This window comes from Streptomyces sp. NPDC028314 (assembly GCF_055565795.1).
This window is the reverse complement of record NZ_JBVHTP010000006.1, coordinates 1-56,215: the sequence shown is the minus strand read 5'-3', so window position 1 is coordinate 56,215 and position 56,215 is coordinate 1. Positions and strand designations below refer to the sequence as shown.

The window sequence follows — 56,215 nt, the reverse complement described above, 5'->3', positions numbered from 1 at the left end:
TCTCGCCGCGCTGGACCAGCTTCGAGAGGGCCATCGGGATGCTGCCGGCCGAGGTGTTCCCGGAGTCGACGACGTCCCGGGCGACGACGGCGTTCACGGCGCCGATCTTCGCGGCGAGCGGCTCGATGATCCGCAGGTTGGCCTGGTGCAGTACGACGCCGGCCAGTTCCTCGGGGGTGATCCCGGCCTTCTCGCAGACCTTGCGGGCGAGCGGCGGGAGCTGGCTGGTGGTCCAGCGGTAGACGGACTGGCCCTCCTGCGCGAAGACCGGGGGCGAGCCCTCGATCCGGACCGCGTGTCCCATCTCCGGCACCGAGCCCCACAGGACCGGGCCGATGCCGGGCTCCTCGCAGGCCTCGACCACGGCCGCACCCGCGCCGTCGCCCGTCAGTACGCAGGTCGTGCGGTCGGTCCAGTCGGTGATCTCGGTCATCTTGTCGGCGCCGATGACGAGCGCGCGGGTGGCGGCGCCGGCCCGGATGGCGTGGTCGGCGGTCGCCAGGGCATGGGTGAAGCCCGAGCAGACGACGTTGATGTCCATGACGGCGGGGGCGCCGCCCATGCCCAGCTTGGCGGCGACGCGGGCGGCCATGTTGGGCGAACGGTCGATCGCGGTGGAGGTGGCCACCAGGACGAGGTCGATGTCGTCGGGGGTCAGGCCGGCGCTCGCGAGGGCCTTGCCGGCGGCCTGGTAGGCCAGCTCGTCGACGGGCTCGTCGGGACCCGCGACGTGGCGCGTCCTGATGCCGACCCGGGACCGGATCCACTCGTCGTTCGTGTCGACCATGGCCGCGAGGTCCTCGTTGGTGAGCACTTTCGCGGGCTGGTAGTGCCCTAGCGCCACCACGCGTGAACCGGTCATGGGCGGGGTTCCCCTCGTCGACAGTCAGGATCACCCAGCTTCTCCTGCTACCGATGGGTACGGGTGCGTGTGACCCAACAGGATTAAGGGGCCTGAATTTGGAGAATTCCGAGGATCCTCCTGCCGGGGGCGTGATCGGCGACGGATCCGCGAGAATGGGCCCGTCAACAGCACGAAGAGGACAGAACGGTGGACTGATCACATGGGACGGGTCACCGAACGCCGTCGTGTCGTCCGGATCCGCGGCGGGGTGGCCGGGTCCCGGCCGGACACGCTGGTGGCCGAGGAGCCGCTGGAGATCCGGCTGAACGGGAAGCCGCTGGCCATCACGATGCGCACGCCGGGCGACGATTTCGCACTGGCCGTCGGCTTCCTGGTCAGTGAGGGCGTGCTGGCGCGCGCCTCGGACGTCCAGGCCGTCACCTACTGCGAGGGCGCCACCGAGGACGGGTCGAACACCTACAACGTGGTCAACGTACAGCTCGCGGCCGGGGTGCCGGTGCCGGACATCACCCTGGAGCGCAACGTCTACACCACCTCCTCCTGCGGGCTGTGCGGCAAGGCCAGCCTGGACGCGGTGCGCACGGCGACCCGTTTCCCGGGGACCGGCGCGGACCCGGTACGGGTGACCGCGGACCTCCTCACCGGGCTGCCGGACCGGCTGCGTGCGGCCCAGAAGGTCTTCGACCGGACGGGCGGGCTGCACGCCGCCGGGCTGTTCTCGGCGCAGGGCGAGCTGCTCGACGTACGGGAGGACGTGGGACGGCACAACGCCGTGGACAAGATCGTCGGGCGGGCGCTGCAGGCCGGGCGGCTGCCGCTGACGGGCGCGGTGCTGCTGGTGTCCGGCCGGGCCTCGTTCGAGCTCGCGCAGAAGGCCGTGATGGCCGGGATACCGGTCCTGGCGGCGGTCTCGGCGCCGTCCTCGCTCGCGGTGGACCTGGCGGTGGAGTCGGGGCTGACGCTGGTGGGCTTCCTGCGGGGGCCCGACATGAACATCTACGCGGGCGAGGAGCGCATCACGCTGTAGCGGCCGCGGGGCGGACTCAGCGGTTCCGGCGGCCCCGGCGGGTCGTGGCCGGCTTCGGCTCCGGGGGGTCGATGCGGTGCAGGTCGAGGGTGGCCGGGAGCGGGGTGGCGCCGGGGCCGCCGGACTCGGCCCAGGCGATGATCTCGTCGGTCGCGGTGTCGTCCAGCGCCCAGCCGAACCAGGTGGCCCGGGCTCCCCTGCGGCGGGCCTCGCTGGTGGGCTGGACCACGATGACGTTGGCCTGGGCGCAGGGGCCGAGGCATTCGCTCGTACGGACGGCCAGCCGGCCCCCGGAGGCGGCCGCGGCCTCGCGCAGCCGGGCCAGCTGGCCGGCGTGGTCGGAGCCGGGGTTCTTGCGGGGGTCCCCACAGCAGCAGCCCCGGCACACCACCAGGGTGCAGGGGCGTTCGGAGTGGGCGGCGAGCGGGCGTATCCAGGTCACCGCCGCACGTTACCGGGCGCGTGGAGCGGGGTGTTGGACCGGCGGGGAGACCTCCGCCACATGTTCGGCGGGGAGTTCGGCGACGGGGTCCTGGGCGCGCCGGCGGGCCAGCACCGCGCAGACCATCAGCTGCATCTGGTGGAACAGCATGAGCGGGAGCACCGCGAGGCTCGCCTGGGCTCCGAACAGCACGCTGGCCATGGGGAGTCCGGCGGCGAGGCTCTTCTTCGACCCGGCGAACTGGATGGTGATGCGGTCCTCGCGGCCGAATCCGAGGCGCTTCGCCCCGTACCAACTGACCAGGAGCATGACGGCGAGGAGTACGGCCTCCACCGCCAGCAGGGCGCCGAGGCGCGGGACGCTGACCTGGTGCCAGATGCCCGCGGCCATGCCCGCGCTGAAGGCGGCGTAGACGACGAGCAGGATCGAGCCCCGGTCGACGTAGCCCAGCACCTTCTTGTTGCGGACGAGGAACCCGCCGACCCAGCGGCGCAGGAGCTGGCCCAGGAGGAAGGGCAGCAGCAGCTGGAGGGCGATCCCGCGCAGGGAGTCGAGGGAGAACCCGCCCGCGCTGTTGCCGAGCAGCCCGGCGGCGAGCAGTGGGGTGAGGAAGACGCCGGCGAGGCTGGAGAAGGAGCCGGCGCAGATCGCGGCGGGGACGTTGCCCCGGGCGATCGAGGTGAAGGCGATGGAGGACTGGATGGTGGAGGGGACCAGGCACAGGAAGAGCAGACCGCTGTAGAGCGGGGAGGTGAGGACGTTGGGGACGAGGCCGCGGGCGGCCAGGCCGAGCAGCGGGAAGAGCACGAAGGTGCAGGCGAGCACGGTGAGGTGGAGCCGCCAGTGGCGCAGGCCGTCGAGGGCCTCGCGGGTGGAGAGCCGGGCGCCGTAGAGGAAGAAGAGCAGGGCGACGGCGGCGGTGGAGGCGCCTTCGGCGACGGTCGCGGCCGGTCCGCGGGCGGGGAGCAGGGCGGCGAGGCCGACGGTGGCGAGGAGGGCCAGGACGTACGGGTCCAGGGGCAGCCGGGCGGGTATGTGGGGGCGTCGCATGGGCGGGGGGCTCGCTCTTCTGCTCTCGGGACGGGGACGGGGACAGGGACGGTTTGCGGGACGGCGGGCTCCGGGCTCCGGGCGCCGGGCGCGGATGGGACGGGGGCCGGGGCGGGGGCGCGCGGAGCCCGGGGTTTCCCCTCATCGTCGGGGGTGCGGCGGTCATCGGGAAACCCGTACACCGAACTGACTGCCATCACGAACCGCAATAGCATGCCCCCATGAACGGCATGTACGACCCGGTTCAGCTGCGCACCTTCCTCACGGTCGCCCAGACCCTCAGCTTCACCCAGGCCGCGGGGCGGCTCGGCGTACGGCAGTCCACCGTCAGCCAGCACGTGAGGCGGCTGGAGGAGGCCACCGGGCGGCCGCTCTTCCTCCGGGACACGCACAGCGTGGAGCTGACCGAGGACGGGGAGGCGCTGCTGGGCTTCGCGCGCACGATCCTGGAGGCGCACGAACGGGCGGCGGCCTTCTTCACCGGGACCAGGCTGCGCGGGCGGCTGCGCTTCGGGGCCTCGGAGGACTTCGTGCTGACGCGGCTGCCGGAGATCCTGGAGGGGTTCCGGCACGAGCACCCCGAGGTCGATCTGGAGCTGTCGGTCGAGCTGTCGGGCACCCTGCACGAGCGGCTGGACGCGGGGCGTCTGGACCTGGTGCTGGCCAAGCGGCGCGGGCCCGGGGACGAGCGGGGCCGGCTGGTGTGGCGCGACCGGATGGTGTGGATCGGGGCGGAGGGGCTGCGGGTGGATCCGGAGCGACCCGTTCCGCTGATCGTCTTCCCGCCGCCGGGGATCACCCGGGCCCGGGCGCTGGAGGTGCTGGAGCGGGAGGGCCGGGCGTGGCGGATCGCCTGTACGAGCGGCAGCCTGAGCGGTCTCATCGCGGCGGCCCGCGCGGGGCTCGGGGTGATGGCGCACACCCGGGGGCTGATCCCGCCGGGGCTGGTGCGGGTGGGCGGGCTTCCGGAGCTGGGGCCGGTGGAGTTCGCGCTGCTCCAGGGGAGGCGGCCGGCCCCGGCCGCGGAGGCCCTGGCGGCGGCGGTCCTCTCGGGCGGCGACCGGCTGAGCCGGCCGGCCTGACGGCGCCGGCCCCGGCATCGCCAGCCCCCGGCGCGCCGGTCGGCGGCGCCGCCCCCGGCCCGCCGGGACCCGGCGCGCGGGCATGGAGTCCGGGTGCGTGCCCCGCGCAGATCCCGTGGAGATCCGCGCCCGAACTCCCGCCCCCGCCCGGCCGATCTCCCGTGGCGCCGCGCCCACCGCCCTGACCAGTGGTGATGGCTTCGTATCGGATGTTCCGACAGCCTGCCGCCGGGCCCCTGCTTGGGGTACCGTCACCGGCGCCGTGCGGAGCGAAACTGCGCGGAGAGGAGCGGGCCCTTGCGCGAGTTCACCGTCCCACCCGTGGTCACAGGCGCGCCGTCGGGCGGGCTGGCCGACGTCGTCTTCCAGCATGCCCGGCAGGATCCCGACCGGGTGGTGCTCGGCCGCAAGACGGACGGGGTCTGGCGGGACGTCACCTCCCGGGAGCTGGCCGGTGAGGTCCTCGCGCTCGCGAAGGGGCTGCTGGCCCAGGGCATCCGGTTCGGGGACCGGGTGGGGGTGATGTCCCGGACCCGGTACGAGTGGACCCTGTTCGACTTCGCCCTCTGGGCGATCGGTGCCCAGCCGGTGCCCGTCTACCCGACCTCCTCCGCCGAGCAGGTGCACTGGATCCTGTACGACTCCTCGTGCACCGGGTGCGTCGTGGAGAACGAGGACCAGGCCATGACCGTCGGCTCGGTCATCGAACGGCTCCCCCACCTGCGCAGGCTGTGGCAGCTCGACGCCGGCGCGGTGGCCGGGCTGTTCGAGGACGGGGGCGGGGTCGCGGACGACGTGGTGCACCGGCACCGGGCCGCGGTGACGCCGGACGCGATCGCCACGGTCATCTACACCTCGGGGACCACGGGCCGGCCCAAGGGCTGCGTACTGACCCACGCCAACTTCATGTTCGAGGCCGACACCCTCGTCACCCGCTGGGAGTCGGTCTTCCAGGCCGGGCCGGGCGAGCAGCCGTCGACCCTGCTCTTCCTGCCGCTCGCGCACGTCTTCGGGCGGATGGTGGAGGTGGCGGCCGTCCGGGCCCGCGTGAAGCTCGGGCACCAGCCGGTGCTGGCGGCCGCCGAACTGCTGCCGGATCTGGCCGCGTTCCGGCCGACCTTCGTGCTGGGGGTGCCGTACGTCTTCGAGAAGGTGTTCGCGGCGGCCCGCCGCAAGGCGGAGGCGGAGGGGCGCACGGGCCCCTTCGACCGGGCCGTGGAGACGGCCGTGCGGTACGCCGAGGCGCGTGCGCAGAAGGCGTTCGGCAAGGGGCCGGGCCCCTCGGCCGGACTGCGGATGGAACACCAGCTCTTCGAGAAGCTGGTGTACGGGAAGGTCCGCGAGGCGATGGGCGGGCGGGTGCGGCACGCGATGTCGGGGGGTTCCGCGATGGCGCGGCGGCTGGGGCTGTTCTTCGACGGCGCCGGAGTCACCGTGTTCGAGGGGTACGGGCTGACGGAGTCCTGCGCGGCGGCGACCGCGAACCCGCCGGGGGCGACGAAGTACGGCACGGTGGGTCCGCCGATCCCGGGCGCCACGGTGCACATCGCGGACGACGGGGAGGTCTGGCTGCACGGCCCCAACGTCTTCTCCGGATACCTGAACGATCCGCGCGGCACGGAGGAGGTGCTGCGCGGCGGCTGGCTGGCGACCGGGGACCTGGGGCGCCTCGACGAGGACGGGTACCTGACCATCACCGGGCGCAAGAAGGAGATCCTGGTGACCTCCAACGGGAAGAGCGTCTCCCCGACGGACCTGGAGGAGCGGGTGCGTTCGCATCCGCTGGTGTCGCAGTGCGTGCTGGTGGGCAACGACCGGCCGTACATCGCGGCGCTGCTGACCCTGGACATGGAGGGGGTCGCGCACTGGCTGTCGATGCGGGGGCTGCCGCAGCAGGCGGCGGCACGGGTCATACACGACCCGGACCTGACGGCGGAGGTCCGCCGCGCGGTGGTGGCGGCCAACACCCTGGTCTCCCAGGCGGAGGCGATCCGCACGTTCCGGGTGCTGGCGGAACAGTTCACGGAGGAGCGGGGGCTGCTGACGCCGTCGCTGAAGCTGAAGCGGCGGGCGATCGAGAAGGCGTACGCGACGGAGGTCGCGGCCCTGTACCAGGACTGACGGGGCCGGCCCGGACCCCTCCCAAGGAATCTGACGGTCTGTCATTTCGGTTGGTCGGCCGTATTGACGGTGCGTCAGGTCACGCACAGAATGCGGGGATTCCGACCGGAGGGGCTTTCCCACATGCTGCGACCTATCCGCGCCCTCGCCGCCGCGGCGGCGGCCCTCGTACTCGTCTCCGCCTGTAACTCCGCCTCCACCAACGGCACCTCCCCGACCGGGCCGGGCGACGCACCCGGGAACACGCGCGGGGTGAGCGCCGACTCCGTCAAGGTCGGCGGCATCGTGTCCATGACCAGCGCCAGCGGCTACAGCAAGAAGGACACCGACCTCGGCGCCAAGGCCCGGTACCAGCGGGCCAACGCCGAGGGCGGGATCAACGGGCGCAGGATCGACTACATCGGCGCGGAGGACGACGGCCAGGACCCCGGCAAGAACACGGCCGCCGCCCGCAAGCTCGTCCAGCAGGACAAGGTCTTCGCGGTCTCCCCGATGAGCTCGGTCACCTTCTCCGGGGCGGACTTCCTGGAGCAGGAGAAGGTCCCCACCTTCGGCTGGGGCACGCTCCCCTCCTTCTGCGGCCCCAAGTACATCTACGGATTCAACGGCTGCCTCGTCCCCACCCCCGGCGGCACCCTCAACCAGACCTGGCCCGAGGGCATCGGGCAGGTCCTCGGCGGGGCCCGGGGCAAGTCTGTCGCGATCATCGCCAACGACAGCGACGCCGGGAAGTTCGGGGTACGGACCTTCCAACAGGGCTTCGCCAGCGCCGGGTTCAAGGTGCCTTACGCCAAGGCCTCCGTCCCCGGCACCGCCGTGCCCAGCGACTGGTCGGCGTACGTGAAGGAGATCCTGGAGAGCAACGACGGCAAGGCTCCGGACGCCGTCGTCTCCGTCATGCAGACTCCCAACAACATCGGGCTGTTCACCGCGCTCAAGCGCAGCGGCTACAAGGGAGTGCTCTCCGACCCGACCGACTACGACCCGGGCCTGCTCGCGAAGGACGCCACCAAGCAGGCTCTGGACGGGGTCTACGTACTGCTCCAGTTCGAGCCGTTCGAGTCGGCGAACCCGAAGATGGCGCAGTTCAAGGCGGACATCAAGGCGGCCTCGGAAGGCCAGGAAGTCCCGTTGAACATGCACATGTTGACCGGGTACATGTCGGCCGACCTGTTCGTCTCCGTCGCGCAGAAGGCCGGCAGGGACCTGACCGTCGAATCCTTCCAGGCCGCCGCGCAGAGCTTCTCCGACACCGGCACGCTGGTCGGCGACCGGGCCGAGCCCAAGGGGCAGAAGGACAGCTTCGGCTGCGGGGCCCTCGTACAGCTGAAGAACGGGGCGTACGAGGTCGCCGTGCCGTTCCAGTGCCACGAACCCATCCCCTTCAAGTAGGGCGCGCGGCATGGGAGATCTGCTCGTCTTCGTGCTGAGCGGTCTGGTCTCCGGCGCCCTGTACGCACTGCTGGCCACCGGGCTGGTGCTGTCGTACTCGGCGTCCGGGCTGTTCAACTTCGCGCACGGGGCCACCGCCTACCTGTGCGCGCTCACCTTCTACGAGCTGCACTCCGGGCTGGGCTGGCCGGCCGTACCGGCGGCGCTGCTGGTGGTGTTCGCCGTGGCCCCCGGGATCGGGTGGGGGCTGGACCGGCTGATGTTCCGCCGGCTCGCGCGGGTCGGGGAGACCGCGCAGATCGTGGCGACCATCGGGCTGCTGGTGGCCCTGCCGGCGGCGGGCCTGTGGGCGGTCGAGCTGCTGGGGGACGCGGGCGCGCCCGTGAAGCCCGCCGAGAACCAGTTCGGTCTGCCGGGGGTGGGGCCGAGCCCGGCGAAGTCCTGGCAGCTCGCCGAGGGGGTCGGGATCGACTCCGACCAGCTGATCACCTGGGTGGTGACGGCGGTCGTCGCGGTGGCGCTGTGGGTGCTGATGCGGCACACCCGGCTGGGGCTGCGGCTGCGGGCGGCCGTCGACAACCGCACGCTGACCGAGCTGCGCGGTATCAGCGCCGACCGGCTGTCGTCGGTGGCGTGGATGATCGCATCCGGGCTGGCGGGGCTCGCCGGGGTGCTGGCCACGCCGCTGCTGGGGCTGTCCGCGCACGATTTCACCCTGTTCCTGTTCGTGTCGGCCACGGCGGCCGTGATCGGGCGGTTCGCCTCGGTGCCGCTGGCGTTCGCGGGCGGGCTGGGGCTCGGGGTCCTGCAGAACCTGGTCGCCGGGTACGCGTCCTTCGCCGAGGGGATCACCGGGTTCCGGACGGCGGTGCCGTTCCTGATCCTGTTCGGCGGCCTGCTGGTGCTGACCCGGCGGGCGCGGGCGGCCGGGACCGCCGCCGTGGACGCCCCGCCGGTGGACCATCTGGCGGGGGCCGCGTGGGGGCGGCGGTGGGGGGTGTGGGCGGTGGCCGCGGGGCTGCTGTGCGTGGCGCTGTACACCGTGACGACGCCGTTCTGGAGCGGGCTGCTCGCGCAGGGGCTGGCCATCGCCCTGGTGTTCATGTCCTTCACCGTGGTGACCGGGCTCGGCGCGATGGTCTCCCTGGCCCAGGCCACCTTCGTGACCGGGGCGGCGCTGGTGGCCGGGCTGCTGATGAGCCGGGGCTGGCCGTTCGTGGCCGCGCTGGCCGTGGGCACGTGCGTGGCCGCCGTACTGGGGGCGCTGGTCGCCCTGCCGGCGCTGCGGCTGGGCGGCAGGTCGCTGGCGCTGGCGACGCTGGCGCTGGCGTTCCTGGCCGACCAGGTCCTCTTCCAGCTGCGGTGGTTGCGCAACGGCGACTCCGGGTGGTCGATCCCCCGGCCGGTGTTCGGGCCGGTGGACCTCTCTGACGACCGGGCCCTGGGGGTGGCTCTGGTGGTGCTGGTCGCCGCCGTGGCCGCCGGGCTGAGTGCGCTGCGGAACTCCCCGTCGGGGCGGGCGATGCTGGCCGTGCGGTCGGCCCCGGCGGCGGCGATGGCCTCCGGCGTGTCCGTGCTGCGGACGAAGCTGCTGCTGTTCACGCTGTCGGCGGGGCTCGCGGGGTTCGGGGGCGTCATGTACGCCTCGTACAACACCCGGATCACGGCGACGGACTTCACGGCGATGACGGGGCTGGTGTGGCTGGCCGTGGTCGTGGCGGCGGGTGTGCGCAGGCCGCAGTACGCGGTGGTGGCGGGGCTGGTCTTCGCCGTCGCCCCGCGGGTGATGGCGGACTACGTGACGGCGTCGGTGCACCTGCCGGTGATCCTGTTCGGCTTGGCGGGGCTGGCGCTGGCCAACGACCCGGACGGCTACTGCGCCGCGGTTCCGGTACGGATGGCCCGCCGGCGGGGCTCCCGGGACGCGGCCGGTGCCCCGCCCGGGGCCTGGACGCGCACCGTGGCCGGGTCCGGCCCACCGGGCGCGGCTGCCACCCCGGCTGCCACCCCGCCCGGCGCCCGGACGCGTACCGGGGACGGGACCGGCCGCCCGGGCGCGGGGTCCGCCCGGACCCCGGCGGGGGATCCGCCCCCGCACCCCCGCGCCTCGGACGCCGACGAGGCGGAGAAGGCGGCCGGCCTCCCGGGCCCGCGCGAGGGGCGCGCCCACGCGGGGGTGCCGGCGTTGGAGTTGTGCGGGGTGCGGGCCGGGTATGACGGGGGGATCGTGCTGCGCGGGGTGGATCTCGTGGTGCGGCGCGGGGAGATCCTCGCCGTGCTCGGGCCCAACGGGGCGGGGAAGAGCACCGCGTGCCGGGTGGCCGCCGGGCTGCTGCCCGTCGAGGGCGGCCGGGTCCGCGTGGCCGGGCGGGACGCGACCCGGGACGGGCCCGTACGGCGCTCCCGGGCCGGGGTGCTGCTCGCGCCCGAGGGGCGGGGCATCTTCCCCTCGCTCAGCATCGAGGAGAACCTGGCCCTGTACCTGCGGGACCCGGCGGAACGGGACGCCGTCTACGGGCGGTTCCCGCGGCTGCGGGAGCGGCGCGGGGTGGCGGCCGGGGCGCTGTCGGGCGGGGAGCAGCAGATGCTGGCGCTGGCTCCGCTGCTGCAGCGTCCGCCCGAGGTGCTGATCGCCGACGAACCGTCGCTGGGGCTGGCGCCGCGTGTGGTGGACGAGGTGTACGAACTGCTCACCGAGCTCCGGGACGCCGGTACCGCGCTGCTGCTGGTGGAGGAGAAGGCGGCCGAGATCCTCGGGATCGCCGACACCGTCGCCTACCTCTCCGAGGGCCGGGTGTCCTGGTGCGGCCCGCGCGCCGAGGTGGAGGCCGACCGGCTGACCGAGGCCTATCTGGGGATGGTGAGATGACGGCGCCCTACGTGCTGGAGGCGGTCGGGGTCGGGGTGCGCTTCGGCGGGGTGCACGCGCTGGCCGGGGTGGATCTCGGGGTCCGGGCCGGGGAGGTGTGCGGGCTGATCGGGCCGAACGGGGCCGGGAAGACCACGCTGTTCGACGTGCTGTCGGGGATCCGCCGCCCGGACCAGGGCCGGATGCTGCTCGACGGGGTGGACGTCACCCGCCGCTCCCCCGTCTGGCGGGCCCGGCACGGGATACGCCGGACCTTTCAGCGGCAGCAGCTGTTCGGGCAGCTCAGCGTGGCCGACAACGTGCTCGTCGCGCAGGAGTGGCGCGGCGGCGGGGGCGGGCCGGCGGCGGATCTGCTCGCGTTCCCGGCCCGGCGCCGCCGGGAGCGCGAGCGGCGGGAGCGGGGTGCGCGGGTGCTGGAGGGCTGCGGGATCGGCGCGCTCGGGACCTCGTACGCGGGCGGGCTGCCGGTCGGCCGGGCCCGGATGGTGGAGCTGGCCCGGGCGGTGGCCGATCCGCCGCGGGTGCTGCTGCTGGACGAACCCGCGTCCGGGATGTCGGCGCCCGAGCGCGACCGGCTCGCGGCGGTCATCCGGCGGCTGGCCGGGGAGGAGGGGTGCGCGGTGCTGCTGGTCGAGCACAACGTGGCCTTCGTGATGGAGCTCTGCGCACGGGTGGTCGTACTGGACCTGGGGGCGGTGCTGGCCCAGGGGACGCCGGCGGAGGTACGGGCGGACCCGCTCGTACGGGACGCCTATCTGGGGACCACCTGAGTAACCACCCAAATGGCGGGAATACGCCCCGCGAGTGGCCGGTTATGGCCCCTCGCGGGCCGTATTGCGCGCTGCCGGACGAGCACTGGCCGGCCGGCACGGCCGTACGCGCGCCCGCACCGCACCCGTGCTCCCGACCGCGAGGAACGACCCGACGTGAACCAGGTTCCCGGCATCAAGCTCAACAACGGCATCCTCATGCCCCAGCTCGGCTTCGGCGTCTGGCAGGTCCCCGACGACGAGGCCGAGCGCGCCGTCACGACCGCGCTGGAGGCCGGCTACCGCAGCATCGACACGGCGGCCGTCTACGGCAACGAGGCGGGCACCGGGCGGGCCATCGCCGCCGCCGGGGTGCCGCGCGAGGAACTGTTCGTCACCACCAAGCTGTGGAACGGCCCGGACCGGACCTGGACCCGCGACGAAGTACTGCGTGCCTTCGACGGTTCGCTCGCCGAGCTGGGCCTCGACCAGCTCGACCTGTACCTGATCCACTGGCCGCGCCCGATGCGCGACGACTTCCTCACCATCTGGCAGACCTTCGAGGAGATCGCCGCGAGCGGCCGCGCCCGGGCGGTCGGCGTGTCGAACTTCCGCGCCGAGGACCTGGAGCGGCTCAAGGCCGTGAGCGCACTGGCCCCGGCCGTCAACCAGATCGAGCTGCACCCGCTCCTGCCGCAGGCCGAGCTGCGCGCCCTGCACGCCGGTCTCGGCATCGCCACCGAGGCCTGGTCGCCGCTCGGCCAGGGCAAGGAGTTGCTCACCCTGCCCGCCGTGACGGCGGTCGCCGCCAAGCACGGCCGCAGCGCCGCGCAGGTGGTGCTGCGCTGGCACGTCCAGCTCGGCAACATCGTGATCCCCAAGTCCGTGACCCCCGCGCGCATCCGGGAGAATCTGGATGTCTTCGGCTTCGAGCTGGACGCCGGGGACCTCGCCGCGCTGGACGCCCTGGGGGCCGGCGCGGCGGGCCGACGGATCGGGCCGGACCCGGCCGTCTTCGACATGTGACGCGGTGTGAGGGTGTGCGGGTGAACGTCGCCGACGGGGTCTACCGGATCCGCAACGCGGGCAGCGGTCTGCTGCTCCGGGCGGAGAGCGGCAACCGGGTGGGGGTGGGGCCGGACGGCCCGCCCGTACCCGCGGCCGCCCTGGAGTGGGAGGTCTCGGCGGTGCACAGCGGCGGCGGGATCTTCCACGTGGTGAGCGTCCACAACGGCAGGCGGCTGGACGTCGCGAACGCCTCGGTGGAGAGCGGGACGCGGGTGCAGGTGTGGAAGGCGAATGCCTTCGGGGCTCAGGAGTGGATCATCGAGGAGCACCTCGACGATCCCGGTGTGGTATCCCTGATCGCCTGTATCAGCGGTCTGCCGCTGGAGGCGGACGAGGAGGGCCGGGCCCTCCAGTGCGAGGACCGCGACTCGCCCGCGCAGTGGTGGCGCCTGGAACCGGTGTGAACCCCGTCCGCCGGGCCGTCAGCCGCGTACGAAGCCCTGGAGGCGGTACGTGGGCTCCGGGCGCGGAGCGTCCTGGTCGGGCAGCAGTGCCAGCCGGTCCGCCAGCTCCTGCGGGGTGATCCCGCGCGGGCGGACCCGCGAGGCGTACTGCCCGGCCAGCAGCGCCTCGGCCGAGCCGCGCGGGGTGCTGCCCTGGCCGTGGCCCGCGAAGAGGGCGTCGCCGTACGGCAGCAGGCCCGCCTCGGCGGCGTACGCGGCCACCTCGGCAGACGCGTCGGCCGGGGTGGACGTCAGGTGCGGCGCGAGCAGCTCGTCGATGTCGCTGCCGACGTCGTGCGCGGCGTCCTTGTCCACGGTGGTGACGAACACCCCGCCGGGCCGCAGCACCCGGCCGACCTCGGCGACCAGTTCCCGTACGGCGCCGGGATCGCGCAGCAGGTGCAGCAGCCACACCGCGCTCACGGCGTCCAGCGAGCCCGCGCGCACCGGCAGCCGCGTCCCGGAGGCGAGCAGCACCGGGACCCCGCGGCGCGCCGCCATCGCGGCCATCCCGTACGAGGTGTCCGCGCCCAGGACCCGCAGCCCGGGCCGCTCGAGGCGGGCGGTGACGATGCCCGTGCCGCAGCCCAGGTCGAGGAGGGTGGCCGCGGCGGGCGGGAGCAGGCCGAGGACCGCCGCGGCGGCGGCCTCGGCGCGCGGGGTCCCGCCGCGGGTGGCGTCGTAGGCCTCGGCCTCGGCGTCGTAGTCGAGCAGCTGGCGCGGTATGGGCATCAGCCGGCTCCGTGGGCGGACGCGAGGGCTTCCAGCCGTTCGGCGAGGGTGAAGTCGGTCTCGGTCACGGCGTCGCCGGCGCTGTGGGTGTTCACCGAGACGCGGACCGTGTTGTACCCGAGGGTGAGGTCCGAGTGGTGGTTCAACTCGTCCTGCACGGCGGCGATGTGGGCGACGAGCGCGCTGGCCGCGAAATGGCTGCCCAGCCGGTAGGTGCGCAGGATCCGGTCGTCCTCGAAGGCCCAGCCGGGGAGTTCCCGCAGCCGGTCCTCGATCTCCTTCTGGGAAAGCGGCTCGCCCGACATCCGCACACTCCTTCACGACTGGGTCGGCTACATCGCCTGACGTGGGGTCAAGGTTCCCACAGTGCGGGCGGGAGGGAGGCTTTCGCGCCATAGTGCGCGCGGCTGCGTCGATGCCTTCCGTGACCCGCGTGGCACGCCTATGCTCCTGCGCCGGACGTGACTGTTACCGCCGGTAATGCGGCAGCTGGCCGCCATGGCGGGCATCGAAGGGGCATCGCATGGCTCGTACGGGCAATTCCAGGCGCACGTTCATCGCGGGTGCGGCGGGCGGCGCCGCCACCGCCGGGGCCTGGGCCGCTCCCTCTCCCGCCGCGGCCGCCGGCACCGGCCCGGCGGCAAAAGCGGCGCGGGCGACGGCGGCACCGGACGGCCGCCGCGTCGCGGTCCTCGGCGGCGGGGTCGCCGGACTGACCGCCGCGCACGAACTGGCCGAACGGGGCTACGCCGTCACGGTGTACGAACGCCGCGCGCTCGGCGGCAAGGCCCGCAGCATGGACGTACCCGGCAGCGCCCGCGGCGGCCGCCGCCCGCTGCCCGCCGAGCACGGCTTCCGCTTCATCCCCGGCATCTACCACAACCTGCCGGACACCATGCGGCGCATCCCCTTCCCCGGTAACGCCCACGGCGTCTGGGACAACCTCGTCGCCCCGCGCGAGATGATGTTCGCCCGGGCGGCCGGCCGCGAGGACCTGCGGGCGCCCATCCCCTGGCCCGACCACTCCCCCGCCGAGCTGACCCCGGAGGAGCTGCGCCGCGCGCTGACCGGGATCCTCCAGTCCCTGGTCCGGCTGCCCCCGCACGAGACGGCGTACTTCGTCAACCGCGCGCTCGTCTTCCTCACCAGCTGCGACGAGCGGCGCGACGAGGTCTGGGAGCGCACCCCGTGGTGGGACTTCGTGCGCGCCGCGCAGATGTCGGACGAGTACCAGCGCATCCTCGCCATCGGCGTCACCCGCAACATCGTGGCGACCAAGGCCGAGGAGGCCTCGACCCGGACGGTCGGCACCCTCGGCGAGGCCTTCGTCTTCAACCTGCTGGGCCGCGGCGCGGACGGCCCGCCGGACCGGATCCTGAACCTGCCCACCAACGAGGCCTGGATCGACCCCTGGGAGGCCCATCTGCGCTCGCTCGGCGTGGAGTTCAGGATCGGCTGGACCGTGCAGGAGGTGCGGTACGGCAGCGGGCGTGCCAGCGGGGTCGTGGTCACGGATCCGGCCGGCGCCCGGCAGACCGTCACCGCCGACCACTACGTCTGCGCCCTGCCCGTGGAACACGCACGCCGCACCTGGAGCGCGGAGCTGCGGGCCGCCGATCCGATGCTGGGCCGCTGCGATAGACTGGAGACGGACTGGATGACCGGCATCCAGTTCTACCTCACGGAGCGCGCCCCCCTCGTGCACGGGCACCTCAACTGCATCGACTCCCCCTGGTCGTTGACCGCGATCCAGCAGGCCGAGCACTGGCCGGGCCGCGACTTCCCCGCCGACTACGGGGACGGGGCGGCCGTGGACTGCCTGTCGGTGGACATCTCGGAGTGGGACAAGCCCGGGATCCTGTACGGCAGGACGGCCAAGCAGTGCACGCGGGAGGAGGTCGCCCGCGAGGTGTGGGCCCAGCTGAAGGCCTCGCTCAACGACACCGGGAAGACCCTGCTGTCGGACGGCAAGCTCCACTCGTGGTTCCTGGACCCGGGGGTGGACGGGCTCGGCACCCCGGACCCCACCAACCAGGACCAGTTGCTGATCCACCCCACCGGCACCTTCCACAACCGCCCGAGCGCGGCCACCCGCATCCCCAACTTCTTCCTCAGCGGGGACTACGTCTCCGTCGACATCGACCTCGCGACGATGGAGGGGGCCAACGCCTCGGCCCGCGCGGCCGTCAACGCCCTGCTGGACCGGGAGGGTTCGAAGGCGGACCGGTGCACGGTGCGCCCGCTGTACCGGGCGCCGGAGGTGGAGTCCGCCAAACGGCACGACCTGTGGCGCTACCGGCTCGGGCTCCGGAACGTCTTCGACCTGGGGTGAGGCGGCCGGGGGCACGGCCGGGCCGCCCCCGGGGCGGGGCGCGGCAGGGGACGCTGGGCTAACGTCGGGGCATGACGACGGTGAGCGTGGGTGCGATGCTCCGCACCTGGCGGGAGCAGCGCGGGATCAGCCAGCTGGAACTGGCCGGCCGCGCCGACTCCTCGTCCCGGCACATCAGCTTCGTGGAGACCGGCCGCTCCCGGCCGAGCGAGGAGATGGTGCTGCGGCTGGCGGACCGGCTGGACGTACCGGTCCGCGACCGCAACGCCCTGCTGCTGGCGGCCGGATACGCCCCCCGGTATCCGCACACCCCGCTCGACGACCCTTCGATGCGCGTGCTGCGCGAGGGGCTGGAGCGGCTGCTGGCGGGCTACGAGCCGTATCCGGCGCTGGTGGTGGACGCCACGTACGACGTGGTCGCCGCGAACCGGGGCATCGGGCTGCTGCTGGCGGGGGTGCCGCAGCACCTGCTGGCGCCGCCGCTGAACGCGATGCGGCTGACCCTGCACCCGGAGGGGCTGGCCCCGCGCATCCGCAACCTGCGGGAGTGGCGGGGGCACCTGCTGGAGCAGATGCGGCGCCAGCTCGCCCTCTCGCGTTCGGAGCCGCTGCGGGCCCTGTACGAGGAGGTGGCGGCGTACCCGGTGGCGGAGCAGCCCGGCGACAGCGAGCCGGAGGAAGCAGTTCCGTACATCGCGCTGCCCCTGCGGATCGAGCACGACGGGCACCTGCTCTCCTTCGTGTCGTCCATCTCCACCTTCAACACGCCGATGGACGTGACCGTCGCCGAGCTGGCCATCGAGACGCTGCTGCCGGCCGACCCGGCGACGGTGAAGTACCTGCGTTCACTGGACTCCTGAGCCCGCCGCCCGCAACGACAGCTGCTGCACGAGCGCGAAGGCGGCGACGAGGAGCGCCTGCGCCGGGATCCACACCGTGCCCGCGGTGGTGGGGGCGAACCAGAGGAGCAGGGCGGCCAGGCTGGCGAGCGCCCAGGCACAGTTGCCCTCGATGACGAGCTTCACCGCGAAGACCGGGGGCCGGCTCCGGGAGGCCAGCAGCCCGACCCCCGCCCCGTAGAGCGTGAGGAAGAGGCCGAGTGCGAGCAGGGTCGGCTGCCCGACGCCGAGCAGCCGGCCGAGCGGGGCCGAGAAGGCGGCGTACGCGAGCCCGTTGGCGGTGGTGGTCACGGCGTCGAGCGCGAGGAACCGGCGCAGCACGGCCTGCGGCTCGGTGGTGTGGGCGATGCTGCCGAGCAGGGTTGCGGACATGGCGGATCAGCCTCCGTCGGAGTCGGTTCTTGGGCGGGGTGCCGGATTCCGGAGCCGAGTGCGCGGCCCCGGAATCCGGTGCCCCCACTGTGCCGACGGGGGCCGGGCGGAGTCGATTACCTCCCGGGTCATGCCGGGCGGGAGGCCGGCGCCGCGTCGGGGGCGTGTCCCGCGGCCTCCGGGAAGGCGCCAGGAGCATGCCAACTTTTTTTGAGACGCACAGCAAGAAACGTTGGGGTTCCGCTGGTTCGGCGCCGGGCGCCGGGCTAGGCTTCCCGCAGCCCAGCCACTCGAACGCCTTGTCGACACAACGGAGAATTCCCCGGTGCGAGCCGCCGACCGACCCGATCTCACCGCCATCCGGGACCGTGTCGCGGAGCTGGCGCGGCGACACGGGCGGGACCCGGCCCGCGTGCTCGCCCCGGAACGGCTCAGCCACCTCTCCGGGGTCGAACCGGAGCTCATCCCCGCGGTGCTGGCGGGCACGGCCCCCGAAGTGCCCCTCACCCGGCGGGTGCACCGGCGCTTCCTGCGGCTGCGCGGCACCCGCCGCGACAAGCACGGCCGGGAGTGGTCCCTGTCCGCCATAGCCGAGCACTTCCACGCACCCGGGGCCTCCCTGGGCCCCCTCAACGCGGGCACCGGCCTGCCCCGGCTGGGCCACGCGGCGGGCGTACAGCGGTTCTTCGGGGTCTACGCGGGCTTCCTGCTCGCCGACAGCAAGAGCGCAGTGGAACGGGCCCTCGCCACCGCACCCGCCGGGGCGGGCGCCGCACCGGACCTGGAGCGCCTCTCCCACCTGACCGGCATCACTCCGGACGCCATCCGCCTCACCCTCGACGGCCGCCCGCCCCAACTCCCCCTCCGCGAACAGGTGCGCCAGCGCTTCGAGCACCTGCGCCGCACCCGCCCGCGCGAGGACGGCCAGCCGCACTCGCTGACCGCCATCGCACGCTCCTTCGACGCGTCGGGGCAGTCGCTGACCCGCCTCGCCCAGGGCGAGGGCCTGCCCAACCTGGCGGCGGCCGCCGGGATCCAGCGGTTCTACGGCGTCGAGGGCGGGTTCCTGCTGGCCGACGACACCGAGGCACTGGCCGCCGCCCTCACCGGGATCGAGCACGAGCTGGAGTCCGCCGAGCGGGAGGCCGGGAACCCGATGCTGGCCGTGCTGCGGGCGCACGACGTACGGAGCATCGTCGCCCGCGCCGGACGGCTCTCCCCCGCCGGCTGGAAGTCCCTGGCGGACCACCTCGACGACCTGCTCGCCCGGGAGGGCCAACTGGCCGGCCGGCCGCCCGGGGACGACCCGGAAGCGGCGCCGCACGCCGAACCCGCGGCGCACCCCGAAGCGGCGCCGCACCCCGAACCCGCGGCGCCGCACCCCGAACCCGCGGCGCCGCACGCCGAACCCGCGGCGGCGCACCCCGCGGCGGGCCCAGGAGCCGCGGCGCGACCGCACACCGCCGTCGGCCGCACCGTCGAGGAGGGCGCGCCATGAGGACCACCCGAGCCATGCGCAGGCTCGGCGCCGATCTGCTGGCCGACCTGCGGCTGACCGGGCCCACCGACGCCCCCGGCATCATCCGGGGCGTCTGCTCCGCGTACGCCCGCCGCCGCGGAGGCCGGCCGCTGGAGGTGCGCCTGGTCCCCTTTCCCCCCGACACCGCCAGCGGGCTCTGGCTCGCACTGGACGACCGCGACCTGCTCGTGGTGGAGGCGCTGACCCGCCCCGAACACCAGCTCGTCATCGCCTGCCACGAGCTGTGGCACGTGGACGAGGGCACCTGCGACGGCCACGGCCCCGGTATGGCGGTGGCCGCGCGCCTGACAGGACGCCACGGCGGCCTCCAGGAGCTGCTGCGCACGGACTCCGGGCTGAGCGGGGTCGTCCGCCGGGCCGCGGCCCGCGCCGACCGGGAGGATCCCGCGGAGATCCGGGCCGAGACCTTCGGCCTCCACCTCGGCATGCTCCTCAAGGCCTTCCTGCCACCGCCCCGGGAGCAGCAGATCCCCGAGGCGATCGCACGCATCAAGACCTCGCTCGGCTGGGGCCGTTGAGCGCGGCACGCGCGTCGCGCCCGTCCCGTCGGCCTGTTCCCACTTCACCTGCGCCGACGCCTTCCGCGCGGCCCTTACAGAGAGCCACCACACGATGACCCAGTCTTCCCCGCCCCGCCACGCCGTCGTCATCGGCGGAAGCATGGCCGGCCTCCTCGCCGCGGCCGTCCTCGCCGAGCACGCGAGGGTCACGATCATCGACGCCGACACGCTGCCCGACGGCCCGGCGCCCCGGCGCGGCCTCCCGCAGGGCCGTCACGTGCACGTCATGTGGTCGGGCGGGGCGCGTGCCATCGAGGAGATCCTGCCGGGCATCGTCGAGGACTGGACGGCGGCGGGCGCCCTGCGCCGCAGCCTGCCCACCGAGCTCGTCACCAAGGCCGCCGAGGGCTGGATCCCGCGCTGCGGGGAGAAGCAGTTCAACATCTCCTGCAGCCGCGACCTCCTCGACTCGGTGGTCCGGACCCGGGTCACCGGCCTGAAGGGCGTGAGCACCCTCCAGCAGAGCCGGGTGCGCGCCCTGGAGGGTACGGCGGCGCGGATCACCGGAGTCCGGGTCGACACCCCGGAGGAAGAGGGCCGGCTGGTGGCCGCGGACCTCGTCGTCGACGCGAGCGGGCGCGGCTCCCGGGCCCGGACCTGGCTCCAGGAACTGGGCGTGGGGCCCATCGAGCAGGCCGAGGTCGACTCCGGCCTGGTCTACGCGACCCGGATCTTCGAGGCGCCCGCCGGAGCCCACGCGATGGGCTTCCCCATCGTCAACGTCCAGTCGGACCCGCGCGTGCCCGTCCCCGGCCGCACCGCGACGATCGTCCCGATCGAGAACGGCCAGTGGCAGGCCACCCTGTCGGGCACCCGCGGCGGCCAGCCGACCGCCGACCCCGACGCGTTCGTCCCGTTCGCCAAGGACCTGCGGGACCCGATCGTCGGGCAACTGCTGGACGGCAGGAAGCCGCTCACGGACGTGGCCGTCACCCAGGGCACCGCCAACCGCCGCGTCTTCTTCGAGAAGGCCGACCTGCCCGAGGGCTTCTTCGCCGTCGGGGACTCCGTCGCCACCTTCAACCCGCTGTACGGGCAGGGCATGACGGTCGCCGCCCAGGGGCTGCTCGCCGTACGCGGCCTGCTGCGCGCGAAGGGGCTGGCGCAGCCCGCCGTGGGCCGGGCGGCGCAGCGCGCGCTCGCCCCGCAGGTGGCCACCGCCTGGGAGCTCGCCACCTCGCAGGACATGCTCTACCCGCAGGCGACCGCCACCGGCATGAAGCCGAAGCCGGGGGCACGGCTGGTGGCCCGGTACGTGAGCCGGCTGATGACCGGGGCCACCACCCAGGAGGCGCTCACCGCCGCGTTCTTCCAGGTCATCACCATGACCAGCCCGCCCACCCACTGGTTCCGCCCGGACGTGCTCTGGCGGGTGCTGCGGGCCTCCGACCGCAGCGCCCACAAGGCGGCCCCGCTCACCGCTGCCGAGCGGACCATCGCCGGGCTCGACGGGGCCGGTAGCGGGCCCGGGAAGCAGCCCGCGGTCGACTCCGGCGGCCAGGACGACCCCGGCAGCCGGAACGACCGCGGGAGCACCCCCGCCGACCCCGTCCGCCACCCCTGATGGAGAACGGCCTGATCCTCTACGGATCGGGGGCGGTCATGGCGCTGGCGCTGCTGATCAAGCTGCCGGCGCTGCGCCGCGCCCGGGACCAGCCGCTGATGCGGGCGGTGTGCGCGGTGCTGGCGGTCGGCTGCCTGCTCATGGCGCTGGCGGCGCCGCCGACGATCGCCTGGGTCAACGAAGTCACCGGGGTCGTCAACTGCGCCGCCCCGCTGGTGTACAGCGTCCTGACCGCGTTCTCCGGCGCCTGCATCGCGCTGATCCTCCAGTGGGCCGGCGGCCCGCCGGAGAGCGTGCGGCGGGCCACCCGGCTGACGGTGGCCGCGTTCACGGCCGTCACGCTCCTGCTCAACGTGCTGTTCGTGGCCGGTGACGCGCCGGTGGAACGGCTCCGCGACTTCGACACGTACTACGCCGGCACGCCCTGGCTGCGCGAGATGATCATCGGCTACCTGCTGGCGCACACCGTGGGCAGTACCGCGCTGAGCACCCTGTGCTGGAAGTGGATGCTGAGGGTCGACCGCTCGCTGCGGCCGCTGCGCACCGGGCTGGCGCTGCTCATGCTCGGCGGGCTGCTCGACATCGGCTACCTCGTCGCGAAGTGGGCGGCGGTGGGCGCCCGCTGGACCGGCCGGGACTGGGACTGGCTGTCCACGTACGCGGCTCCGCCGTTCGCCTCGGCGGCGGCCCTGATGGTCGGGGCCGGCTTCCTCGTGCCGCTGGTCGGCGCCTCGGCGGCCTGGCGGGACTTCAGCCAGTACCGGCGGCTGCGCCCGCTGTGGCGGGCGCTGCGCGGCTTCGCGTCGGCCAGCGTGACGACCGTGCCGCTGACGTGGTGGTCGCCGGTCGGGATCCGGCTGATCCACCGCGAGTCGGTGATCGACGACGGGCTGCTGGCCCTCGCGTCCTGGTTCGACCCCGCCGTGCGCGACGCCGCGTACGAGGCCGCGTGCGCGCAGGGCCTGACCGGTCCGGCGGCTTCGGTGGTGGCCGACGCGGCCATGCTGGCGGCCGCCTGCCGGCGCCGGGCGGCCGCCGACCGGGCGGGTACGGCCGCGCGCCCCGGGCCGGGGCATCCGGCGCCGCCCCGGCCGGCCCCGCAGCCGCTGGCCGCCCTGGCCCGGGAGTTCCGGTCCTCGCCCATCGTGGCGGAGTTCCGCCGCGGGGCGGCGGTCGGCCGCTGACCGCCGGCGCCGGGTCGCGGTCCGGCCGGGGCGCGGGCCGGGGCGCGGAACGCCCCGGACCGAAGGGCCCGGGGCGTTCGTCGTACGTCGTACGTCGTCGGCAGCGGCCGGGGTCAGAGGTCCGCGAGGTCCAGCCCGGCCTGGGCGGCGGCCGCCCGGACGGTCTGTTCCAGGAGCACGGCGATGGTCATCGGGCCGACACCGCCGGGGACCGGGGTGATCAGCGAGGCGCGGGCGGCGGCCGACTCGAAGTGCACGTCGCCGACGTTGCCCTCGTTGTAGCCCGCGTCCAGGACCACGGCGCCCGGCTTGATGTCCTCGCCCCGGATGAACTCGGCCTTGCCGACGGCCGCGACCAGCACATCGGCCTGGCGCACGATCGAGGGCAGGTCCCGGGTGCGGGAGTGGCAGTAGGTGACGGTGGCGTTCCGCTCCAGCAGCAGCATCCCGGCGGGCTTGCCCAGGATCGCGCTGCGGCCGACGACGACCGCGTGCTTGCCGGTCAGGTCCACGTCGTAGGCCTCCAGCAGGCGCATGATGCCGCCGGGGGTGCAGGAGACGAAGCCCGGCAGGCCGAAGCCCATGGCGGCGAAGGAGTGCATGGTCACACCGTCCACGTCCTTGCCGGGGGCGATGGCCTCGAAGGCGGCGCGCTCGTCGATGTGGTGCGGGACCGGGTGCTGGAGCAGGATGCCGCTGATCTCGGGGTCCTCGGAGAGGGCCGTGATAGCGGCGACGAGCTCCTCGGTGGTCGTCTCCGCCGGGAGTTCCACGTGGCGGGAGGTGATCCCGGCCTTGGCGCAGCGGTTCTGCTTCATGCGGACGTAGGTGACCGAGGCGGGGTCCTCGCCGACCAGCACGGTCGCGAGACAGGGAGCGGTGCCGGTGCGCTCGGTGAGCTTCGCCGCGTGGGCGGCCGTCTGCTCCGAGATGCGGCGGGCGAGGGCGGTGCCGTCCATGAGGCGGGCGGTCCGGCCCTGGCCGGTGCGGGCCTGGTCGGCCTGCGTCTGGTCGGCCTGCGTCTGGTCGGCCTGTGCCTGATCGGCCTGTGCCTGATCGGTCTGGGCAGTCGTCATAGGGGTCTCCTGAGCGTCGCTGCGGGATCGCGGTTCGCCCAGGCGCGCGGCAGTCGACGTACGGGGGTACGCCGGGCCGCTCCCCGGTGGTGATCCACCCGAACGCCAGTCACGGCCCGCCGCCCACTCTAGTCGACGGCCGTGCGGAGCCCCCCGGCGATACCCGGTGGATGCCCGGCGCCCGACCTGGGACGATCGAGACATGACGCGTACTTTCGACCATCTCGTCGCGGAGGCGGAATCGGTCTCCGTGGAGGGCTGGGACTTCTCCTGGCTCGACGGCCGGGCCTCCGAGCAGCGCCCTTCCTGGGGCTATCAGGGGCTGCTGCGCGAACGCCTCTCCCGGGCCGGCTCCGCCCTCGACATCCAGACCGGAGGCGGCGAGGTGCTCGCCGGGGCCGCGCCGCTGCCCCCGCTCATGGCGGCCACCGAGTCCTGGCCGCCGAACATCGACAAGGCGACCCGGCTGCTGCACCCGCTGGGCGCGGTCGTGGTCGCGGACTCCGACGAACCGCCGCTGCCGTTCGGCGACGGGGCCTTCGAGCTGGTCTGCAGCAGGCACCCGGTGACCATCTGGTGGGAGGAGATCGCGCGGGTCCTTCGCCCGGGCGGTACGTACCTCTCGCAGCAGGTCGGTCCGGCCAGTGTCTTCGAGCTCGTGGAGTACTTCCTGGGCCCGCAGCCGGAGGAGGTCAGGCGCGGCCGGCACCCCGACGACGCGGTCGCGCAGGCTCGGGAGGCGGGCCTGGAAGTCGTCGATCTGCGCTCCGAACGACTGCGGACGGAGTTCAACGACATCGGAGCCGTGATCTACTTTCTACGGAAGGTGATCTGGATGGTGCCGGGCTTCACGGTCGGGCACTACCGGGACCGGTTGCGCGAGCTGCACGAACGGATCGAACGCGAAGGCCCGTTCGTCGCGCACACCTCCCGCTTCCTCATCGAGGCCCGCAAAACGGGCTGAGGGAACGGGCGGAGGAGGGCGGACGGATCCACGCCGGATCGGTTGCGCCGCCACAGCGTGGCGCAGGTCACTCAATTCAGCGCGTAACGAATCGACTCGGGCATGCGATGAACCGACAGGTGTCCTCGCGCGGCCCGGAATACAGACCCCCCTCGGGTCTGTTTCCCGAGTTCGCGCGATGATGTCCGGCCCACCCCTTATCTGTTCGCAACGAGAGGCTCCTTGTGTCGCTCAGCCCGTCCCGTACGTTCCCTCCGGAGATCGCCGAATCGGAGGCCCTGGTCACGCTCGTCGAGCGAGGCCGCGAGCAGGGTCACATCAACGGTGATGACGTGCGCCAGGCCTTCGAGGCCGGCCGCATCCCGGTGGACCAGTGGAAGCGGGTCCTGCGCAGCCTGAACCAGGTCCTGGACGAGGAGGGTGTCGCCCTCCACGTCAGCGCGGCCCCCGCCACCAAGGCTGCCGCGAAGAAGCCGCGCAAGGCGGCCGCCGCCCCCGCCCGCACCGTGACCAAGAAGGCCGCCGCCGCGCCGCGCCCCATCGGCGCGCGCAAGGCCTCGGCCACCAGCCCGGCCACGGCGGCGGCGATATCCGCTCCGTCGGCCTCCGGCACCGAGGAGGAGGTGGCGGCCGAGGCCGCCGCCGAGCCGAAGAAGCGGACGGTCAAGAAGACCGCCGCGAAGAAGGCCACGGCCACCAAGAAGACGGCCGCGGCGAAGAAGACCGGCGCGAAGGACGCCGACGAGGGCGAGACCCCCGCCGTCGAGGGCGAGGACTGGGCGGCCGAGGACCTGGCCGACGAGGCCGAGGAAGAGGCCCCCAAGGCCGCGGGCACCCAGGGCTTCGTCCTGTCCGACGACGACGAGGACGACGCCCCGGCGCAGACGGTCATGGTCGCGGGCGCCACCGCCGACCCCGTCAAGGACTACCTCAAGCTCATCGGCAAGGTGCCGCTGCTCAACGCCGAGCAGGAGGTCGAGCTCGCCAAGCGCATCGAGGCGGGCCTCTTCTCCGAGTACAAGCTCGAAGAGGAGGAGGACCACAAGCCCGCGTTCAAGCGCGAGCTGGAGATCCTCGTCGAGGACGGCCGCCGCGCCAAGAACCACCTGCTGGAGGCCAACCTCCGTCTCGTGGTCTCCCTCGCCAAGCGCTACACCGGCCGCGGCATGCTCTTCCTGGACCTGATCCAGGAGGGCAACGTCGGTCTGATCCGCGCCGTGGAGAAGTTCGACTACACCAAGGGCTTCAAGTTCTCCACGTACGCGACCTGGTGGATCCGGCAGGCGATCACGCGTGCCATGGCCGACCAGTCGCGCACCATCCGCATCCCCGTCCACATGGTCGAGATCATCAACAAGCTCGCCCGTGTGCAGCGCCAGATGCTCCAGGACCTCGGTCGCGAGCCCACTCCGGAGGAGCTGGGCAAGGAACTCGACATGACCCCCGAGAAGGTCATCGAGGTCCAGAAGTACGGCCGCGAGCCGATCTCCCTGCACACCCCCCTGGGTGAGGAGGGCGACAGCGAGTTCGGTGACCTCATCGAGGACTCCGAGGCGGTCGTGCCGGCCGACGCGGTGTCGTTCACCTTCCTCCAGGAGCAGCTCCAGTCGATCCTGGGCACGCTCTCCGAGCGTGAGGCGGGTGTCGTCTCCATGCGCTACGGCCTGAACGACGGCCAGCCGAAGACCCTGGACGAGATCGGCCGCGTGTACGGGGTCACCCGTGAGCGCATCCGCCAGATCGAGTCCAAGACCATGTCGAAGCTGCGCCACCCGTCGCGTTCCCAGGTGCTGCGCGACTACCTCGACTAGACCGGCCCCGCCCCTCAGGCCAGTCGGAAGACCGGCCCCCGGGGCGTGAACGGCAGGGAGGCACCCTGCGGGATCAGGTAGGCGTGCTCGCGCCGGATCCGCAGGGTGTCGCACCACCCGTCCGTGATCACCAGCACCGGCGCCTGCGGAGGGAAGTCCTCCGCACGCTGGAGCAGGTCGATGCCCGGCTGGAGCTCGGTTCCGCCGCGTCCGCGCACCCGTACCCGGCCCGCGATCTCGGTCGGTGCGACGAAGCCCGCGTCGTACGGCGCCGCGTCACAGAACACGACGCGTGCCGCCGGTACGTCGCGGGCTTCGGCGTACGAGGCGATCGCGCCCAGCGCCTTGCCGAGCAGGGCGGCGCTCATCGACCCGGAGGTGTCGAGCACGACGCCGAAGGTGCAGCGGGCGACCTCCTCGGGCGGGAAGTACCGGCCCGCGCGCGGGATGTCCGGGGTGGAGGCCTGGCGGCGGGCCGGGCGCGCGAAGCTCCGTACGGCCTGCGGCCTCGGCACGTACTCGTCGAACCAGCGGGCGAGCCGCGCGTCCCAGGGCACGGGCGGGTGGGCCAGGGCCCGGATCTCCTGGATCAGCCCGGCGGGCAGCAGCCCGCGCTCCCCGTACACGTGCAGGTCGTGGCCCTGGACCAGGCCGCGGCGGTAGAACTCGTCGAGGTCGGTGTACGGCCCGCTCCCCGGGTGGGGCAGCGGTTCCCCCAGGATGTCCCCCAGGCCCTTGCCGCGCAGGGTGGCCAGGCGGCGCGTCCGGCGCAGGTCGGTGGTGATCCGGTCGTAGACCTCCTCGACGGAGAGGCCCTTCAGCTCCGGGTCGTAGAGCAGTCCCTCGGGCATGGCGCCGACGCCCATCTCGACGAGCCAGCCGTTGACGACGTAGTCGGCGGCCACGTTGTGCAGGTACGGGTCGCGGGCGCCGCGGCGCTCGCCGTGGCGCAGGGCCGCGTGCAGCATCTCGTGGGCCAGGACGAACCGCCATTCCTCGTCGTCGAGGGTGCGCAGCGGGTTGACGTAGATCTCCCCGGCGCTCGCGCTGACGGCGGCGATCGCGATGCCCTGGGCGCGGGCCAGTTCGGCGTGGGCAACGATCCGCAGTCCCGCGGCGAGCCCGCCGAGCAGCGGGTACGAGGAGACGAACCAGTTCAGGGCCCGGTCCCAGGGGTGCCGGCGGACCCGCTCTCCGGTGACGCGGTCGCGGCGGCCGCCGGCCGTGTCCATGGCGGCGGAGACGCTGCGGGTCAGGGCGTGCGCGAAGGCGGTCTCCCAGTCCGGGACGGCGGTGCCGAGGACGCGGTGGGTCACGAGGACCTGGTCGGGGTGCTCGCCGGCCGTGCCGCAGTTCTCGTAGGCGGGCGGGATGCCGTCGCGGCGCCAGCGGGCGGCCAGCAGTTCCTCGTCGCCGCCGGGGTACGCCTCGGGCAGGTGGGCGGGGGTCCGGCCGACGGGGAAGGTCAGCAGGAAGCGGTTGACGACGGCGCAGCGGGCGGCGAGCTCGAAGCGGTCGGGCTGCGGGCGGTCCGCCTCGCGGGAGGCGGGGATGTGGCCGAAGCCGAGGTGGAGGAGGGCGTGGGCGAGGGTCCAGGCCCATTCCTCGGGATCGGCCCGTTTGGTGGGGTGGACGTGGATCGTGCCGTCGGAGTCCACGGCGGCGAGCCCTCCGGCCGGGGTCGCGGCGCACTTGGCCTGGCGGCAGACGGTGCCGCTGACCGCGGTGAGGGCGGGGTTGCGCCGCACCAGCAGGCGGCCCGCCTCGAAGGCCGCGGTGGCGGGGTCGGGCCGGTTCGCCTTGGCCGGCTTGCGGCTCACCGGCGGGCCTCGACCAGCCGGGGCATGTCGCGGGCGGCCTCGATGAGGAACCAGGACGGCAGCACGGGCAGCCCGTCGGCGTCGTCGGCGATCACGGTCTGGGCGACCTCGACGGAGATCTCCGCGAGCTGGACGAGCAGGGACTTCGAGCGGAAGGCGAGCTGTCGGACGGCCGGCGAGACGTGCTCGCGCTGTGCGGGCAGCTCCTTGACCAGGCGGCCGCGGAAGGCGTCGGCGAGGTAGTACAGCAGGTCGCGGTCGCCGAGGGCGGTGGGCCAGGAGACATCGCCCTTCATGATCGCCTCGATGCCGAAGGCATGCCGGACGATCTTGGCGTAGCCGCAGAAGGACACGGCGTGCGCGGGGGTGAGGGTGCCGTGCGCGAGCACCTTCAGGGTCTGTTCGTCCACCGCGGTCCCGAAGGAGTGCAGGGCGTCGGAGAGCATGTGCCAGGAGCGCGGGGTGGAAAACGGCTCCTCGGTCTTCGGCGGCTGCGACCAGAGGTGGTCGGGCCGGTCGGTGAGGTAGTCGGTGATCCAGGGGTGGATGCCGTTCTCCCCGGCCCAGACCATCCAGTCCGCGGCGGAGGCCTGGAGGTGGACGTGGGTGAGCCGGTTGACGAGCGCCGAGGCGATGGGGCGGGCCAGCGCGTTGTCGGTGGCGCGGTTGCCCGCGCCGATGACGACGGAGCCCTCGGGGAGCTCGTAGGAGCCGATGCGGCGGTCCAGGATCAGCGAGTAGAAGGCCTTCTGGACGTCCGGGGTGGCCGCGTTGAGCTCGTCGAGGAACAGGCAGTACGGCTCGTCGCGGGCGATGGCCTCGGGCGGGCAGAACACGGAGCGGCCGTCACGGATCTGGGGGACGCCGATCAGGTCCTCGGGCGCGAGCTGAGTGCCGAGGAGGCTGACGCACTCCAGGCCGAGGGAGTCGGCGAAGGCCCTCACCAGGGAGGACTTGCCGATGCCGGGTGCCCCCCACAGGAACACCGGCCGCACGGTGGCGAGTCCGAGGAGCAGTTCGGGGATCTGGGCGGGGGTGACGGTGACGGAAGCCTGCACGGGCGCGGTGTTCCTCAGGGGTGGAGTACGTGGCGCGCCCAGTGTGGGTGCGCCACGTGCTCCGGAGCATCCGGTTTTTCGCCGACCGGCGGCCGGGCGGGCGGCCGGGCGGCGGTCGGCGCTCCCGCGTTCAGTGCTCCAGCAGGTGCTTCAGCTTCTCCTCGCCGCGGGGCATCTCCTTGCGGGCGAAGGGTTTGACCATGAGCGGGACGAGGGCCTTGCCGATGCCGTGTCCCTCGAAGTCGAGGCTCAGGGTCACGCGTGAGCGTGCTCCGTCGTCGAGCGGCTCGATCCTTCCGCGCACATCGGGGCGGACCGGCCCGTCGACCCCGTGCATGTGCCAGCTCCGCGGCGGGTCGAGTTCCAGGACCTCCATGGTCATCGGGAACCGGTGCCTGCCCATCCGGCGGGTCACGGCGGCCCGTGACCCCACGTGGACCGGGGTGTCGCCCAGCGGGACGGCCGACACGGCGCTGTCCTGCCACTCCGGCAGGTGCGTGGGGTCGGTGACGTAGGCGAACACGTCTGCGGGACTGCGGGCGATGTCGATGCTCTTTGCGATCGCGGACATGGCGACCTCTCGGTGCCCCCCTCGGCTGACTCTCATCCCACGCTACCGCGCAGGTCAGGCGGTCGCCGAGCGCTTCTTGCGGGCCGACATCACGGCGTACACGAGGACGCCCGCGAAGAGGAAGAGAACGCCCTGGTAGACGGCCGCGTAGCCGGAGCCGGCCACCAGCCACATCGAGAAGGCGAAGGCCGCGGCGGCCAGGACCGTGTCGCGGACCAGCCGCCCGCGGTGCACGCGCGCGGACTGCCCGGAGGCGAGGAAGTAGATCTGCGCGGCGCTGGAGAGCAGGTAGGGAACGGTCGCCGTGAAGGTGGTGACCAGGACCAGGATCTCGAAGACGCCCTTGGTGCCGGCGGTGTAGTTGTAGACGGTCAGGGCGGAGGCCAGGAGCACCGTCACGACGACCCCGGCCACCGGGACCCCGCGCCTCTTGGTCTCGAAGACCTTCGGGAAGAGCCCGTCCTTGGCCGCCGCGTACGGGGTCTGCGCGCTCAGCAGGGTCCAGCCGTTGAGGGCGCCGACCATCGAGATCACGGCGGCGCAGGCGACGAGGGTGCCGCCCCAGGAGCCGCCGAACATGGCGTTGACGGCGTCGGTGAAGGGGGCCGCGGAGGAGACCAGCTGCTCGTGGGCGACCAGGCCGAAGACGGCCAGGGTCCCGAGCAGGTAGACGGTGGCCGCGCCGGCGGTGCCCAGGATGGTGGCCCGGCCGACGTTGCGGGCCGGGTCGCGCACCTCGCCGGCGCTGACCGCGGCCGACTCGATGCCGAGGTAGCTGAAGAGCAGGATCGCGGCGGAGGCGGAGACGGCCCCGACGGCGCTCTGGTCGGTGGCCCGGAAGGGGCCGAGGTTCGCCGGGTCGAAGAAGAACAGCCCGCCCACGGCCACCAGCAGCAGCGGGGCGAACTTCAGTACGGTGGCGACCAGTTGGACTGCGCCCACGTAGCGGGTGCCGGCCAGGTTGGCGAGCGCGGGGAGCCACTGGACGGCGAGTGCGCCCAGGCACATGGACCACTTGTGCTCGCCCACCGCCGGGAAGAGCACCGAGAGGTAGCCGACGGCCGCCACCGCGAGGGCGGCGTTCGAGACCCAGGTGGTGATCCAGTAGCTCCAGGCCGCGAGGAAGCCGGCGAAATCGCCGAAGGCGGCGCGGGCGTAGACGTACGGGCCGCCGGTCTGCGGGTTGCGTTCGGCGAGCCGGCCGAAGACGAGGGCGAGGGCTATCGCGCCGACGGTGAGCACGCCGAAGGCGACGAGGCTGATCGTCCCGAAGGGCGCCACCGAGGCGGGGAGGAGGAAGATCCCGCCGCCGATGATGTTGCCCATGACCAGGCAGGTCGCGATCGGAAGGCCGAAGCGGCGGGCGTGCGGACCCGCCTCGTCCGCAGCGGGTGCGGGGACTGTGGCTGGTGCTTGTGCTGGGGCTGGGGCAGGGGTGGTGCTCACGGGTGGTGCGCCTCTGGTGTTTCACATGCTGGACAGGTCGACACATCGTCGGGCACGGCAAAGGCCGCACCAAATCAACGGTTTTCGTCCTGTACGGAGACCCCTGCGGACGGAAGGGTTCCGCCTTCGGCGGGCTCCGGCCGGTGATCCTCCGGCGCGGTGGCTTCCGGCCCGCCGAGCGGGACCTGAGGGCCGTCCGCCTCGCGCAGCCACCCGCGCAGCACCTGGTGCACCGCTTCGGCGCCGACCAGGTCGGCCGCCGGCTCCGACAGCTCCGTGGGCCACATCAGGAACGGGTGCCCCTGCTCCCCGCCCAGGCCGCCGTGGGAGCCGATCTGCTCCTCGAAGGCGTGCACCGTCCCGTCGGCGGGGTCGTAGGCGGAGTTGACCATGATGTCCGCCGCGTGCGGGAAGGAGTCGGTCCGGCGGACGGCCTCGGCCGCGCCCGGCCCGAAGACCGCCAACAGCCGCTCCGCCGCGCCGGGGCCGTCCAGCCGCGCCACCGCGCCGCCCGGGCCCAGCACCTCCCCGTCCACCAGCAGGAACCCGACTCCGGGGTGGTTGGCCAGGGTCGCCAGCAGAGCCGGGTGGGCCCGCTCGATCCACGCCCGGTCCGCCCGCCCCGGCGCGTCCGGGAAGGAGACCAGCCCGAGGTTCCCCGACGCCAGCACCACCGGGTCGGAGCCGCCCCGGGGGTGCGCCTCCTCGCCCTCCTCCACGGGGCGGTGCAGGGCCGCGAGTACCGCCGCGCGGGCCTCGGCCCCGCTCCGGGTGCCGCCGGCCCGCCGGGAGACCGGCAGTCCGCAGCCCGCCCGGACCAGGTCCTTGAGGGTGAGCCCGTACCGGCTCAGGAAGGTCTCGCCCGGGCTCTGGCCGTGGTCCGAGAGCAGCACGATCCGGTACTCGCGCGGAGCGTGCTCGACGACCCGGGCGATCAGCGCGAGGCTCCGGTCGAGCCTGGCCAGCACCTGGCCGGCGTCGCGGCCGTGCGGGCCGGAGTGGTGCGCGACCTCGTCGTAGGCCACCAGGTCCGCGTAGACGCAGGCGCGGCCCGCGAGCACGTCCCCGATCACCGCCGCGACGACCACGTCCCGTTCGACGACGGTCGCGAACGCCCGGATCAGCGGGTACAGCCCGCCCCGGCCGATCCGCGGGGTCTCCTCGCGCATCCGGGCCCGCACCGACTGGCCGATCTCCCGGCCCACCTCGGCGAAGAAGGACAGGGCCGTGCGGACCGCGTTGGCCGGGTCGCAGAAGTACGCGAAGTAGCCCGCGCGGGAGCGGTTGGCCCGGCCCCGCCGGGCGGACACGGACAGCACCAGCGCGAGCTGGTCGGCCCCGCCGCTGAACAGGTTGCCGCGGCTGGCCCCGTCGAGGGTGAGCAGCCCGCCGTCGCCGGTCCGCGCGATGGCCCGGCGCTGGAGTTCGGCGGCGCTGGTGGGCCGGTTGCAGACCACCACCTCGCCGGTGTCCTTCTCGTACCAGCGGAAGGCGGGCACGTCGAAGTTGGAGCCGTGCAGGATGCCGAGCTGGCTGGCGCCGGTCTGGCTGGACCAGTCGGTACGCCAGGACGTGAGCCGGTGGCTGCGGTCCAGCCAGCCGCCGACCGTGGGCATCAGCCCGGAGGCCGCCGCGCGGCGCAGCGCCTCGTACCCGACCCCGTCGAGCTGGAGGAAGAGCAGGCCGGGCGCGCTCTCGCCCGCTCCGGGGGCGCCCGCCCCGCGCTGCCTGCGGCGGCGCCGGTCGGCGAGCCGGTAGAGCCTGCGGCGGTACGCCTCGTCGTCCCGGACGGCGAGGGCGGTGGAGGTGGCGGAGGCCACGGCGGACATCACCGCGGCGACGACCACCGCCGTCTCGGGCGCCACTTCGCCGCGCCCGTCGGGGACCAGGCTGAGCGCCAGCAGCAGCAGCGAGCCGTTGAGGAAGAAGACGAGCAGCCCGAGCACCAGGGCGGGCACCAGCAGCAGGGCCCGTACCAGCACCGGCCACACCAGCGCGCTCAGCAGTCCGAAGGCCCCGGCGCCCCAGGCGGCGGCCAGCCCGATCTGGGTGACGCTGTCACCGTCGGAGGACTGGAGCCTGAAGTCCGGCAGGATCCCGGCGAGGACGAGCATGGTGAGCGTGGACACCGCCCACACGAGGATCACCCGCACCAGTGCTCCGCCCGCGGTCCGCCACCGTCCTCGCCACACTCCGTACCCCCGTTCGCGGTTCACTGCCAGCCTCGCACAGGGCCGTGTACGGGGCAGGGCGGCACGGGTGGCGCACAGACGTACGCGGCATGCCGGCCGGGCGGGGGCGAGGCAAGATCCGAAAGGGGCGGCTACGTGCCGTCGTAGCCGGCGGTCGGCATGGACAGCCGGCGGTGCACCTCGGCCTTCATCGCGGAGGTGTACGTCGGCTCGTCGAGCCCGGCGGTCTCCAGCCGGACCCCGCGCCGCTCGCACTCGGCGGTGAACTCCTCGACGGAGCGCAGCGCGCGGGCCAGCACCCGCCGGTTGGGGGCGACGAACAGGTCGACCTGGCCGGCGTCGACGTCGCACCAGAGCCCGCAGTGGTCGGCGCGCAGCCCGTACACCAGCAGGTGCCGTGTCACGACGTAGCCCTGGGCGGCGGCCCAGCGCGCGCACATGGCGTGCTGACTCCGGGTGTCCACGGCGAAGGGGTCGACGTCGAGTTCCTCGAGCGGGGCCAGGCTGGCGATCGCGGCCACGCGCAGCTCATCCATGGCGCCCGACCCTACTCCGATCCGCGGCCGGGGAGGAGGGGGCCGCCGGGTTCCGGTTGGAGGCGCCGCGACGGGACAGGATCTAAGGTCGACAGGACCGCGTTTCGTCGGGCCGCGGTCGAGGGAGGGAGCGCCGGTGGCGGTGGACATCACCTGGTGGGGTCATGCCACGTGCACGGTGGAGGACTCCGGGGTCCGGTTCCTGACGGATCCGCTGTTCGCGCGGCGGCTCGCCCACCTGCGGCGGCGGCGCGGGGCGGTGCCCCCGCCGGAGGCGGCCGAGGCCGACGTGGTGCTGGTGTCGCACCTGCACGCCGACCACCTGCACCTGCCCTCGCTGGGCCTGCTCGCGCCCGGGACCCGGCTGCTGGTGCCCCGGGGCGCCCGCCGGGCCGTACCGGGGCTGGTACGGGTGACGGGGGCGCGGAGGCTGACGGTGACGGAGGTGGCTCCGGGCGACGAGGTCCCCGTTCGGGCCGGGGTGCGGGTCAGGGTGGTCAGCGCGCGGCACGACGGGCGGCGGCTGCCGTTCGGGCCGCAGCAGGCGCCCGCGCTCGGGTACGTGGTCCAGGGCGCGGGACGGACGTACTTCGCGGGGGACACCGGCCTGTTCGACACGATGGCCGAGGAGGTCGGTCCGGTGGACGTGGCGCTGCTGCCGGTGGGCGGCTGGGGGCCGTATCTGGGGCCCGGGCACCTGGACGCGGGGCGGGCGGCACGGGCGCTGGCGGAACTGGCGCCGGCGGCGGCGGTGCCGGTGCACTACGGGACGTACTGGCCGGTCGGGATGGACGCGGTGCGGCCGCACGAGTTCCACGCCCCGGGCGGGGAGTTCGCCCGGATCGCGGGGCGGCTCGCGCCGAAGGTGACGGTCCGGGTGCCCGGGCACGGGCAGCGGGTGCGGCTGCCGTGACGTGGCGCGAGTTCCTCGCGGTGGCGGCCGGTCAGGTCCCGCCGGAGAGCACCCAGCAGGCGGTCGGCTACCCGGCGTTGTTCGTGCTGGTGGCGCTGGGTGCGCTGGTGCCGGTGATCCCGACGGGGGCGCTGGTGAGTTCCGCGTCGGTGGTGGCGTTCCACCAGGACTCCCTGCCGTTCGGCCTGCTGCTGGTGTTCGCGGTCTCCTCGCTGGCCGCCTTCTGCGGGGACATCGCGCTGTACTGGCTCGGGCGGCGCGGGGTGCGCTCGCGCGGCGGCTCGCGCCGGCTGGAGCGGCTGCGGGGGCGGGCCACGCCGGAGGGGCTCGAACAGGCGCAGGCGAGGCTGGACGAGCACGGCGTACTGGTGCTGGTCGTCTCGCGGCTGGTCCCGGCCGGCCGGATCCCGGTGATGCTGGCCTGTCTGCTGGCCGGCCTCCCGCTGCGCCGCTTCGCGCGCGGCGACGCCCCGGCGTGCCTGGCCTGGGCGGCGACGTACGGCCTGATCGGGATCCTGGGCGGCTCGCTCTTCTCGGAACCGTGGAAGGGCGTGGCCCTGGCGGTCGCCCTGACCCTCCTGATCAGTGCGGCGCCCGCCCTGTGGCGCCGCCTGCGCCCCGCGTCGTCCTGACCCGCGGCCCGCGGTGGCGGACGGAGGGGTCAGAAGGTGCGGGACGCCCCGATCGGCAGGTCCCACAGGTGCTCGCGCGCCGGCCCGGCCCCGTCCCACGCGGCGCGCACCCGGTGCAGGGGTTCCATGACCGGCTCGGCGGACAGCACGAAGGTGGCCCAGTGCGTCGGGGAGCGGACACCGTACCGGGCGGCGGAGCCGGGGTCGCGGGTCCGGGCCGTACGGGTGCCCGCCGGCCGGCAGCGGACCGAACCACCTGTCTCGCGGCGGCGGCACCGGTCCGATCGCTCATCGCGAAGTCTCCGTTCACCGGCGCGAGTTCAGTCGGCCAGTTCGGCCAGCACCGACCGCAGCCGGTCCAGCGAGCCCCGTACGTGCGGCAGCCCCAGGGGGTCGGGGGCGGCCAGGGCGGCGAGCCGCTCGTGCGGGGTGGCTCCCAGCAGCGGCCCGGTCGACAACCGGACGCGCAGCGCGACCGGTTCGTCCGCGAACCGCTGCCCGCCGGGCGTGGGAGCGCCCAGCCGGCTGCTCAGCCAGTCCTCCAGCTCCATCGCGTCGCCGACCCCGTGCCGGGCCAGGCCGGCCCGCAGCGGGGTCAGGTCGGCGTACAGGTGGCGGCCGGCCTGCGGGGGCCGGGCGAACGCGCCGACGGCGAGCAGTTCGCGGTGCGCGGCGGCGGCCACGGCTCCGTGCAGGACGGCGGCCGCGTAGGCCCGGCCGGCGACGGCGTCGGGCTCGTCGAGCGCGTGCGCGGCGGCCCCGGCGACCGGGCCCGCGACGAACGCGCCGGTGGCGGTCAGCACGTCGAGGGTGCGGGCGCGCAGCCAGGTTCCGCGGGGGGTGGCGGGGAAGCGGATCACCGCGGCGGGCCAGCCGGCGGGCAGCAGCGCCCCCGACAGGTCGACGAGTACGGCCGCCTGGTCGGGGAGCATCTCGGCGGGGCTCAGGACGAGGGTCTCGTGCCGGCGGTGGACGGTGTCGCGCCAGCTCTCGTCGCTGACGACGAACAGTCCGGCGGATTCGGCGGCCTCGCAGGCCTCGCGCAGCATCTCCGGCGGCGGCACGGTCGCGGTCGGGTCGTCGGCCACGGACAGCAGCAGCACGCGCGGGTCGCCGCCCTCGACGCGGACCCGGCGCACCGTCTCCAGCAGGGCGTACGGATCGGGTACGCCCCCGCATTCGGCCGGGGTCGGCACGTGGTAGGCACGCCGTCCCAGCAGTCGGACCTGCGGCGTCCACCAGGCGGGACAGGGCCGGGGTAGCATCACGTCGCCGCCGTACGCGCCGAGCAGGGCGAGCAGCAGGGCGGGGGCTCCGGGCCCGGCGGCCACGTGGTCCGGCTCGGCGGGCAGCCCGCGGCGGGCCCAGTACCGGCACGCTGCCGCCCGTACGCAATCCCCGCCGCCCGGAGGCTCGGGGGCGGAGCGGCTCGCGGCCTCGGCGAGGACGGCTGTGAGCTCGGGCAGCACGGGCAGACCGGGCTGGGGCGCGGGCGGAACGTACCGGACGGGGCCGCGTCCTTCCGCCGTCGTGCGCTGCCACCCCGCCGTCCCCGACATGCCGCCGTCCTTCCCGTCCGCTCCTGCGACCAGCCATGCCCTTTATACGGTTATTCGGCCGCTTCTGCCCGCCGGAGCGACCCGCCCGGCCGCCGGTCGGAGCGACCGCCGGACCGCCCACAGGACCGCGCGCCGGACCGCGCGCCGGACCGCCCGCCGGAGCAGCCCGCGGGACCGACCGTCAGCCCCGCCGTCCGAGCAGGCCGAGCAGCCGCGTCTGCGCGTCCGCGCCCGCCGGGACCTCCAGCGGTTCCGCGTACATCCCGCCGGCGGCGAGCCCGTCGACGTACGGCATGACCTCCTTGATCGAGAACTCCACGAGCCCGTCGGGCAGCCGGTCGTCGGCGCCGACGGCCCGGGAGAGGTCCCAGGCGTGGACGACGCAATCGGCGGTCAGCTCCGAGCAGTACGCCGCCGCGAGCGCCGGCCCGTAGGAGAGCCGGACGGTCCGGCCCAGCGCCCCGGGGGCGGCGAAGGCGGCGTGCGCGGCGGCCGAGGCCCGGTCCCAGGCGGCGGCCGGGTCATCGCCCAGCACGTCGCCGGAGAGGGAGTCCCCGACCTCCTCGACGGTGCGGCCCTCGGTGACCAGCGGCGGGATCCACAACTGCTCGCCGGTGACGTGGTTGACCAGGTCCCGCACGGTCCACTCGGAGCACGGGGTCGGCGCGTCCCACTGGTCGCCCCCGACGGCGCGCACCCGTTCACCGAAGAGCCGCAGCGCGGCGGCGTGCTGGTCGAGCAGCGTGTCCGGCATGGGTCTCACCGCCCTCTGCCATGAGTGTCCCCCTGGGGCCAACTGTCCTCGCCCATGCCGTGCCCGGCAACGGATGTGTCCACATGTCAATACGCTGATCTCAGATCCCGGGCAGATCGTCTACGGTGATCACAACGCTTCGACGTGCTCGACGAGGATGGAGCCACCACCATGAACGCCGGCAAGGAAACCGCCGTCTACACGCACGGCCACCACGAGTCGGTACTGCGCTCGCACCGCTGGCGCACCGCGCAGAACTCGGCGGCCTACCTGATCGGGGAACTGCGGCCCGGCATGTCGGTGCTGGACGTGGGCTGCGGCCCCGGCACGATCACGGCCGACCTGGCGGAGCTGGTCGCCCCCGGCGGGCGGGTGACGGCGGTGGACGCGGCCGGGGACGTACTGGCCCAGGCCCGTTCGTACGTGGCGGAGCGCGGGCTGGAACGTGCCGTCGAGTTCGCCACCGCGGACGTCCACGCGCTGGACTTCCCCGACGGCTCCTTCGACGTGGTCCACGCCCACCAGGTCCTGCAGCATGTCGGTGACCCGGTGCAGGCGCTGCGCGAGATGCGGCGGGTGTGCCGGCCGGGCGGGATCGTGGCGGCCCGGGACGCGGACTACGCGGCGATGACCTGGTTCCCGGCGACGCCGGGCCTGGACGCATGGCAGAGCCTGTACCGGCGGGTGGCCCGGGCCAACGGCGGCGAACCGGATGCCGGCAGGCGCCTGCTGTCCTGGGCGCGGGCGGCCGGTTTCACGGAGGTGGCCTCCTCCGCGACGGCCTGGTGTTACGCCACCCCGGAGGAGACCGCATGGTGGTCGGCGCTGTGGGCGGACCGCACGACGGCCTCGGCGTACGCGTCGATCGCCACGGGCGGGGGCCATGCCCGGCCGGCGGACCTGGAGGCGATCGCCGGGGCGTGGCGGGCCTGGGGGGCCGAGGCCGATGCCTGGTTCTCGGTGCTGAACGGGGAGATCCTGGCCCGGGCCTGACCCGCCTGCGGACCACCGGGGGCCCGCCTACGGCGCCGGGGGCCGCATGCGGAAGTCGTACGGCACGGGCAGGGGGCGGTCCGTGAGGGTGGACCAGACCTCGGCCAGCACCTCCTCGCCCTCGCGGAGGTCGGCGAGTTCGAAGCCCTCCTCGAAGACGCGGCGGGCCGCGCCCACGTGCCCCTCCGCCGCCAGCAGCCGCGCCGCGAGCAGCAGGAAGCGGCCCTCCTCGCGCAGCGCCGGGCGCACCCGGTCCCACACCGCGCGGGCCTGCGCCAGCCGGCCGGCCGCCAGCAGGGCCTCCATCGCCTCCCGTCCCAGCGCGGCCTCGGCGGCCGTCCACGCGGCGCCGCCCCGGCTCTCGTCGGCCAGGTCGGCGAAGGCCTCCGCGTAGCGGTCGGCCGCCCGGTCGGGGGCGCCCGCCAGGGCGTCGGACACCGCCAGGCACCTCAGCAGCGGCCACCTCGACGGGGCCAAAGCCAGCCCGCGCTCCCAGCTGCGTACCGCCTGGGCCACGTCACCGGCGTGCCACTGGGCCACGCCCAGGTGGTACTCGGTCAGCGGATCGGCCGGCGCGGTCTCCAGCATGTCCCGCCAGTGCGCGGCGACCAGGCTCGGCCCGGGCGGGACCACCCGCCGCGGGGCGGGGAAGACCCCGGTCCGCCACAGCTCCAGCCAGGGGGTCTCCTCCTCGCCCAGCGCCGACTCCTCGAAGGGGGTACCGGGCAGGTCGAAGCCCCCGCACAGCACCTCCAGCGCGCCCCAGCCCGAACCCGCCGCCAGCCGCTCCCCCGGGGCCGTGTCGGCGGCCCCGCGCCACGCCTCGTACGCCGCGTCGAGCCGCTCCCGGGGCAGCGCCTCGTCCAGCGCCGACTCGGCCGCGGCGCGGGCGGCGCCCCAGTCGCTCCCGTGCACCGCCTGCGCGTCCGCCGAGAGCGGCCCGTACGCCTCCAGCCAGCTGAACTCCGCGCCGCCTTCGAGCCGTACGTGTTCCAGCTGGGTCCGGGCCAGTCCGGCCTGGATCTCGGCGTAGCCGCCCGTACCCGGCTCGGTGAGCCACTCCTGCCAGCGCCGGCCGCCGGCCCCCGCTCCCCACACGAAGAGCTTGCGCCCGCGCAGCCGCCCGGTGGAGCTCTGGACGAGCCCCCGGCCGTCCGCGTCGAGGGAGGCGATCCAGGGCCGGGCCGCGTCCTGGACCTCGTAGAAGAAGTCGGCCGGGTACTCGCTGCCCAGCGGGTACGTCCGGTCCGCGCCCTCCCACGCCGGTACGGTGATGCGGCGCAGCGAGCGCTCGTACCCGAAGTGCCAGGCCTCGTCGGCGGGGGCGAGGACGCGGGTGCCCGGGTCCTCGGGGACGGCGGTGTTGGACCACCAGTACACGGGCGCGGGCCGCTCGTGCGGGTTGCGCAGGCGGACTCCGACGTACAGGTACTCCGAGTCCTCCGGCAGCCACAGGTCGACCTGGAACGGCAGGTCGCGCAGCCGCTCCCACTCCCACAGCCGCACCATCACTCCCCCGTCCGGGGCCTCGACGAGCGCGGCGTGCAGGGGGGCGCAGGACAGGGTGGTGTGCCCGGTGGCGCCGGTGTTCCACTCGATGCCGCCGGAGAACCAGGCGCCGTTGAGGGCGAAGTTGGCCGGCTGGAACACCGGGTTGCGGTAGAGCAGTTCACGGCCGGTCGGCAGGTGGAGGAGCGAGTGGATCCGCCCGCCGAGACCGGGCAGCACGGTGACCCGCAGGTGTGCGTTCTCGATGACGATCGACTCGAACTCGCGGTCCGCCCGCTGCCGCCCGTACCCGTCCCGGATCCGGACGGGCAGCAGGGAGCGCAGCGGCTCGTACCCGATCTGGCGTGCCATGTCGCGCGGCAGGCCGTGGCGCGAGCGCTCGTCCAGTGCGTGCACCCCGTCGGGTGCGCGCAGGGCGGGCAGTGGGTTCTCCGGGCCCAACGGGGCTGCGGGAAGGGACAGTACGGCGCGGCGGACGGTGGTGGCCATGAGGGAATGGAACACGCCACGGCGGCCGGTGCACAGGGGTTCCGCGGATCACCACCGGTCAGGATTACGCAAACCGCAGAAAACCAGCCCGGCCGGCGTCAGGCGAACGCGCCCGCCACCAGGTCGGCCAGCAGCGCCCCCGCACGCCCGTCCGGATCCAGATCCGGGTCGTAGATCGTGACGTTGAGCCCGACGCAGCGCGGCGAACGGGCCAACACGCTCAGCAGCTCGGAGAGTTCGTCGGGAACCAGACCGCCGGGGTCGGGGCTGTCCACCGCCGGCATCACGCCCGGATCCAGCACATCGGCGTCGAGGTGCACCCAGAACCCGGCCGTCTCCGGCGGGTGGAGACCGTCCAGGGCCGCCCGCGCCACCGGTCCGGCGCCGCGTTCGCGGATCTCCCCGACGGTGGCCGCCGCGATGCCGGCGGCGCGCAGTTCCGGCAGGTCCGGGTCCCCGTCCCGCAGCCCGAAGAGCCGTACGTCCTCGTCTCGCAGGTACGGCCGGAGCCCTTCGAGGTCGGTCAGGTCGGCCTGGCCCCGTCCGGTGGACAGCGCGAGCTCCTCGCCTCCGGCGGCCCCGACCGGCCCGTTGACGGCGGTGTTGCCGGGATGCCGGAAGTCGGCGGAGCCGTCGATGGCGGCCAGCCCGTACCGGCCGAGGCGGCGCATGGCGAGCGCTGCGCCGAGCTGGATCGAGCAGTCCCCGCCGAGTACGACGGGGAACTCGCCGTCCCGCAGGTGGCCCTCGATCCGGTCGGCCAGGGTGACGGTGTACGCGGCCAGGGCGGCGGCGTGGAAGACCCCGTCGCCTTCCTTCCAGTCGCCCCGGTCGTAGCGCGGCGGGACCACGACCCCGCCCTCGCGTGCGCCGAGGCGGGCCAGCAGGCCCTGTTCGCGCAGGGCGCCCGCCAGCTTGTAGACGCCGGGGACGGTGCCGGGAGCGGGGGGACGCAGGCCCAGGTTCGACGGGGCGTCGAGCAGCACGATGGTTCGCATGCCCTCATCCTGTGTGACGCGTGCCCCGGGGACCAGGCATCCCGGCGGTAATGGCCCAGCGCTCGTGGTCGCGCCAGGCCCCGTCGACGTACAGGAAGTCCGGGGAGAGGCCCTCCAGCCGGAAGCCCTGCCCCCGTACGAGGGCGATCGAGGCGGCGTTGCCGGGCTGGACGTTCGCCTCCAGCCGGTGCAGGCCGAGACCGCCGCCCTCCAGCGGGGCGAAGGCCTGCCCGAGCACCAGCCCCAGCGCCTCGCCCATCAGCCCGCGCCCGGCCGCGTGGGCGAAGGCGGCGTAGCCCAGGGCCCCGCACCGGAAGGCCCCGTACACGATGTTGTTGACGTTGACGAAGCCCGCGATGGCCCCGGTGGCCCGCTCGCACACCAGGAATCCGGCCTTGTCGCCGCCGTCGGTCAGCCGGGTCGCGTAGGGCTCGTACTCCTCGGTGGTCAGCGGCGGGAACAGCCACGGCCGGTGGAGGTCGCGGCTCTCGTGGGCCCGGGCGGTGAACTCGGCTCCGTCGGCGAGCCGGTAGGGGCGGACCCCGACCCGCTTCCCCTCGGCGAGGTAGGTGAGGAATGACATCGCCCCAGGCTAAGGGCCTGCCCCGGACAGCCCTTGGAACGGCGTGACAGGATCACGGCGTGATGATCACCGAGGACACCGAAGCGCTCCTTTCGGCGGCGGCGCGCAACAACGCCGCGTGGTGCGAGGCGGTCTGCCGCGCCCACGGCCTGCCGGGCGAGTACACGCCGGACGCGTGGACCAGCGCGCGCCGCACCCCGCCGTACTACCCGGACGCCGTGACCCTCGCCCGGGGCGCCACCGGGGCCGCGCTGGCGGCCCGGATCGACACCGACGCGCCGGGCTGCTCCGTCAAGGACAGTTTCGCCGCGCTCGACCTGGCCCCGGCCGGCTTCGAGGTCCTGTTCGAGGCCCGGTGGATCCACCGCCCGCCCGGTGCGGAACCGGCCGGCGCGCCCGCCCTCGCCTGGGCCCGGGTGGCCACCCCCGGGCAGCTCCTCGCCTGGGAGGCCGCCTGGTCCGGCGGGGCGGGCACGGGCCTGTTCCGCCCGGCGCTGCTGACGGAGCACGACGGGGACATCGCCTTCTTCGGCGGCAGCGAGGGCGGCCGGATCGTCGCGGGCGTCATCGCGAACCGGACGGGCCGGGTCGTCGGCCTCTCCAACGTCTTCGCGGCGGACGCCGCCCCGCAGGACGAGGCCTGGGCCGGCGGCCTCGCCGCGATCACCGCCGTCTGGCCGGGCCTGCCGGTCGTCGGCTACGAGTCCGGCGACGACCTCGACGCGGCGCTCCGGCACGGGTTCACCGCGCTCGGCCCGCTTCGCGTCTGGCAGCACACCTCCTAGCCGGTCAGGCTGGCCGGTCAGGGCTCCAGCCTCAGGCGGGGTACGTCGGTGCGTTCGATGCCGAACACCTGGGCGTAGAGGGACAGTTCCGCCTCCAGCGCGCGGATCATGGTGTCCGCGCGGCGGAAGCCGTGGCCCTCGCCCGCGAAGGTGACGTAGGCGTGCGGGACCGAGCGGCCCCGCATGGCGGCCAGCAGGCGCTCGGCCTGGGCCGGCGGGCAGACCGGGTCGTCCAGGCCCTGGAGCAGGACGAAGGGTGCGGTGATCCGGTCGGCGCGGGCCACCGGGGAGCGTTCGCGGCACCGCAGGTCCAGGGTCTGGGGAGGCCCGGCCAGGCCGTCGACGTAGCGGGATTCGAGGTCGTGGGTCTCGGCGGCGAATCCGCGCAGGTCCAGCACGGGGTAGATGATCGCCGCGCAGGCGTACAGGTCGGTGGCGGCCAGCGAGGCCGCCGCCGTCCAGCCCCCGGCGCTGCCGCCGCGGATCGCGAGCCGGTCCGGGTCGGCGGTGCCCTCGGCGGCCAGGGCGCGGGCCACCGCCGCGCAGTCCTCCACGTCCACCACGCCCCACTGCTCCCGCAGCCGCTCCCGGTAGGCGCGGCCGTAGCCGCTGGAGCCGCCGTAGTTGACCTCGGCCACGCCGATGCCGCGTGAGGTGAAGTAGGCGATGTGCAGGTCCAGTACGGGCGGCACGTGGTCGGTGGGGCCGCCGTGCACCCACACCACGTACGGGGGCAGTTCGTCGGCCGGGGCCGGCTGCTCCGGGTGGTGCGGCGGGTAGACGTGGGCGTGGATCTCCCGGTCGTCGGGGCCGGTGAAGGTCCGGCTCTGCGGCTCCGGGTAGTACGCGGGGTCGACGGGGTCCGAGGCCCGGGCGCCGATCACCCGGGCGTGGCCCGTCGAGGTGTCCAGTTCCACCACCTCGTAGCCGCTGCGCGGGCTCGCGGCGACCCCGAACACCCGGGAGCCGCTGACGGCCAGGGACGGCTGCCAGGCCGTCCAGGGCCCGGCCGCGTCGACCAGGTCGCCGCTGTCGGGGTCGAGGACGCCGAGCACCGAGGAGCCCTGGCCGTGCAGGACGGCGATCAGCCCGTCGGGCAGCGGGGCCAGCCAGCTCAGCCCCGGTTTCCACAGCGGGCCGCCGAACTCCTCCTCGCGGGGGCACAGGTTCACGGCCCCGCCGGTCTCCGGGTCCACCCGGTACGGGTTCCACCAGCCGCCGCGGTCGCTCACCGCGAGGAGCGTCCCGTCGGCCGCCCACTCCACCTGGGCGACGGCCTCTTCCGGGCCCCCCAGGACCCTGCGGGGGGTGCCGAGCGCCCCGTCCCCGGTGACCTCGGCCAGCAGCAGTTCGGTGCCGTCCCACGGCATCCGGGGGTGGTCCCACACCAGCCGGGCCGCGCTGCGGCCGTCCGGGGACAGCCGGGGCCCGGTGGTGAAACGGTGCCGGTCGTCCGTCAGCTCCCGTACGGCGCCGCGGTCCTCGGCGGCCGATCCGTCCAGCGGCACTCCGGCCAGCACCCGCCGCACATCGGTGGGCGCGGGGCCGGTGAACTCCTCCAGGACGCACCAGACCTCGCCGCCGCGCAGCACCGGATCCGCCCAGCGCAGCCCGCCGCCGGTCCCCGAGACGGGGGTGAGAGGCCGCGGCGCGGGGTGGCCGGGAGCGTCCGGTTCGTACGCGTACAGCCGCTGGTCGGCGAAGTGGACGAACACCAGCAGCGGCCCGCCCGAGGCCCGTTCGGCGCCGGCCCAGGGCCGTCCCCCGTACTCGGTGACCCGGCTGCGCACGTTCCACGGGGCGGGCAGCACCGACTGCTCGGGCCGCCCGTCCGCCGGCCGGCGGACCAGGGTCCGGCGGCCGCCCTCCTGGGGCCGGGGCTCGGTCCACCAGACCTCGGGGCCGACCGTGCCCACGTACTCGGGCCGCCCGTCCAGCGAGGCGGCGAGCGCGGCGTCGATCGGCGAGGGCCAGCTGCCGTAGGGCCCGGCCGGGGCCAGTGCCGCCATCACCGGACCTCCGTCACAGGGTGCGCAGGGCGCGGTCGAGGACGCGGACGCCGAAGTGCAGGGCGTCGACCGGGACTCGCTCGTCGACGCCGTGGAAGAGGGCCCAGTAGTCGAAGCCGGGCGGCAGCTTGAGCGGGGAGTAGCCGTAGCCGGTGATGCCGAGCCGGGAGAACTGCTTGGCGTCGGTGCCGCCCGCCATGCAGAACGGCACCACGTGCCCTTCGGGGTCGAAGTGCTCGACGGCCTCGCGCAGGATCCCGAACGTCCGCCCGTCCACGGGGGCTTCGAGCGCCGTCTCCCGGTGGTGGAACTCCCAGCGGACGTCGGGGCCGGTCAGTTCGTCGAGGGTGGCGATGAACTCCGCCTCCCCGCCGGGGACCGTCCGGCCGTCGACGTAGGCGGTGGCCTGCCCGGGGATCACGTTGAGCTTGTAACCGGCGCTGAGCATGGTCGGGTTGGCGCTGTTGCGTACGGTCGCCTCGACCAGCGCGGCGGCCGGGCCGATCTTGCCGAGGACCGGCCGGAGGTCGAAGCGGGGCGAGCGGGGGTCGACGGTCATGCCGTGCAGGGCGGCGAGCTGGGTGATGCAGGCGGTGACGGTGTCGGTGAGCCGGACCGGCCACTCGTACTCGCCGATCCGGGCCACGGCGGCGGCGAGCCGGCTCACGGCGTTGGCCCGGTTGGGCTTCGAGCCGTGCCCGGCGGTGCCGTGCGCGGTCAGCTTGAGCCAGGCGGTGCCGCGCTCTCCGGCGGCGACCGGGTAGAGGGACAGGCCGGGCGCGGGGTGCACGGTGAAGGCCCCGGACTCGCTCAGGCCCTCCGTACAGCCCTCGAAGAGGTGCGGGTGGTGGTCGGCGAGGAAGCCGGATCCGTCGATCGCGCTGTCCTCCTCGTCGGCGGTGTACGCGATCACGATGTCGCGCCGCGGCTTGACGCCCGCCCGCGCCCAGGCCCGTACGACGGCCAGCACCATCGCGTCCATGTTCTTCATGTCGACGGCCCCGCGGCCCCAGACCACGCCGTCGCGGATCTCGCCGGAGAAGGGGTCGACGCTCCAGTCGGCGGCCTCGGCGGGCACCACGTCCAGGTGGCCGTGGACCAGCAGGGCGTCGGCGCAGCGGTCGGTGCCCTCGATCCGGGCCACCACGTTGGTCCGCCCCGGGGTGCGCTCCAGCAGCACCGGCTCCAGCCCGGTGGCGGCGAGCCGCTCGGCCACGTACTCGGCGGCCGGCCGTTCGCGGCAGTCGCCGCCGCCGCGGTTGGTGGTGTCGATCCGGATCAGGCCGGAGGTGAACTCGACCGCCTCGTCGAGCGCCGTCCGGTCGACGGTCTCACCCGGGCGGGTGCTCGTTGCGTGCATGTCAGCCATACTGCTCCTCCACGGCCGCCGAGACGACCGTCGTGACCGCCTTGAAGGTCCGGATCCCCTCGTACATGGTCTCGTTGGTGTACGCGACCCTGCGCTCGCCCGTCCGCTCGACGCCCGGGACCACGGTGGCGGCCAGCGTCAGGTGCTCGGCGTCGAACTCCAGCTCGACCGTGAACGGACCGCCCGCCACCGGCTCGTGGCGGACCGCCAGCGCGGTGGCCTCCTTGGCGGCGGCCCGGATGTCGGCGGCCGTGCGGGCCGGGGTCCGGCAGACCGCCGCGTACCGCGAGACGTGGTCCTTGACCGCGACGGTCACCGCGTCCGGGGCGTAGGCGCAGGCGTCGACGCAGGTCAGGTCGTCGCCGGTGACCAGGACCACCGGGACTCCGTGTTCGGCCACGACGTGGGCGTTGAGCAGTCCCTCGCTCGCCCGCGTGCCGTTGAGCCAGACACCGGTGATCGAATTGGCGAGGTAGGTGTGGGCCAGCACGCCCTGCGAGCCGGCCCCCGTGTGGTAGCCGACGAAGGCGATGCCGTCCACGTCGCCGTGCTGGACGCCCTCGACCATGGAGAGGGACTTGTGGCGGCCGGTGAGCATCTCCGCGCGGGCGTCGAGCTTCTCCAGCAGCAGGTTGCGCATGGTCCAGTGGGCCTCGTTGATGAGGACCCGGTCCGCGCCGCCGTCGTAGAAGCCCAGTACGGCGGCGTTCACGTCGGAGGTGAACATCGACCGGCAGCGTTCCCACTGGGGCGTGCCGGGCAGTACGTCGGCGGGCCAGGTGACGCCGGTGGCGCCTTCCATGTCGGCGGAGATCAGGATCTTCATCGGGCCCCCGGTGGGTCGGGTCGCGCCCCCCGCGGGTCGGGGCTCGGATTCCTCACCCTAATCCTGCGGACCCCCGGCGGCCCGGGGGCCACGCCCGGGCCGCGGCGGCTCACACCCGTCGGGAAATCCACCCGAACCGGTGAGCCGCCCAGTGCCGCCGCCGGGCAACGGCCGCGCTCAGCCCTCGACTTCGCCGGCCAGGTTCGCGAGCAGGGTGTCGTAGATCCGGCCCAGGCCCTTGGGGGCGAAGGTGCGCTCGAAGAAGCCGCCGATGCCGCCCGCGCCGTTCCAGACGGTGCTGACCACGGCCTTGGACTTGCCCTCGCCGGCCGGGGTCACCGTCCAGGTGGTGACCATGGAGGAGTTGCGGTCCTTCTCCACGAGCTGGCCGTCCGTGGGCTCGGTGACCTCCAGCAGGCAGTCCCGTACGCGCTTGCTGGTGGCCTGGAGCTTCCAGTGGACCAGGGTTCCCTCGCCGTCGCCGCCCTCGCGCACCTCGTACTCGCTGAAGTGCTCGGGGAGCAGCTTGCCCCGGGTCCCCGCGTAGTCCGCCAGCGCGTCGAACACGGTCTCCGCGTCAGCCGCGATGATCCGCTCCGTGGTGGCTTCGACCTGCGCCATAGCTGTTCCTCCAGCAGTTGTGTCCGCTCTTCGCGGCAAGCCAACCACCTCAGGGGCGGCGGCCCAAATCCGGGCCGGGCGGGGCGGCGGACCCGGGCGGCAAAAGGGGGCGGCTCCGTCCGCGCCGCACCGTCCGGATGCGCCGCCCGCACGATCATGGGAACGTTTGTTCTATTCTCGGGGCCGAGCTACCGAGGGAGGCGCACGATGCGCTGGGACAACCTGACCGAGGACGCCGGGGAAGCCGGGACAGCCGGGGGCGCGGCGGCCGGGGACGCCGCGGGTCCGGCCGCGGGGCTGCCCGCCCGCCCCGCCGCGCTGTTCGGCGCGGACTCCGTCGTCACCCGTACCTTCGACACCCCCGAGTTCCGCGGGATCACCTTCCACGAGGTCCGGGCCCGTTCGATCCTCAACCGGGTGCCGGGGGCCTCGCGGATGCCGTTCGAATGGACGGTCAACCCCTACCGCGGCTGCTCCCACGCCTGCGTGTACTGCTTCGCCCGCAAGACCCACGGCTACCTCGACCTCGACACCGGCATCGGGTTCGACTCGCAGATCGTCGTCAAGACCAACGCCCCCGAGCTGCTGCGCCGCGAGCTCGGCTCACGCCGCTGGACCGGCGCGCACGTCGCCATGGGGACCAACGTCGACTGCTACCAGCGCGCAGAGGGCCGCTACCGGCTGATGCCCGGGATCATCGAAGCCCTGGTCGAGCGGGCCAACCCCTTCTCCATCCTCACCAAGGGCACGCTGATCCTGCGCGACCTGCCCCTCCTGTGCGAGGCCGCCGAGGTCACCGACGTGGGCGTCTGCGTCTCCGTCGGCTTCACCGACACCGCCCTGTGGCGGACCGTGGAACCCGGCACCCCCTCCCCCGCCGGCCGGCTGAACGCCGTACGGACGCTCACCGACGCCGGTATCGAGTGCGGGGTGCTGATGGCCCCGGTGATCCCCTTCCTCGGGGACTCCCCCGAGCAGCTGCGGGCCACCGTCCGGGCCGTCGCCGAGTCCGGGGCGACCTCGGTGACACCCCTGGTACTCCATCTGCGGCCGGGCGCCCGCGAGTGGTTCACGTCCTGGCTGCGGGCACACCACCCGCACCTGGTCGAACGGTACGAGCGGATGTACGCGGGCGGCTCGTACGCGCCCACCTGGTACCAGCGCCGGATCACCCGTCAAGTCCACGAACTCGCGGCGGAATTCGGCATCGGCCCCTCCCGGAACGGCGCCGCCCGCAAGATCCTCACCCCCGAGCGCCCGGCCGCACCGGAACCCGCCGGCCCCACCCAGCTGACCCTCCTGTGATCCCGTACGGCCCCTGAAGGCTCATCACATCGGGCCAATCGGCAGCCCAATCCCGTCTTCCAGGCTCGGTTTCCGGGACGATTCCGCCCAGAACCCTCGGCTGGGAGGCCCCATGCTGTACCCCGTGAAGAAGCGCGGCTCCGCCAAGAAGCGCGCCGCCGTCCTGCTGTCGATCTCCACCGTCGCCGCCGCCCTCGCGAGCCCGGTCACCGCCGCCCCGGCGGCCCCGGCCGCCCCGAAGGCCCCGGCGCTGACCTGGACCGACTGCAAGACCCCCCGGTACCCGACCCTCCAGTGCGCCTCCCTCAAGGTCCCGCTCGACCACGACCTGCCCGCCGGCCGGCTGATCTCCCTCGCCCTGACCCGGGTCCCGCACACCGCCGCGAAGTCCCAGGGCCCGCTGCTGGTCAACCCCGGCGGCCCCGGCGGCAGCGGCCGCGCCCTGGCGGGGTACATCGCCGCCGCCCTGCCCAAGGACGTGGCCGCCGCCTACGACGTGATCGGCTTCGACCCCCGGGGCGTGGGCCGGAGCGAGCCCGCGCTGGACTGCGGCGCCGGGCACTTCTCGCCGGTCCGGCCGGACTCCGTCCCCCTCGACCGGCAGACCGAAGAGGCCAACCTGGAGCGGGTCAAGGCCTTCACCGAGTCCTGCCGGACCAAGCACGCGGACGTGCTCCCGTACATCGGCACCGTCTCGGCCGCCCGCGACCTGGAGGTGCTGCGCACGGCCCTGGGCGCGCAGAAGCTCAGCTACTTCGGCTACTCGTACGGGACCTACCTGGGCGCGGTGTACGCGAAGCTCCACCCGGACCGGGTCGGCCGGCTGGTGCTGGACTCCGTCGTGGATCCGGCCGGGGTCTGGTACGAGGACAACCTGGCCCAGGACCAGGCCTTCGACGCCCGCCACAAGGCCTTCCTGGCCTGGGTGGCGAAGTACGACGAGAAGTACCACCTCGGCACCGACCCGGCGCGGGTCGAGGAGCGCTGGTACGAGATGCGCGAGGCCCTGCGGCAGACTCCGGCGGGCGGCAAGGTGGGCACCTCCGAGCTGGAGGACACCTTCATGCCCGGCGGCTACTACAACGGCTACTGGCCGCACCTCGCCGAGGCCTTCTCCGCGTACGCGGTGGGCAAGGACCCGAAGCCGCTGGTGGCGGCTTACGAGCGGTTCGGCGCGGTGGAGCCCTCGGCGGGCAACAGCTACAGCGTGTACACGGCGGTGCAGTGCCGGGACTCGGCCTGGCCGCGGGACTGGAACCAGTGGCGCGCCGACATGTGGCGCACGCACGCCAAGGCGCCCTTCATGACCTGGAACAACGCCTGGTACAACGCCCCCTGCGCGTTCTGGCCCACGGAGCCCCTCCAGGCCCCGGACGTCACCAACACCGAGCTCCCGCAGGCGCTGCTGTTCCAGGCGACGGAGGACGCGGCGACCCCGTACGAGGGGGCGGTCAGCATGAAGGGGAAGCTCAAGGGCGCGGCGCTGGTGGTCGAGGAGGGCGGCGGCAACCACGGCATCGCGCTCAGCGGCAACAAGTGCCTCGATGAGAAGCTCGCCGCCTACCTGCGCACCGGGCGGGCCGCGGACGCCACCTGCCCCGCGCAGGCGGCCCCGAAGCCGGCCGCCGTGACCCGCGCGGTCCCGCCCTCGGCGGGCGGAGCGGCCCTGCACGGGCTGCTGGGCTTCCGCGGCTGATCTTCAGCGGGCAGGATCCTGCCCATGACCACGTACCAGGACAGCCACCTCACCCGCATCCACGCCCCGGAGGGCATCAGCCCGAGCCCCCAGTACAGCCACGTCGTCTGGGGCACCGGGCGGTTCGTCGCGATCTCGGGGCAGTGCGCCTTCGACGAGAAGGGTGAGGTGGTCGGCGAGGGCGACGCCGCCGCCCAGGCCCGGCAGGTGTTCGAGAACCTGCGCCGCTGCCTGGCGGCGGCCGGGGCGACCTTCGACAACGTGGTGAAGCTGACCTACTTCGTCACGGACGTCGCCCACCTCCCGGCGGTACGGGAGGCCCGCGACGCCGTCATCCCGGCGGACCGGCTCCCGGCGTCCTCGGCGGTCCAGGTCGCCGCCCTGGTCCGTCCGGAACTCCTGCTGGAGATCGAGGCCTTCGCCGTGGTGCCGGCGGCCGGCTGAGCGCGTCCCGGGCCCTGGCGGACGGCGGCGCCGGGACGTTCAGCCCAGCCTGCGCAGCGCCCCGGTCGCCGCCACCGCCAGCCGCGGGTGCGACTGCGCCCGGGTCAGCACGTCCCGGGCGCGGGGGTCGGCGAGCTCGCCGAGTCCCTCCACGCAGGCCAGGGCCACCCGCCAGTACGGGTCGTTCGGCGCGAGCCGCCGGGACAGCGTGCGGATCAGCGCCGGGACCGATTCGGGGGCCCGCAGCGCGGCCAGCAGCCGGACCGGGTGGAGGGCGTAGGCGGTGCGGAGTTCGTTCGTCGCGAGGGCGGCCGCGGCCCGGGCCGTGCGCGGGTCCCCCAGGACGGCCAGCGCCTGCGCGGCGGCCTCGCAGCGCGGCGGGTCCCGGTGGTTGAGCAGCAGCACCAGCGGCTCGAAGGCGCGCCGGTCCCCGGCCAGCCCCAGCCGGTACGCGGCCAGTTCGCGGGCCCACAGCGGCAGGCCGGCCGAGGTCAGGGAGGCGGCCAGCGCGTCCGGGTCCGCGGCGAGCAGGGCTTCACACTCGGCCGACCGCCCCGATTCGGCCCGCAGGCGCTCCAGCACGTCGTTCACCCGCCCACCCTAGGGCGATCCCGGGGCGGCCGGGCGGCGTACGTCACATCCGGCGGTGTCCGCCGCGCTCTGGCCAAGCGGTTACCGACGAGTTACTCTCCCTTCAACACGTACGGGGACCGGCCTGGTGACGCAGCCGCCCCGTACCAGTCGGTTCGGTACCTCATGTACCGCGAGCCCGTGCCCGGCCCGTTCGGGTACGGCGCTTCTCGTCCGGCGCGGCCCCGGGACAGGGCCCGCCGTTCTCCCGCCCCTTGGGCATCTCTGTGCGGAATTGTGCGGAATTTCCGGACGCGAGCTGTGCGCCGCGTGCCGCCCCTCAGTCGTCACCCTCTTCCACTGGAGTCCCGCGATGGACCTTCCGTCCACGTCCAGTCAGTCCACCCTCCAGACCATCGCCGTCGTCGGCCTCGGCACGATGGGCACCGGCATCGCCGAAGTCCTCGCCCGGGCCGGCCGCGAGGTCATCGGCATCGACATCAGCGACGCCGCCACCCGCCGGGCCGGCGCCGCCCTCGCCGCCGCCACGGCCCGCTCCGTCACCAAGGAGCGGCTCACCGAGGCGGAGCGCGACGGCGTCCTGTCCCGCTTCCGTACGTTCACCGAGCTGACGGCCGCCGCCGACGCCGACCTCGTCATCGAGGTGGTGCCGGAGGACTACGCGCTCAAGCAGCGGCTGTTCCGCGAACTCGACGCGATCGTCCGGCCCGACACCATCCTGGCCACCGGCACCAACGCCCTGTCGGTGACCCGCATGGCCGCCGAGTCCCAGCGCCCCGAGCGGGTCCTGGGCCTGCACTTCTTCAACCCGGCCCCCGCGATGAAGCTGGTCGAGGTGGTCTCCTGCGTGCTCACCGCGCCGACCGCCGTCGAGGCGGTCACGGAGCTGGCCCGCGAGCTGGGCAAGCAGCCCGTCGCCGTCGGGGACCGGCCCGGTTTCGTGGCCGACGGCCTGCTCTTCGGCTACCTCAACCAGGCCGCCGCGATGTACGAGTCGAAGTACGCCTCCCGTGAGGACATCGACGCGGCGATGCGGCTCGGCTGCGGCCTGCCGATGGGCCCGCTCGCCCTGCTCGACCTGATCGGCGTGGACACCGCCCGTACCGTCCTGGAGGCGATGTACGCCTCCTCCGGCGACCGGCTGCACGCCCCGGCCCCGATCCTGGGGCACCTCGCGGAGGCCGGCCTGACCGGGCAGAAGGCCGGGCGCGGGTTCTACACGTACGAGGCTCCGGGCAGCCAGGTCATCGCCCGCGACCTCCAGACGCCGCTGGACGGTTCGCTGCTGGGCGCGGGCCGGCCGGTCTCCTCGGTCGGCGTGGCCGGTTCGGGGACCATGGCGAGCGGTATCGCCCAGGTCTTCGCCCAGGCCGGGTACGCGGTCGTGCTGGCCGCCCGCAGCCAGGAGAAGGCGGAGGCCGCCAAGGCCTCGATCGGCAAGTCCTTGGGCCGTGCGGTGTCCAAGGGCCGGCTGACCGAGGCGGCGGCCTCCGAGACCCTGGAGCGGATCACCGCGGCCGGTTCGCTGGACGCCTTCGCCGAGGTGGACCTGGCCGTGGAGGCCGTCGCCGAGGACCTGGCGGTCAAGCAGGAGCTGTTCGCGAACCTGGACAAGGTCTGCAAGCCGGGCGCGGTGCTGGCCACCACCACCTCCTCGCTCCCGGTGATCGCCGTGGCGCGCGCGACCTCGCGCCCGCAGGACGTGATCGGCATGCACTTCTTCAACCCGGCGCCCGCCATGAAGCTGGTCGAGGTGGTGCGGACCGTCCTGACCTCCGACGACGTGCACGCCACGGTCCGCGAGGTCTGCACGAAGGTCCGCAAGCACCCGGTGGACTGCGGGGACCGGGCCGGCTTCATCGTGAACGCGCTGCTGTTCCCGTACCTGAACAACGCGATCAAGATGGTGGAGCAGCACTACGCCGGGATCGACGACATCGACGCCGCGATGAAGCTGGGCGGCGGCTACCCGATGGGGCCCTTCGAGCTCCTCGACGTGGTCGGGCTGGACGTCTCGCTCGCGATCGAGAAGGTCCTGCACAAGGAGTTCCGCGACCCGGGCCTGGCCCCGTCCCCGCTGCTGGAGCACCTGGTGGCGGCGGGCTGCCTCGGCCGGAAGACCGGCCGCGGTTTCCGTGAGTACGCCCGCCGGTAAGCCGCGCCCCGGCCGGCGGGACCCAGAACCGGATGCGTGGGGAGGGCTGCTCGGGCCTGCCGGACCCTCACGGCAGGCGAGCCCTCCCGACGAGCACTGTGTGCCCAGTGCGTGCCCTCCCCCGCATCCACCCCCGTCCCACCCCCCTCAGGCGCGCTCTCCTGCGCGAATGAAGTACTTTCGCTCTATGTCCCAGCCCGCCAAGACCTCGACCCGCGCCGCCACGGCGTCCGACGCCCCGGAGAGCACGGCCGGCACCAAGGCGGCCGCGCAGCGGCTCAAGATGCGCCGTGAGCTGGCGGCGGCCGCCATGGAGCTGTTCGCCACCAAGGGGTACGAGGCGACGACGGTCGACGAGATCGCCGCGACCGCCGGGGTGGCGCGCCGGACCTTCTTCCGGCACTTCCGGTCCAAGGAAGAGGCGATCTTCCCGGACCACGACGACACCCTGACCCGCGCCGAGGCGGTGCTCGACGTGGCCCCGGCGCACGAGCACCCGCTCGACACGGTGTGCCGCGGGATCAAGGAAGTCATGAAGATGTACGCCGCCTCGCCGGCGGTCTCGGTGGAGCGCTACCGGCTCACCCGGGAGGTGCCGGCGCTGCGGGAGCGGGAGATCGCCTCGGTGGCCCGGTACGAGCGGCTGTTCACCCGCTACCTGCTGGCCCACTTCGACGAGCAGGACCACCACGACGGCAACGACGACCCGCTGCTGGCGGAGGTGGCCGCCTCCGCGGTGGTCACGGCCCACAACCACGTGCTGCGGCGCTGGCTGCGGGCCGGCGGCCAGGGGGACGTCGAGGCGCAGCTGGACCACGCCTTCTCGATCGTCCGCAAGACCTTCGGTTCGGGGATCGGCGCGGGCCGCACGGCGGCGGCCGGACGGACGGACCCGCCGGCCGCGGTCCGTACGCAGGGCGAGGTGCTCGTGGCGGTGGCCCGCACGGACGCGCCGCTCGACGAGGTCATGCGGACCATCGAAGAGGCGCTCAAGAACAAGCGGTAACCGCTCGCTCCAGTTGCTCACGTCACAGTGGCCGCTCCCGTTCCGGGGGCGGCCACTCGCGTATGTCCGGCTTGCCCCTACTCGCGGGTAACTCTGATCGATCATCGCTCATCTGCGCAGGTCAAATGGCAAATGAGAGAAAGTTTTGGCACGCGGTGCCTTGCCGGGTGACACGGGGTGCCATACGTTGAATCTCGTCCGGATGTCCCCGCGGTCCTCGCCCAACCGGCACGAACCGCGCCCCGGATGCCTGCGTCACCAGGCACCGGCACGCCTCACCACGGGCGTCGCCAGCACCACCGCTCCCGCCGGACCGACGGCACACACCACACCCGTTCCACGCACCCGCGTATCCCTCAGCGCACCCTCATTCAGCGCTCGCCGGAGGCAATACCGTGAAGGACATTCTGGACGCGATCCAGTCGCAGGCCGCAACGGCCGCCGACTTCGCGGCCCTGCCGCTCCCCGACTCGTACCGCGCGATCACCGTGCACAAGGACGAGGCGGAGATGTTCGCGGGGCTCACCACCCGCGAGAAGGACCCCCGCAAGTCCCTGCACCTGGACCAGGTCCCGGTGCCGGAACTCGGCCCGGGCGAGGCCCTGGTGGCCGTCATGGCCTCCTCGGTCAACTACAACTCCGTGTGGACCTCGATCTTCGAGCCGGTGTCCACCTTCAGCTTCCTGGAGCGCTACGGGCGCCTTTCGGAGCTCACCAGGCGCCACGACCTGCCGTACCACGTGATCGGCTCCGACCTCGCGGGCGTCGTGCTGCGCACCGGCCCCGGCGTCAACGCCTGGAACCCCGGCGACGAGGTCGTCGCGCACTGCCTCTCCGTCGAACTGGAGTCCTCGGACGGCCACAACGACACCATGCTCGACCCCGAACAGCGCATCTGGGGCTTCGAGACCAACTTCGGCGGCCTCGCCGAGATCGCCCTGGTCAAGTCCAACCAGCTGATGCCCAAGCCCGGCCACCTCAGCTGGGAGGAAGCCGCCTCCCCCGGCCTGGTCAACTCCACCGCCTACCGCCAGCTCGTCTCCCGCAACGGCGCCGGCATGAAGCAGGGCGACAACGTCCTCATCTGGGGCGCCAGCGGCGGACTCGGCTCCTACGCCACCCAGTTCGCCCTCGCCGGCGGCGCCAACCCCATCTGCGTCGTCTCCAGCGCACAGAAGGCCGACATCTGCCGCGCCATGGGCGCGACCGCGAT

The 56,215-nt window shown here is 74.0% G+C and carries 49 protein-coding genes, 1 pseudogene and 1 riboswitch (1 of these 51 cut by a window edge); of the genes and pseudogenes, 26 read left to right on the top strand and 24 right to left on the bottom strand.

The genetic code is table 11. The features are described from left to right. On the bottom strand, positions 1-862 hold the 5' portion of the coding sequence (locus tag ACZ4TG_RS15725) for a beta-ketoacyl-ACP synthase III (RefSeq protein WP_468162831.1). 80 nt of this gene lie to the left of the window's left edge; 862 of the gene's 942 nt are visible here — the first part of the coding sequence; its start codon is at positions 860-862; its stop codon lies off the left edge, out of view. A 202-nt stretch (positions 863-1,064) separates the two neighbouring features. Between ACZ4TG_RS15725 and fdhD the strand changes: the two genes are divergently transcribed. Next, the gene (fdhD, locus tag ACZ4TG_RS15720) at positions 1,065-1,892 is read left to right on the top strand and encodes a formate dehydrogenase accessory sulfurtransferase FdhD (protein ID WP_468162829.1); all 828 of its coding nucleotides are present in this window, start codon (positions 1,065-1,067) and stop codon (positions 1,890-1,892) included. Between the two features lie 16 nt (positions 1,893-1,908). Here fdhD and ACZ4TG_RS15715 read toward each other — a convergent pair whose 3' ends face one another. Next, a complete protein-coding gene (locus ACZ4TG_RS15715) occupies positions 1,909-2,334 on the bottom strand; it encodes a (2Fe-2S) ferredoxin domain-containing protein (RefSeq protein WP_468162827.1) in 426 nt (141 codons plus the stop codon). A gap of 9 nt (positions 2,335-2,343) precedes the next feature. Continuing rightward, the gene (locus tag ACZ4TG_RS15710) at positions 2,344-3,384 is read right to left on the bottom strand and encodes a bile acid:sodium symporter family protein (protein WP_468162825.1); all 1,041 of its coding nucleotides are present in this window, start codon (positions 3,382-3,384) and stop codon (positions 2,344-2,346) included. Between the two features lie 230 nt (positions 3,385-3,614). On the opposite strand from ACZ4TG_RS15710, the gene ACZ4TG_RS15705 reads away from it, so the two are divergent. The 7 genes from ACZ4TG_RS15705 to ACZ4TG_RS15675 all read left to right on the top strand — a co-directional run bounded on the left by ACZ4TG_RS15705 (position 3,615) and on the right by ACZ4TG_RS15675 (position 13,069). After that, on the top strand, positions 3,615-4,466 hold the full coding sequence (locus ACZ4TG_RS15705) for a LysR substrate-binding domain-containing protein (RefSeq protein WP_468163430.1): 852 nt from the start codon (positions 3,615-3,617) through the stop codon (positions 4,464-4,466). Positions 4,467-4,763: 297 nt separating this feature from the next. After that, on the top strand, positions 4,764-6,587 hold the full coding sequence (locus tag ACZ4TG_RS15700) for an AMP-dependent synthetase/ligase (protein ID WP_468162823.1): 1,824 nt from the start codon (positions 4,764-4,766) through the stop codon (positions 6,585-6,587). Between the two features lie 123 nt (positions 6,588-6,710). After that, on the top strand, positions 6,711-7,979 hold the full coding sequence (locus tag ACZ4TG_RS15695) for an ABC transporter substrate-binding protein (protein WP_468162821.1): 1,269 nt from the start codon (positions 6,711-6,713) through the stop codon (positions 7,977-7,979). 10 nt (positions 7,980-7,989) lie between these two features. Then, on the top strand, positions 7,990-10,848 hold the full coding sequence (locus ACZ4TG_RS15690) for an ABC transporter permease subunit (protein WP_468162819.1): 2,859 nt from the start codon (positions 7,990-7,992) through the stop codon (positions 10,846-10,848). Then, complete coding sequence (locus ACZ4TG_RS15685) at positions 10,845-11,618, top strand: ABC transporter ATP-binding protein (RefSeq protein ID WP_468162817.1); 774 nt, start codon at positions 10,845-10,847, stop codon at positions 11,616-11,618. The genes ACZ4TG_RS15690 and ACZ4TG_RS15685 overlap by 4 nt, the downstream gene beginning before the upstream one ends. A gap of 156 nt (positions 11,619-11,774) precedes the next feature. Then, entirely contained in the window at positions 11,775-12,623 is an 849-nt protein-coding gene (locus tag ACZ4TG_RS15680) for an aldo/keto reductase (protein ID WP_468162814.1), read from the top strand. A gap of 20 nt (positions 12,624-12,643) precedes the next feature. After that, entirely contained in the window at positions 12,644-13,069 is a 426-nt protein-coding gene (locus ACZ4TG_RS15675; RefSeq protein WP_468162812.1) for an RICIN domain-containing protein, read from the top strand. Between the two features lie 18 nt (positions 13,070-13,087). Here ACZ4TG_RS15675 and ACZ4TG_RS15670 read toward each other — a convergent pair whose 3' ends face one another. Together ACZ4TG_RS15670 and ACZ4TG_RS15665 are read right to left on the bottom strand one after the other, a co-directional pair. Beyond that, a complete protein-coding gene (locus ACZ4TG_RS15670; protein ID WP_468162810.1) occupies positions 13,088-13,840 on the bottom strand; it encodes a class I SAM-dependent methyltransferase in 753 nt (250 codons plus the stop codon). Further along, positions 13,840-14,145 carry a 4a-hydroxytetrahydrobiopterin dehydratase gene (locus ACZ4TG_RS15665; protein WP_468162808.1) on the bottom strand — a complete coding sequence of 102 codons (306 nt, stop codon included), beginning with the start codon at positions 14,143-14,145 and terminating at the stop codon, positions 13,840-13,842. The genes ACZ4TG_RS15670 and ACZ4TG_RS15665 overlap by 1 nt, the downstream gene beginning before the upstream one ends. Before the next feature lie 218 nt (positions 14,146-14,363). Between ACZ4TG_RS15665 and ACZ4TG_RS15660 the strand changes: the two genes are divergently transcribed. Both ACZ4TG_RS15660 and ACZ4TG_RS15655 read left to right on the top strand, forming a co-directional pair. After that, positions 14,364-16,172, top strand: coding sequence for a hydroxysqualene dehydroxylase (locus tag ACZ4TG_RS15660; RefSeq protein WP_468162806.1), 1,809 nt, complete (start codon positions 14,364-14,366; stop codon positions 16,170-16,172). A gap of 71 nt (positions 16,173-16,243) precedes the next feature. Continuing rightward, positions 16,244-17,032 (top strand): helix-turn-helix domain-containing protein, encoded by a 789-nt coding sequence (locus tag ACZ4TG_RS15655; protein ID WP_468162804.1) that lies wholly within the window; start codon positions 16,244-16,246, stop codon positions 17,030-17,032. Here the strand turns inward: ACZ4TG_RS15655 and ACZ4TG_RS15650 are convergent. Further along, positions 17,018-17,443, bottom strand: coding sequence for a hypothetical protein (locus ACZ4TG_RS15650; RefSeq protein ID WP_468162802.1), 426 nt, complete (start codon positions 17,441-17,443; stop codon positions 17,018-17,020). The two genes, ACZ4TG_RS15655 and ACZ4TG_RS15650, sit on opposite strands and share 15 nt — an antisense overlap. Positions 17,444-17,768: 325 nt before the next feature. Between ACZ4TG_RS15650 and ACZ4TG_RS15645 the strand changes: the two genes are divergently transcribed. The 4 genes from ACZ4TG_RS15645 (at position 17,769) to ACZ4TG_RS15630 (ending at position 22,291) form a co-directional block, all read left to right on the top strand. Continuing rightward, positions 17,769-18,941, top strand: coding sequence for a hypothetical protein (locus ACZ4TG_RS15645; protein ID WP_468162800.1), 1,173 nt, complete (start codon positions 17,769-17,771; stop codon positions 18,939-18,941). After that, on the top strand, positions 18,938-19,501 hold the full coding sequence (locus tag ACZ4TG_RS15640; RefSeq protein WP_468162798.1) for a toxin-antitoxin system, toxin component: 564 nt from the start codon (positions 18,938-18,940) through the stop codon (positions 19,499-19,501). Before ACZ4TG_RS15645 ends, ACZ4TG_RS15640 begins: the two co-directional genes overlap by 4 nt. Before the next feature lie 94 nt (positions 19,502-19,595). Beyond that, positions 19,596-21,107, top strand: coding sequence for an NAD(P)/FAD-dependent oxidoreductase (locus ACZ4TG_RS15635; RefSeq protein WP_468162796.1), 1,512 nt, complete (start codon positions 19,596-19,598; stop codon positions 21,105-21,107). Further along, entirely contained in the window at positions 21,107-22,291 is a 1,185-nt protein-coding gene (locus tag ACZ4TG_RS15630; RefSeq protein WP_468162794.1) for an MAB_1171c family putative transporter, read from the top strand. Before ACZ4TG_RS15635 ends, ACZ4TG_RS15630 begins: the two co-directional genes overlap by 1 nt. 113 nt (positions 22,292-22,404) lie before the next feature. On the opposite strand, the gene ACZ4TG_RS15625 is transcribed toward ACZ4TG_RS15630, so the two are convergent. Beyond that, positions 22,405-23,250 carry a bifunctional 5,10-methylenetetrahydrofolate dehydrogenase/5,10-methenyltetrahydrofolate cyclohydrolase gene (locus ACZ4TG_RS15625; protein ID WP_468163428.1) on the bottom strand — a complete coding sequence of 282 codons (846 nt, stop codon included), beginning with the start codon at positions 23,248-23,250 and terminating at the stop codon, positions 22,405-22,407. Positions 23,251-23,396: 146 nt separating this feature from the next. Then, positions 23,397-23,490: riboswitch (ZMP/ZTP riboswitch) on the bottom strand. Between the two features lie 79 nt (positions 23,491-23,569). Between ACZ4TG_RS15625 and ACZ4TG_RS15620 the strand changes: the two genes are divergently transcribed. Together ACZ4TG_RS15620 and ACZ4TG_RS15615 are read left to right on the top strand one after the other, a co-directional pair. Continuing rightward, positions 23,570-24,331, top strand: coding sequence for a methyltransferase domain-containing protein (locus tag ACZ4TG_RS15620; RefSeq protein WP_468162792.1), 762 nt, complete (start codon positions 23,570-23,572; stop codon positions 24,329-24,331). A 224-nt stretch (positions 24,332-24,555) separates the two neighbouring features. Further along, on the top strand, positions 24,556-26,142 hold the full coding sequence (locus tag ACZ4TG_RS15615; RefSeq protein WP_468162790.1) for an RNA polymerase sigma factor: 1,587 nt from the start codon (positions 24,556-24,558) through the stop codon (positions 26,140-26,142). A 14-nt stretch (positions 26,143-26,156) separates the two neighbouring features. Here the strand turns inward: ACZ4TG_RS15615 and ACZ4TG_RS15610 are convergent, their stop codons facing one another. The 6 genes from ACZ4TG_RS15610 to ACZ4TG_RS15585 form a co-directional block, all read right to left on the bottom strand. After that, the gene (locus ACZ4TG_RS15610) at positions 26,157-27,962 is read right to left on the bottom strand and encodes a vWA domain-containing protein (RefSeq protein WP_468162788.1); all 1,806 of its coding nucleotides are present in this window, start codon (positions 27,960-27,962) and stop codon (positions 26,157-26,159) included. Then, positions 27,959-29,020, bottom strand: coding sequence for an ATP-binding protein (locus ACZ4TG_RS15605; protein ID WP_468162786.1), 1,062 nt, complete (start codon positions 29,018-29,020; stop codon positions 27,959-27,961). The genes ACZ4TG_RS15610 and ACZ4TG_RS15605 overlap by 4 nt, the downstream gene beginning before the upstream one ends. A gap of 130 nt (positions 29,021-29,150) precedes the next feature. Further along, on the bottom strand, positions 29,151-29,591 hold the full coding sequence (locus tag ACZ4TG_RS15600) for an SRPBCC family protein (RefSeq protein ID WP_468162784.1): 441 nt from the start codon (positions 29,589-29,591) through the stop codon (positions 29,151-29,153). A 54-nt stretch (positions 29,592-29,645) separates the two neighbouring features. Beyond that, positions 29,646-31,037, bottom strand: a complete 1,392-nt coding sequence (locus ACZ4TG_RS15595) for an amino acid permease (protein ID WP_468162782.1) — start codon at positions 31,035-31,037, stop codon at positions 29,646-29,648. A gap of 74 nt (positions 31,038-31,111) precedes the next feature. Further along, a complete protein-coding gene (locus ACZ4TG_RS15590; protein ID WP_468163426.1) occupies positions 31,112-33,229 on the bottom strand; it encodes a phage holin family protein in 2,118 nt (705 codons plus the stop codon). Positions 33,230-33,360: 131 nt separating this feature from the next. Continuing rightward, entirely contained in the window at positions 33,361-33,765 is a 405-nt protein-coding gene (locus ACZ4TG_RS15585; RefSeq protein WP_468162780.1) for a hypothetical protein, read from the bottom strand. Positions 33,766-33,901: 136 nt separating this feature from the next. On the opposite strand from ACZ4TG_RS15585, the gene ACZ4TG_RS15580 reads away from it, so the two are divergent. Together ACZ4TG_RS15580 and ACZ4TG_RS15575 are read left to right on the top strand one after the other, a co-directional pair. Then, positions 33,902-34,678 carry an MBL fold metallo-hydrolase gene (locus ACZ4TG_RS15580; RefSeq protein ID WP_468162778.1) on the top strand — a complete coding sequence of 259 codons (777 nt, stop codon included), beginning with the start codon at positions 33,902-33,904 and terminating at the stop codon, positions 34,676-34,678. Beyond that, positions 34,675-35,310 (top strand): DedA family protein, encoded by a 636-nt coding sequence (locus ACZ4TG_RS15575; protein ID WP_468162776.1) that lies wholly within the window; start codon positions 34,675-34,677, stop codon positions 35,308-35,310. The genes ACZ4TG_RS15580 and ACZ4TG_RS15575 overlap by 4 nt, the downstream gene beginning before the upstream one ends. Positions 35,311-35,339: 29 nt before the next feature. On the opposite strand, the pseudogene ACZ4TG_RS15570 reads toward ACZ4TG_RS15575, so the two are convergent. From ACZ4TG_RS15570 to ACZ4TG_RS15560, 3 genes and pseudogenes are all read right to left on the bottom strand, one after another. After that, a pseudogene (locus tag ACZ4TG_RS15570) lies at positions 35,340-35,483 on the bottom strand (MBL fold metallo-hydrolase); the annotation flags it as partial. Between the two features lie 147 nt (positions 35,484-35,630). Continuing rightward, a complete protein-coding gene (locus ACZ4TG_RS15565) occupies positions 35,631-36,869 on the bottom strand; it encodes an aminotransferase class I/II-fold pyridoxal phosphate-dependent enzyme (RefSeq protein ID WP_468162774.1) in 1,239 nt (412 codons plus the stop codon). A 181-nt stretch (positions 36,870-37,050) separates the two neighbouring features. Then, on the bottom strand, positions 37,051-37,623 hold the full coding sequence (locus ACZ4TG_RS15560) for a TIGR03086 family metal-binding protein (RefSeq protein WP_468162772.1): 573 nt from the start codon (positions 37,621-37,623) through the stop codon (positions 37,051-37,053). Positions 37,624-37,794: 171 nt separating this feature from the next. On the opposite strand from ACZ4TG_RS15560, the gene ACZ4TG_RS15555 reads away from it, so the two are divergent. After that, positions 37,795-38,616, top strand: coding sequence for a methyltransferase domain-containing protein (locus tag ACZ4TG_RS15555; RefSeq protein WP_468162770.1), 822 nt, complete (start codon positions 37,795-37,797; stop codon positions 38,614-38,616). Positions 38,617-38,643: 27 nt separating this feature from the next. Here ACZ4TG_RS15555 and ACZ4TG_RS15550 read toward each other — a convergent pair whose 3' ends face one another. The 3 genes from ACZ4TG_RS15550 to ACZ4TG_RS15540 form a co-directional block, all read right to left on the bottom strand. Continuing rightward, positions 38,644-40,614, bottom strand: a complete 1,971-nt coding sequence (locus ACZ4TG_RS15550; RefSeq protein WP_468162768.1) for a DUF5107 domain-containing protein — start codon at positions 40,612-40,614, stop codon at positions 38,644-38,646. Positions 40,615-40,712: 98 nt separating this feature from the next. Beyond that, entirely contained in the window at positions 40,713-41,612 is a 900-nt protein-coding gene (locus tag ACZ4TG_RS15545) for an arginase family protein (protein ID WP_468162766.1), read from the bottom strand. A 4-nt stretch (positions 41,613-41,616) separates the two neighbouring features. Next, positions 41,617-42,195: a GNAT family N-acetyltransferase gene (locus ACZ4TG_RS15540; RefSeq protein ID WP_468162764.1), complete on the bottom strand. Its 579-nt coding sequence runs from the start codon at positions 42,193-42,195 to the stop codon at positions 41,617-41,619. 62 nt (positions 42,196-42,257) lie between these two features. On the opposite strand from ACZ4TG_RS15540, the gene ACZ4TG_RS15535 reads away from it, so the two are divergent. Then, on the top strand, positions 42,258-42,980 hold the full coding sequence (locus tag ACZ4TG_RS15535; RefSeq protein ID WP_468163424.1) for a hypothetical protein: 723 nt from the start codon (positions 42,258-42,260) through the stop codon (positions 42,978-42,980). A 17-nt stretch (positions 42,981-42,997) separates the two neighbouring features. Here the strand turns inward: ACZ4TG_RS15535 and ACZ4TG_RS15530 are convergent, their stop codons facing one another. From ACZ4TG_RS15530 to ACZ4TG_RS15515, 4 genes are all read right to left on the bottom strand, one after another. Next, positions 42,998-44,989, bottom strand: a complete 1,992-nt coding sequence (locus tag ACZ4TG_RS15530) for a S9 family peptidase (protein ID WP_468162762.1) — start codon at positions 44,987-44,989, stop codon at positions 42,998-43,000. A 13-nt stretch (positions 44,990-45,002) separates the two neighbouring features. After that, the gene (locus ACZ4TG_RS15525) at positions 45,003-46,358 is read right to left on the bottom strand and encodes a M20/M25/M40 family metallo-hydrolase (protein WP_468162760.1); all 1,356 of its coding nucleotides are present in this window, start codon (positions 46,356-46,358) and stop codon (positions 45,003-45,005) included. Then, positions 46,351-47,184: a M55 family metallopeptidase gene (locus ACZ4TG_RS15520; RefSeq protein ID WP_468162758.1), complete on the bottom strand. Its 834-nt coding sequence runs from the start codon at positions 47,182-47,184 to the stop codon at positions 46,351-46,353. The genes ACZ4TG_RS15525 and ACZ4TG_RS15520 overlap by 8 nt, the downstream gene beginning before the upstream one ends. 177 nt (positions 47,185-47,361) lie before the next feature. Continuing rightward, positions 47,362-47,805: an SRPBCC family protein gene (locus tag ACZ4TG_RS15515; protein ID WP_468162756.1), complete on the bottom strand. Its 444-nt coding sequence runs from the start codon at positions 47,803-47,805 to the stop codon at positions 47,362-47,364. A gap of 207 nt (positions 47,806-48,012) precedes the next feature. Here ACZ4TG_RS15515 and ACZ4TG_RS15510 point away from each other — a divergent pair, with 207 nt between their 5' ends. The 3 genes from ACZ4TG_RS15510 (at position 48,013) to ACZ4TG_RS15500 (ending at position 51,250) form a co-directional block, all read left to right on the top strand. After that, positions 48,013-49,110, top strand: coding sequence for an Rv2578c family radical SAM protein (locus tag ACZ4TG_RS15510; RefSeq protein ID WP_468162754.1), 1,098 nt, complete (start codon positions 48,013-48,015; stop codon positions 49,108-49,110). Between the two features lie 112 nt (positions 49,111-49,222). Next, a complete protein-coding gene (locus ACZ4TG_RS15505) occupies positions 49,223-50,806 on the top strand; it encodes an alpha/beta hydrolase (RefSeq protein WP_468162751.1) in 1,584 nt (527 codons plus the stop codon). 24 nt (positions 50,807-50,830) lie between these two features. Then, positions 50,831-51,250 (top strand): RidA family protein, encoded by a 420-nt coding sequence (locus ACZ4TG_RS15500; RefSeq protein WP_468162749.1) that lies wholly within the window; start codon positions 50,831-50,833, stop codon positions 51,248-51,250. A gap of 39 nt (positions 51,251-51,289) precedes the next feature. On the opposite strand, the gene ACZ4TG_RS15495 is transcribed toward ACZ4TG_RS15500, so the two are convergent. Continuing rightward, positions 51,290-51,841: a HEAT repeat domain-containing protein gene (locus ACZ4TG_RS15495; protein WP_468162747.1), complete on the bottom strand. Its 552-nt coding sequence runs from the start codon at positions 51,839-51,841 to the stop codon at positions 51,290-51,292. Between the two features lie 352 nt (positions 51,842-52,193). On the opposite strand from ACZ4TG_RS15495, the gene ACZ4TG_RS15490 reads away from it, so the two are divergent. From ACZ4TG_RS15490 to ccrA, 3 genes are all read left to right on the top strand, one after another. Then, entirely contained in the window at positions 52,194-53,996 is a 1,803-nt protein-coding gene (locus ACZ4TG_RS15490; RefSeq protein ID WP_468162745.1) for a 3-hydroxyacyl-CoA dehydrogenase family protein, read from the top strand. A gap of 187 nt (positions 53,997-54,183) precedes the next feature. After that, the gene (locus ACZ4TG_RS15485) at positions 54,184-55,002 is read left to right on the top strand and encodes a TetR family transcriptional regulator (RefSeq protein ID WP_468162743.1); all 819 of its coding nucleotides are present in this window, start codon (positions 54,184-54,186) and stop codon (positions 55,000-55,002) included. 395 nt (positions 55,003-55,397) lie between these two features. Then, positions 55,398-56,215: crotonyl-CoA carboxylase/reductase (gene ccrA, locus ACZ4TG_RS15480; RefSeq protein WP_468162741.1), on the top strand; the 818-nt coding region annotated here is incomplete at its 3' end.

Bases quoted from the DNA above. Each gene is read 5' to 3' on its own strand.
- fdhD (WP_468162829.1), top strand. From the start codon at position 1,065: ATGGGACGGGTCACCGAACGCCGTCGTGTCGTCCGGATCCGCGGCGGG.
- ACZ4TG_RS15710 (WP_468162825.1), bottom strand. From the start codon at position 3,384: ATGCGACGCCCCCACATACCCGCCCGGCTGCCCCTGGACCCGTACGTC.
- ACZ4TG_RS15705 (WP_468163430.1), top strand. From the start codon at position 3,615: ATGTACGACCCGGTTCAGCTGCGCACCTTCCTCACGGTCGCCCAGACC.
- ACZ4TG_RS15695 (WP_468162821.1), top strand. From the start codon at position 6,711: ATGCTGCGACCTATCCGCGCCCTCGCCGCCGCGGCGGCGGCCCTCGTA.
- ACZ4TG_RS15690 (WP_468162819.1), top strand. From the start codon at position 7,990: ATGGGAGATCTGCTCGTCTTCGTGCTGAGCGGTCTGGTCTCCGGCGCC.
- ACZ4TG_RS15685 (WP_468162817.1), top strand. From the start codon at position 10,845: ATGACGGCGCCCTACGTGCTGGAGGCGGTCGGGGTCGGGGTGCGCTTC.
- ACZ4TG_RS15670 (WP_468162810.1), bottom strand. From the start codon at position 13,840: ATGCCCATACCGCGCCAGCTGCTCGACTACGACGCCGAGGCCGAGGCC.
- ACZ4TG_RS15665 (WP_468162808.1), bottom strand. From the start codon at position 14,145: ATGTCGGGCGAGCCGCTTTCCCAGAAGGAGATCGAGGACCGGCTGCGG.
- ACZ4TG_RS15660 (WP_468162806.1), top strand. From the start codon at position 14,364: ATGGCTCGTACGGGCAATTCCAGGCGCACGTTCATCGCGGGTGCGGCG.
- ACZ4TG_RS15655 (WP_468162804.1), top strand. From the start codon at position 16,244: ATGACGACGGTGAGCGTGGGTGCGATGCTCCGCACCTGGCGGGAGCAG.
- ACZ4TG_RS15650 (WP_468162802.1), bottom strand. From the start codon at position 17,443: ATGTCCGCAACCCTGCTCGGCAGCATCGCCCACACCACCGAGCCGCAG.
- ACZ4TG_RS15640 (WP_468162798.1), top strand. From the start codon at position 18,938: ATGAGGACCACCCGAGCCATGCGCAGGCTCGGCGCCGATCTGCTGGCC.
- ACZ4TG_RS15635 (WP_468162796.1), top strand. From the start codon at position 19,596: ATGACCCAGTCTTCCCCGCCCCGCCACGCCGTCGTCATCGGCGGAAGC.
- ACZ4TG_RS15630 (WP_468162794.1), top strand. From the start codon at position 21,107: ATGGAGAACGGCCTGATCCTCTACGGATCGGGGGCGGTCATGGCGCTG.
- ACZ4TG_RS15625 (WP_468163428.1), bottom strand. From the start codon at position 23,250: ATGGACGGCACCGCCCTCGCCCGCCGCATCTCGGAGCAGACGGCCGCC.
- ACZ4TG_RS15620 (WP_468162792.1), top strand. From the start codon at position 23,570: ATGACGCGTACTTTCGACCATCTCGTCGCGGAGGCGGAATCGGTCTCC.
- ACZ4TG_RS15600 (WP_468162784.1), bottom strand. From the start codon at position 29,591: ATGTCCGCGATCGCAAAGAGCATCGACATCGCCCGCAGTCCCGCAGAC.
- ACZ4TG_RS15585 (WP_468162780.1), bottom strand. From the start codon at position 33,765: ATGGATGAGCTGCGCGTGGCCGCGATCGCCAGCCTGGCCCCGCTCGAG.
- ACZ4TG_RS15565 (WP_468162774.1), bottom strand. From the start codon at position 36,869: ATGTCGGGGACGGCGGGGTGGCAGCGCACGACGGCGGAAGGACGCGGC.
- ACZ4TG_RS15560 (WP_468162772.1), bottom strand. From the start codon at position 37,623: ATGCCGGACACGCTGCTCGACCAGCACGCCGCCGCGCTGCGGCTCTTC.
- ACZ4TG_RS15555 (WP_468162770.1), top strand. From the start codon at position 37,795: ATGAACGCCGGCAAGGAAACCGCCGTCTACACGCACGGCCACCACGAG.
- ACZ4TG_RS15550 (WP_468162768.1), bottom strand. From the start codon at position 40,614: ATGGCCACCACCGTCCGCCGCGCCGTACTGTCCCTTCCCGCAGCCCCG.
- ACZ4TG_RS15545 (WP_468162766.1), bottom strand. From the start codon at position 41,612: ATGCGAACCATCGTGCTGCTCGACGCCCCGTCGAACCTGGGCCTGCGT.
- ACZ4TG_RS15540 (WP_468162764.1), bottom strand. From the start codon at position 42,195: ATGTCATTCCTCACCTACCTCGCCGAGGGGAAGCGGGTCGGGGTCCGC.
- ACZ4TG_RS15535 (WP_468163424.1), top strand. From the start codon at position 42,258: ATGATCACCGAGGACACCGAAGCGCTCCTTTCGGCGGCGGCGCGCAAC.
- ACZ4TG_RS15530 (WP_468162762.1), bottom strand. From the start codon at position 44,989: ATGGCGGCACTGGCCCCGGCCGGGCCCTACGGCAGCTGGCCCTCGCCG.
- ACZ4TG_RS15525 (WP_468162760.1), bottom strand. From the start codon at position 46,358: ATGGCTGACATGCACGCAACGAGCACCCGCCCGGGTGAGACCGTCGAC.
- ACZ4TG_RS15520 (WP_468162758.1), bottom strand. From the start codon at position 47,184: ATGAAGATCCTGATCTCCGCCGACATGGAAGGCGCCACCGGCGTCACC.
- ACZ4TG_RS15515 (WP_468162756.1), bottom strand. From the start codon at position 47,805: ATGGCGCAGGTCGAAGCCACCACGGAGCGGATCATCGCGGCTGACGCG.
- ACZ4TG_RS15510 (WP_468162754.1), top strand. From the start codon at position 48,013: ATGCGCTGGGACAACCTGACCGAGGACGCCGGGGAAGCCGGGACAGCC.
- ACZ4TG_RS15505 (WP_468162751.1), top strand. From the start codon at position 49,223: ATGCTGTACCCCGTGAAGAAGCGCGGCTCCGCCAAGAAGCGCGCCGCC.
- ACZ4TG_RS15500 (WP_468162749.1), top strand. From the start codon at position 50,831: ATGACCACGTACCAGGACAGCCACCTCACCCGCATCCACGCCCCGGAG.
- ACZ4TG_RS15490 (WP_468162745.1), top strand. From the start codon at position 52,194: ATGGACCTTCCGTCCACGTCCAGTCAGTCCACCCTCCAGACCATCGCC.
- ACZ4TG_RS15485 (WP_468162743.1), top strand. From the start codon at position 54,184: ATGTCCCAGCCCGCCAAGACCTCGACCCGCGCCGCCACGGCGTCCGAC.